Here is a 57,671-nt window from a genome sequence, read left to right as displayed (position 1 = left end):
GCCCGGGCGTGACGGACGGCCTCACCTCGAAGGTCGAGACGGTGGAGCGGCACCTGTCCGCCTGATACCGAAAAGCGAGACAGGGCTGACCAGCATGTGACCACTGGGTAAGGTCGGTCCGTGCCCAAGCCGCTCAGCCTCCCGTTCGACCCCATCGCCCGCGCCGACGAGCTCTGGCAGCAGCGCTGGGGCCCCGTGCCCTCGATGGCCGCGATCACCTCGATCATGCGCGCGCACCAAATCCTGCTCGCCGAGGTGGACGCGGTCGTCAAGCCGTACGAACTGACCTTCGCGCGGTACGAGGCGCTGGTGCTGCTGACCTTCTCGAAGGCCGGCGAGCTGCCGATGTCCAAGATCGGCGAGCGGCTGATGGTCCACCCGACCTCCGTGACCAACACCGTGGACCGCCTGGTCCGCTCCGGGCTGGTCGCCAAGCGCCCCAACCCCAACGACGGCCGTGGCACCCTCGCCTCCATCACCGACAAGGGCCGCGAGGTGGTGGAGGCGGCCACGCGCGACCTGATGGCGATGGACTTCGGGCTGGGCGTGTACGACGCCGAGGAGTGCGCGGAGATCTTCGCGATGCTGCGGCCGCTGCGGATCGCGGCGCAGGACTTCGAGGAGAAGTGACCCGTCTCGCGATGGCGTGACCCGGGCGAAGATCGCCCGGAACGTCACGTTACGCTCGACGCCATGAAGAGGATCGTGCTGACCCGCTACCGGGTCATGGCCTATGTGACCGCGGTCATGCTGCTCGTGCTCTGCACGTGCATGATTTTCAAGTACGGGTTCGACACGGGCGAGGACGTGACCTTCATGGTCTCCCAGGCCCACGGCATCCTCTACATCATCTACCTGATCTTCGCCTTCGATCTGGGCTCCAAGGCCCGGTGGAAGTTCGGCAAGCTCCTCTGGATCCTGCTCTCCGGAACCATCCCCTTCGCCGCCTTCTTCGTCGAGCGCAAGGTCGTCCGCGACGTCGAGCCGCTGCTCGCCGACGCCTCCCCGGCGGTCGCCAAGGCCTGACGCCCCCGGCCGTACGCCACGCGTACGGCCGTCGGCCATCGACATTTACTAGGACGTCCTAGTAAATTCGAAGGTATGGACGCTGACGCCATCGAGGAAGGCCGCCGACGCTGGCAGGCCCGCTACGACGCCGCCCACAAGCGCGACGCCGACTTCACCACGCTCTCCGGGGACCCCGTTGAGCCGGTCTACGGGCCCCGGCCCGGTGACACCTACGAGGGCTTCGAGCGGATCGGCTGGCCGGGTGAGTACCCCTTCACCCGCGGCCTGTACCCGACGGGCTACCGGGGCCGCACCTGGACCATCCGCCAGTTCGCCGGGTTCGGGAACGCCGAGCAGACGAACGAGCGCTACAAGATGATCCTCGGCAACGGCGGCGGCGGCCTGTCCGTCGCCTTCGACATGCCGACCCTCATGGGCCGCGACTCCGACGACCCCCGCTCGCTGGGCGAGGTCGGCCACTGCGGCGTGGCCATCGACTCCGCCGCCGACATGGAGGTCCTCTTCAAGGACATCCCGCTCGGCGACGTCACCACGTCCATGACCATCTCCGGTCCGGCCGTGCCCGTCTTCTGCATGTACCTGGTCGCCGCCGAGCGGCAGGGCGTCGACCCGTCCGTCCTCAACGGCACCCTCCAGACGGACATCTTCAAGGAGTACATCGCGCAGAAGGAGTGGCTCTTCCAGCCCGAGCCCCACCTGCGCCTCATCGGCGACCTGATGGAGCACTGCGCCGCCCGCATCCCCGCGTACAAGCCGCTCTCCGTCTCCGGTTACCACATCCGCGAGGCCGGCGCGACGGCCGCGCAGGAGCTGGCGTACACGCTCGCCGACGGCTTCGGGTACGTCGAGCTCGGGCTGTCCCGGGGCCTGGACGTGGACGTCTTCGCGCCCGGCCTGTCCTTCTTCTTCGACGCGCACGTCGACTTCTTCGAGGAGATCGCCAAGTTCCGCGCCGCCCGCCGCATCTGGGCCCGCTGGATGAGGGAGGTCTACGGGGCCAAGACCGACAAGGCGCAGTGGCTGCGGTTCCACACCCAGACCGCCGGCGTCTCGCTCACCGCGCAGCAGCCGTACAACAACGTGGTGCGCACGGCCGTGGAGGCCCTCGCGGCGGTGCTGGGCGGGACGAACTCGCTGCACACCAACGCCCTCGACGAGACCCTCGCCCTGCCGTCCGAGCAGGCCGCCGAGATCGCCCTGCGCACCCAGCAGGTGCTGATGGAGGAGACCGGCGTCGCCAACGTCGCCGACCCGCTCGGCGGCTCCTGGTACGTCGAGCAGCTCACCGACCGCATCGAGGCCGACGCCGAGAAGATCTTCGACCGGATAAAGGAGCGCGGCCTGCGCGCCCACCCCGACGGGCAGCACCCCATCGGCCCCATCACCTCGGGCATCCTGCGCGGCATCGAGGACGGCTGGTTCACCGGCGAGATCGCGGAGTCCGCCTTCCGTTACCAGCAGGCCCTGGAGAAGGGCGACAAGAGGGTCGTGGGCGTCAACGTCCACACCGGCTCGGTCACCGGCGACCTGGAGATCCTGCGGGTCAGCCACGAGGTGGAGCGCGAGCAGGTCCGGGTCCTCGCCGACCGCAAGGCGGCCCGCGACGACGCGCGCGTACGGGCCTCGCTGGACGCCATGCTCGACGCCGCGCGGGGCGGCGCCAACATGATCGAGCCCATGCTGGAAGCCGTACGGGCGGAGGCCACGCTCGGCGAGATCTGCGACGCCCTGCGCGACGAGTGGGGCACGTACACCGAGCCGCCGGGCTTCTAGGGACGGGAGACGGCCTGCCGGGTTCGTTCCAGGACGAGGACCTCGAACCCGGTTCCCACCACCAGCTCGCCCCCGGGGCCGACGGCCACGGCACTGCTTGGATGAGGCAGGGCGTGCTGGTGGAGGAGCCGGGCGTTCGTCAGATCCCACATGCAGAGGGTGTCGTCGACCGTGACCGCCGTGGGTACGCCGTCCAGAACCGCGCAGGCGACGCCCGAGACCCACGTGTGTCGTCCGCCCAGGGTGTACCGCAGGGTACGGGTGGACAGGTCCCATACCTGGATGCCGTCAGTGGTGCCGAGCACGGCGACGGGCGTCCGGCCCACGGTGGTGCACGCGATGGCGTTGACCTGCTCGGTGCACCCTTCGAGGACACCCATCAGCGTCATGGTGTCCAGGGCCCAGAGGTGTACACGGGGTGTGGGCGGCGCGTCCTGGGGTGTGCCACTGCCGTTGCCGAGGACCGCGACCGGCCGGTGGCCGACCGTCGTACAGGCCACAGCCTGAATCCTGGCGAACAGCGAACCCGCCAACGGAGTGGCGTCCACGAGTTCCCGTAGCGAGGCCGCGTCCCGCACCGTCAGGGCACTGGCCTTTGTTCGCCCCGGCACGAACTCGGAACCGGTGACCACGGCGGGTACGCCGTCGAGGGTTGTGGCGGAGACGACCGTCCAGGCTCGCCGGTCCTCCACCGAAGAGAGTGCTGCGCAGTCCGGGAGGGTCCAGGCGTTCAACGTCCGGTCGTAGCCGCTGCTGATGGCTACGGGCACCCCGTCGAGGAAGGTGAGGGCAACGGACATGACGTCCTCGGTGTGACCCCGGCCGATGCCCAGCTCGGCACCGGAGTCGAGGTTCCAGGTCCGCACCGTGCCGTCCGCGCCGCCCGTGACGGCCACCGGCACGCCGTCCGCGACGAGGCACGTGACAGCCCGTACCTGACTGGTGTGGCCGTACGAGGAGGCGGCTCCGTCCGCGTCGGGAAGGTCCCATACTCGGGTCGTTCCGTCGGAGCTCGACGACACCACGACGGGTGCTCCGCCCACGACTGTGGTCGACAGGGCATGCACCCACTGGTCGTGACCGTTGAGCCGTGCCACGAGCGATTCGGTCCGGGCGTCCCAGACGTGGATCACTCCGTCGGCGTGACCGACGACGATGAGGTCCCCGCTCTCCAGGGGCACGACGGTGATGGCGGTCGGATGACTGGTGTGAGCCGGAAGACTGGTGATTTCCTCCGCGGAATCCGGGTCCCTCGCCAGCAGGCCCTCCCTGCGATCACCGAGCAGGACCGCGGCACGCCCGTTCAACCGCCCCGTCCAGTGCACCTCGACGGAAGCCGCGGAGTCGTGCCGGGGCAGGTGGCCCAGGCGATGACCGAGGAGGTTCCATGTCAGGGCGGACCGGTGACCACTCGTGATGAGGGCGTACGGAACACCACCCATCTCCATACAGCTGATCGTGGCGTCGACAGTGAAGACCTGTGCCTCAGTGTCGACATGACGCACCGCCGCTCCTGTCCGCAGGTCCCACAGCCATGCCACGGCGTTGAAGGTGTAGCCGACCAGGCTCGGCACGCCGTCCACCTCGGTGGCGGCGAGTGACACCACGTAGTCCGACTCGCGATCCTCCCGCGCATCCGCGTCCTGCCAAGCGACGACCCTCCTGGCGGAAGATCCTCCCCTGCGGCGACCTCCGGGAGGCGGGGGGAGGGCGAAGTGCAGCTCACACGCGCCGTCGAGGACACTCCAGACGCGTATCTCCCCTTCGGTATCCGCGGATACGACGACCGGCTTGCCGCCGAGATGGGTGCAGCAGAGGGCGGAAACCTCCGCTTCGTGTCCCGGGAAGGAAGAGTGCAGTGAATCGGACTCCAAGTCCCACAGCCACACGGCCCCGACCGGACCGGGAAACGCCAGGAGCGGCGCCCCGTCCAAGGTCGTGCAAGCGAGGGGCGAGAACGTGCCGTTGTGGTTGTCCATGGTGCTTCGCAGCGCGCTGCTCGTCTGCGAGCCGGTCGACCAGCGCGGTGACCATGCCGCCCCCCGGGCCAGTGCCCGCCGGTGCTGCTCCATCCCGAAGCGGGTCGCGTCGATGGCGAGCAACTGCGCCCGGTACTCGGCGGGGGCATTGCGGTGCAGATGGGCGGAGGCGCGGTACATGGCCCGGGTACGCAGTACCGAGCGGTCGTCGCTGCCGCCCATGGCCGAGAGCAGCGCGTCCGGATCGGCGTGCACGAGGAAGTGGGAGTCCTCCAGCAGGCGAGCCAACTCGCCCGCCGCCGCCGCGTGGCCCGGGAGATGGCCCAGGACGTAAGGGTGGGCGCGGGCCCAGTCGGGAGCGCCGTCCCGGCCCCCGGGCACCGTGTCGCGCAGCGCGGCGGTCAGGCGCCGCTGGTTCTCGGCGTCTCGTCGGGGACTGCGCAGATGTTCCGCGAGGGACTCGTGGAAGAGCCGGAAGACGGAGCGCTCGTCGTCCACCGGCACCTCGATGACGTACGCGCCGGCGTGCCGGAAGAGCCAGTCGATGTCGTCGTCCGAGCATGGGACGCCGGACAGCGCCGTGGCCAGCGGCGCCCACAGGGAGTCCCAGGGCAGACCCTCTCCCTCGGCGTACGCCAGGGGGGCGAGCAGGCGGCGCACGCGCGTCTCCTCGTCGCCGTAGCGGGCGAGGTAGGCATCGAAGGCCTGACCCGCCTCCGTGGGCAACCGCTTCCGCCAGCCTGGTTCGGCCGCATCCACCACCAGGTCGCCGTGGGAGAGGGCCCGCACGGTCATCCTGGCCACGAGGAAGGACAGCCCGGCGCGTTCGCCGACCGCCCCGGCGAGGGTCCGCAGCATGTCGGCGGAGTACCTGGCGCGTGCCGTGGCCGAGGCCACCAGGCACGTGTGCGCGTACTCCTCGATGTCCGCCTGGCGCGCGTACGCGTCCGTGTCGAGGTCGATGACCTCCACCGCGCTGCCGAGCGCGGCGATCGGCTCACGGCGGCTGCCGACGATCAGCCGGACGTGGCGGAGGGTGGTGAGCGGCCGCAGGAGTTCGCGGGCGATGCGGCGCGGCTCGCTGCCCTCCACGCCCGTGCCCGCCTCGTCCAGGGCGTCGATGAGGATCGTGGAGGGTGTCGTCCGGTCGGAGAGCTCGACGAGGAGCTCATGGGGCGAGTCCGCGTCGACACCGAGCGCCGCGGCCAGCCGGCTGGTGAGCGATTCGAGGCTCGCACCGCGGGCGTGCACGGCGGTGGTGATGCAACCGGCCGGGGGCCTGGCGTACTCGGGAACCGCAGGCCGTTCCTCCGGGTCGGGGTCGGCAAGAGCGAGGAGCCGCCCGAGCACCGCGGATTTCCCGGCACCGGGGCCGCCGGTCACCACGCGGGCGCGGCCGTCGTGCTGGGGTTCCCGGAGCCAGGCGGCGAGCGTGGCGAGGGCTTGGAGGCGCCCGGTGAAGAAGTCCCCTTTCTCGCCCGCGTACTCGACGCCGCGGCTGCGCGGGTCGAAGTGGGCGGCCCATTCGCGGGCCGTCTGCACGTCGACGAGGGCCGGCGCGAGCCCGGGCCGGTACTCCGGGTTGGGGAAGAACGGCGGAGGCGTGCGGACCTCCGTGGCGCTGCATCGCGCGCTCTGGTGGGGGTGGTGCTCCCGCAGGTAGGCGTCGATACGGCCCGTGACGTCCAGGACGTCGAGGTGCGGCTGACGCATTCCGGCCCGGCTGCGGCGCAGCGCGTCCTCCAGCGCGGGTACGAAGGCCTGGTCGACGGCCTCTTCCCTGGCCCGCGCGGCGGCGAGGAGCCACAAGCCGTCGCTGTCGTTGCCGCGCAGTCCGGTCAGGTCCAGTGCGACGGCGGCCATTTCGGCGGTCCCGGCGCCCGCGTAGCACGTGTCCAGCATGAGCAGAGCGTGGCCGACGGGGGACGTGGTCACCATGCCGGCGAGGTCGCTCGACCTGATGGCCGTGCGTTGCGGGCGGCTGATCCTGCTGCCACCGCACATGAGGTAGTGGTCGCGCCGCTGCGGGTGCTTGATGCCGTGGCCCGCGTAGTACAGGACGAGCACGTCCCGGTCCGTGCGGTCCGGGTGCGCCAGCCACTCCTCCAGGTCACCGAGGAAATCCTGCGAGCGCGGTGAGCTGCTGAGGTGCGGGAGGATCCGGGTGTAGCCGAGCCCCTCGAAGAGCGCGGCGACACGCTCGACGTCGGCGTCGACGCCCGGGAGCTCGGTCAGATGCGGGTCGTCGGGATAGTGGCGGGTGCCGGCCGCCAGCACGTACCGGCGGAAGGGCCCTTCACCTGCGGCTGCCGGGGAGGGCCCGCTCACCGTGCGGCCAACCCGTCCGCGATCGCCGCCCCGGTCTCCACCGCGGTCAGGTACGCCGAGAGGTCGTGCATGGTGGTGCCGTTGTGCACGTGGTGGTCGCGCACGCCGGGGCCGAAGCGAGGGGCGAGTTCGTGGACGAGGGCGACGATGTCGCCGGCGTCGGAGACGTTGTGCCAGCGGTCCACCGATTTCGGCCACACACCGACTCCGGTCACCGGCGCGGGGTCCAGGCGGTCGAAGGTGAGGTTGCGGATGCCGAGCGGGGAACCGAGCGTCACCAGCGTCACGGGCCCCTCCACGGCGCCTGGGCACAGTGCCTCGTAAGCGACGACCGACCCGAGTGAGTGCCCCACCACGACCCGGGTGTCCTGGCCGATGCCCTGAAGGACGCGGGCGCGCGCGGCGGCACGGATCCCGGGATCGTCGAAGTACCGGCGGAACTGTTTGAGCGCGGCGATGAGGAACGCGTCCGACACCGAGCCGAAGAACCGCGTACGTGTCAGTGCGTCCAAGGCCCGCCGTACGGCGGCAAGCCGTAGGGGCCGCGACGCGGCGTACGCGAGGACGCCTCGTCCGGCGTCGGACGGGCCCAGCACCGCGGGGTCGAGGCGGGCGGCCTCCGCCCACCAGGCCATGAGCAGTTCGGTCTCCAGACCGTCGGCCACGTCCTCTGCCTCGTACTGCGGCGTGCCGCTTCGTGCGCCGGGCCGCCGGAAGAGGTCCCCGTACGCGGCACAGGTGATGTCCCCCTGCGCGAGTGGCGTCACGCGGCCCGCGAGGCCCGCGTCACGTCGGAGGGCGAGATTCACCCCGCCCGTCACAGCGGGGCTCAGCGATGCCAGGAGCGTCTCGGAGGTATCCAGCTCCCTGCCCACCCCATGCACCACGACGACGCGCGCCATGCCCACCCCCGGAAGGACTCGAACGACCTACCCGATCACCTTAGGACTTCCCGGGGCCGGCGAGGGAAGGATCAGCAGGAACCAACCGTTGGCCTGCGCAAACCCTGTGGCAGGGCGGCAGGTTCGTCGGACATCCTGAGGGCGTGCAGATTGAGATCCGGGAAGCCACCGCGGACGACTGGCCCGCCATCTGGCCGTTCTTCCACGCCATCGTCGCCGCGGGCGACACCTTCACCTACCCCGTCGACCTGGGGCGGGAGGAGGGCCGCGACTGGTGGCTGCTCGCCGCCCCGAACCGTACGGTCGTCGCCGTCGACGACGAGACCGGCGCGGTCGTCGGCACCGCGAAGATGAACCGCAACCAGGCCGGCAACGGCGCGCACATGGCGAGCGCCAGCTACATGACCGACCCCGCGTACGGCGGGCGGGGCGTGGGGCGGGCGCTGGTCGAGTATTCGCTGGAGTGGGCACGGGAGGCTGGCTTCCGGGGCATGCAGTTCAACGCCGTCGTGGAGACGAACGTCCACGCGGTGCGGCTGTACGAGCGGCTCGGCTTCAGCGTCGTGGGCACGGTGCCGGAGGCCTTCCACCACCCCGAGGAGGGGTACGTGGGGCTGCACGTCATGCACCGTCACCTCTAGAAGACCAGGCGGAACAGCGCGCCGCCGCCGGGGGCGTTTACGGTGGTGAGCTCGGCGCCGTGGGCGCGGGCGATCTGGCGCGCCATCGCCAGGCCGAGGCCCGAACCGGGCAGGGCGCGGGCCGATTCGGCGCGGTAAAAACGATCAAAGACGTAGGGGAGGTCCTCGGGCGCGATGCCGGGGCCGTGGTCCCGGACGGTCAGCTCCCGCCCGTCAGCTCCACTTCCACGGGCGCCCCGCCGGGCGGGCGGGCGCGCACCTCCTCGACCAGCGGCCGCGGCTCCTCGTCCCGGGCCAGCTCGATCAGGTCGCCCACCAGGCCGGTGACCTCGCGCAGCCGGCGGCCCAGCGCCGCCGACGCCCGCTCCCGCTGCGCCGGGTCTGAAGCGCCATCAGGGACGCATCAGGTCTGAGCCGCGGCGCCGAGCCCTCCGAGCAGCAGCGCGGTGAAGCGCTGGACCCACTCGGCGTCGACGGGTTCGGCGCTCACCAACGCACGGTGAACCACCGCGCCCGCGATGACGTCGAAGATCAGGTCGTCGGTGCCGGGAGTCGGCCCGGGTGCGGGCGGCAGTTCGCCGCGGGCCTGCGCGCGGTGGCGGCCCTCCAGAACGAGCCGCTTCTGGCGCTCCACGATGGAGGTGCGGATGCGCTCGCGCAGCGGCTCGTCGCGGGTGGACTCGGCGATGACGGCCATCAGCGCCGTCTTCGTCTCCGGCCGCTCCAGGAGCGCGGCGAACTGCAGGACCACGCCCTCGATGTCGGCCACGAGACTGCCGCGGTCGGGGAGTTCGAGCTCGTCGAAGAGGACGGCGACGGCGTCGACGACGAGCTCGTTCTTGCTCGCCCAGCGCCGGTAGAGGGTGGTCTTGGCGACCTTGGCGCGGGTGGCGACGTCGCTCATCGTCAGCTTGGACCAGCCCAGCTCGACCAGCGCGGCCCGGGTCGCCTCCAGGATCGCGGTGTCGGCCTCGGCACTGCGGGGGCGGCCGGTACGGCTGCGAGGACTGGTGGGGCTGCTGCACATGACGCCCGACCATACCGGCCAGTAGGTCGCTGTCGCCCGGTGCCGCGTGTGATCGAGTTCACCGGGGGGCGGTCCTGCGGGACCGGCTCACGGCAGTTACGCTACGACCTGTAGCGAAAGGCTTGAGCGGCCCCAGCGACAACCACACCCCGGCGCCACGGTGGGGACCCGGCGCCGAAAACATGTTCAGGATCGCGTACGTCCGTACGCCCGCATTGACCGGCGGAGGGGCTGCGGACGGCGCGGTTCGGCCGTGGTGCGCGCCCGAGTGCGCCATCACGCACCGGTGCTTACCGGTTACGACCGCGGAAGGGGGAGGATGTACCCATGCAGCCTAGGAACATGTCCATGAGCGGCGTCGTCGACCTCGCCGCGGTGAAGGCGGCCGGAGAGGCCAAGGCGAAGGCGGAGCAGGCGCGGGCCGAGGCGGCCCGGCACGGCGGCGCCGGGGCCGTACCCCCGTCCGCGCTGGTGATCGATGTCGACGAGGCCGGTTTCGAGCGCGAGGTCATCGAGCGCTCCGCCGAGGTCCCGGTCGTCCTTGACTTCTGGGCCGAGTGGTGCCAGCCCTGCAAGCAGCTCGGCCCGCTGCTGGAGCGGCTGGCCGTCGAGTACAACGGCCGCTTCCTCCTCGCCAAGATCGACGTCGACGCCAACCAGCTGCTGATGCAGCAGTTCGGGATCCAGGGGATCCCGGCCGTCTTCGCGGTGGTCGCCGGCCAGGCGCTGCCGCTCTTCCAGGGCGCCGCCCCGGAGGCCCAGATCCGCCAGACCCTGGACCAGCTGGTCCAGGTCGCCGAGCAGCGCTTCGGTCTCACCGGGCTCACGGTCGACCCGGACGCCGAGGGCGCCGAGGGCGCCGCGGCGGCCGCCGCTCCGGCGCGCCCGGCGGGCCCGTACGACGCGCTGCTGGAGGCGGCGGCGCAGGCGCTGGACGCCAACGACTTCGGCGGCGCGATCCAGGCGTACAAGAACGTCCTGGTGGACGACCCCGCCAACCCCGAGGCCAAGCTGGGCCTCGCCCAGGCCGAACTGCTCGGCCGCGTCCGGGACATGGACCCGCAGGCGGTTCGCAAGGCCGCCGCGGACGACCCGACGGACGTCCAGGCGCAGCTCGCCGCGGCCGACCTCGACCTCGTCGGCGGCCACGTGGAGGACGCGTTCGGCCGCCTCGTCGAGACGGTGCGCCGCACCGGGGGCGAGGACCGCGACACCGCGCGGCTGCGGCTGCTGGAACTCTTCGAGGTCATCGGCTCGGACGACCCGCGGGTGACGGCGGCCCGCCAGGCGCTGGCGCGCGTGCTGTTCTGACGCGTCCGGCGACGCCTCTGGCGCCTTTGACGCGTCTGGCGACGGGCGCCGCGCCTGTCGGCGATTTGGCGACACAGTGATATACGGCGGCCGCGTTTTGCCAAAACTTGGCAAACGCGGCCGCTGTTACTTCCAGTAAGGCAACGCCAGCCTTATGTCCCTCTTTCTCGGCTGATATCAGCTTCTGTCGAACTGGCGGGTAGCACCCTGAGTGCCCGGGCGATACCGCCCTGTCGCGGCGCCGTTGCCGCCCCGTTACTAGTCGGTAACGAGCCCCTTGTGCCCTGGCTCGGAATGCACCACGATCGGCGACGCTCGGTCCAATTCCGTACCAGCCCGGCAACCCGCCGGGCCGCGGTCTTGGGTCCCCACCGAGCGGACCGGCGGCAACACCGATGACGCCGGTTCCGGACAGGGGGGTTCCCGCCCTTCCCGGCAGGACCTGTCCGATCAGGTTGCGCGAAGGCGTGGCCAGTGGTTGTCGCTCGGGGGTGATCGCCGGTGATCCGGACGCGGCTCGCGCCTGATCCACGGGCGCTCTCCTTCCCGAGGACGTAGCACTTCTCCCATCCCAGGACGGGCCCCCGGCCCTTCCGGAGATGTACGTCCGAGAAGGAGGAACTATGAAGTCCCAGGTTCGTGGTGGGACCAGATGGAAGCGGTTCGCCGTCGTCATGGTGCCGAGCGTGGCCGCGACGGCCGCGATCGGCGTCGGGCTGGCGCAGGGCGCGCTGGCGGCGTCGTTCGCCGTGTCGGGGCAGGAGTTCAAGGTCAAGGCCGGTTACCTGGACGGCCGTGGCTTCGCCCAGTACGGCGGCGTCGACATGGGGTACGCCGAGATCAAGGAGGGCGACAAGCTCGTCCCGAGGCCGGTTGCCATCTCGACGTTCAAGCACGCCAAGATCACCGACATGTGTCAGTCGGTGGTCACGCCGGACGTGCCGGTGTTCGGCAAGATCACGCTGAAGCTGAAGGCAGGCCAGAAGACCCCGGTCATCGCGGAGAACCTGTACCTCGATGTCACCGACCTCAAGGCCGACGCCACGTTCACCAACATCGACATCGGTGTGGCGGCCAAGAACACCGGCGAGGGCAAGTCCGATTACGCCAAGGGCCCGGCGATCAAGGACGCGAAGATCAACCAGAACGGCTTCGCCCAGCAGGCGGACAGGGCCCAGCTGAGCGGTGTCGAGCAGAAGGCGTGGGCAACCACCGCCGGTTCGTTCCAGTTGAGCGGCCTCAAGATGGAACTGCTCAAGGGTGACGGTCCGGGCGTTGAGTGCTACTGACCGGTGATCCATTCGGGCGGGCAGGGATGCCGCCGGCAACTGTGCCCGCCCGTCTCCCTCTTCACATAGCAAAGCACGTCCCAGGGAGCTTTCCATGAGCGCCGAGTCAGCGAGCCAGAACGAGCACTACCTTCGCGTCTTCCGCAGGCGCTTTCGCGACTGGCGGGGCACCCGCCCGTTCTGGGCGGGCCTGTTCACCCTGCTGGGCGGAATCCCGATCGCTTACCTCCCGTACGCGAGCCTCAAGCTCGGCCAGATGACGCTCTCCTTGGCGACCACCGCGGGCGCGGGATCGCTGATCATCGGCGTCCTGCTGATCACCCTGGGCCTCACCATGTGGTTCCAGGCCATCGTGCGGGTGTTCGCGGGTGTCGCCACCATCCTGCTGGCGCTGGTCTCCATCCCCGTGGCCAACTTCGGCGGCCTGGGTGCCGGCTTCCTGCTCGCCCTCACCGGCGGTGCCATGTCCATCGCCTGGGCGCCGGGCGCGCCGGAGGCCGTGGGCGCCGAGGCGGCGGAAGCGCCCGAAGCGACGGACGCGTACGAGACAGAGACGGCAGTCGACGCCAATGGCGGGAGGAACAGTGCGGGGTGACGAAACGCAGTCGGCGACGTCGGCTGGGGGCGACGGCACTCTGGCGAGAAAGGGGCCGCGTCACGCGGCCCCGAGGAAATCGCTGCTGACCAAGCTCCAGGCACCGGCGGGCAAGGCGATAGCCCTGGCCGCGATGCCCACCGCCGTACTCGTGGGGCTCGGCCTCACGCCCAAGCTGGCCCTCGCCGACGAGAAGGACATCCCCTTCGCGCCCGGCCCGTGCGTGACGCGGTCGGACGAGCCGCGGGAGGACGAGGAGTCGGCGAAGCCGCCCGCGTCGGAGTCGCCGTCGCCGAAGCCGTCCGCGAGTGCGGGCGCGGGCGACGACGACAAGGAGACCGAGGAGCCGGCGCCCGGCGCCAGCCCCTCGGCGAGCGCGAGCGGGACAAGCGGAGCGACGAAGCCGAGCCTGCCGACGGTCGACCCCAAGACCGGCGGGACCGGTTCTGCGACCCTCACCCCGACCCCGACCCCGACCCCCACGCCGACGGAGTCCAGGAACCCCCTGGACCCGCTGGGTGTCGGTGACGCGATCAAGGACATCTTCGACGGCCCGGACGACGACAAGCCGACGGCCACCCCGTCGACGAGCGCGCCCACGACGACGACCCAGCCGTCCGCCAAGCCGTCCGCCAAGCCGTCCGCGCAGCCCACGACGCAGCCGGCGGCCAAGCCGTCCGCCAAGCCCGTGGACGACACCGTCGACAGGACCAAGGAAGCCATCAAGGACGCCGCCGACAAGGCCGGCGCCACGGTGGAGGAGCTGCCCGAGGACGTCAAGGGACTCGACCCCAAGAAGGACGAGGACATCCCCGAGGGCGCCAAGCCCCGCTTCCCCTGCCCGACCCCCGACCCCCAGGCCCTCGCGGACGCCGAGCTGGAGCCCGGCATCCCGCTGCTTCCGGACGACCCGTGGAAGCTGGAGAGCACGCTGCTCACCCTGCGCGGCCTGGACTACCACGGCATCGTGGAGGTCAAGACGGGCAGCGGCAAGGTGAAGAAGGTCCTGAAGTTCACCGCCGACGAGGTCGACATCAAGGACCTGCACCAGCTCACGGTCCACTCCGAGGGCCGCACCGGTCACGTCACCTCGCGTCCGGGCTCGACGTCGACGATCCGCGGCGGCACGGTGACGATGTACACGGAGGAGCTGAAGGGCAACCTCTTCGGCCTCATCCCGATCACCTTCAGCCCCGAGACCCCGCCCCCGCTGAACGTCCCGTACGCCTTCTTCACCAACGTGAATGTCACTCAGGCTGGCCAGTTCGGCGGCACGCTGACGGTCCCGGGCCTCAAGAACTTCATCGAGGGCTGACCGGAACGGCGCTGCCCGGAGCGTCCCCACGCCACGGCCTCCCTGCCCGAGCGGGCTGGGGGGTCGTGGCAATTGGCTTTTAGTACAGCACTGTTGGCGCATGGGTGCACCATCAACACAGTTCCATCATATTCTCTTCACAAGTGGTACCGGCGGGTCTAGGCTGAGCGCGTCGCGGTCGCGGACCCGGCGCGCGGACAGCCGGGGGGCGATCGATTCGTGGTCCGTACCCATGCGTGTTCGCGCAGGCGAACACCATGTGAGGATCTCCCACACCCATGCTCAGACAACTCGGCCGCTCCATGCGCCGGGCGGTGCTCTGCACCGCCGGCCTTGCGGCGGCCGCCCTCGCGGTCGGGGCGGCAACGGTTCTTCCCTCGGCTCCCTGGGCGCCCGACGGCGCCGCGGCGGAAGCGCAGGCCACCACGCAGGCGACCACGCAGTCGGCCACCGGGGCGCCCGTGCTCCCCCTGTTCGCCCGCACCACCGACGGACGGCTCTACTTCTACGAGCCCAAGGGGACCGGCGGCTTCAAACCCGGTGTGAACCTCGGCGGCGGTTTCGGCGACGCCAAGGCGCTCTTCCAGGCCGGTTTCTCGGAGAGCCGGGCCGGCCGGGACATCTTCTTCCAGCTGGACACCACGCTGTACTACACGGCGGAACGCGGCAACGACACCAAGATCCACGGCACTGGCTGGGGCATCTACAACCTGACCATGTCGCCCGGCAACATGGTCGGCACCACCGACGAGGACGTGATCGGCCGGGACGCGGCCGGTGCCCTGTGGCTCTACCAGGGCCGTTCGACCGGCACCCTCGCGACCCGCATCCGGATCGGTACCGGCGGCTGGAACGGCATGAACGCCCTTGCCGGCAGGGGCGATTACACCGGTGACGGCAAGGCCGATCTGCTCGCCCGCTCCACCGACGGCACCCTCCACCTCTACCCCGGCACCGGCAACGCCACGGCGGACGCCGTGCTCGGCCCCCGCGTCACCGTGAGCACGGGCTGGTCCGGCTACAAGGCGATCGTCTCCACCGGGGACAACAACGGCGACGGCAAGGCCGACCTGATCGCCAGTGACACGGCGGGAGCCCTCTGGCTCTTCAAGGGCACCGGCCAGGCGGCCGCTCCCTTCCAGGCCCGCGTCCAGATCGGCACCTCCGGCTGGGGTTCCTTCAACACCCTCTTCTGACCTCTCCTCCCCGAACTTCGATGGGTAGTCGCATGTACACGCGTACGGACGCCCCACCTCCACCTCGCCGTGCCGCCACGGGCGGCCGGTGGACCCGCCTGTTCTCCCTCACCGCCCTCGCGACGGCGCTGGCCGTCGCCGTCACGGGCAACCAGCTCCCGCCGGTGCAGCAGCACCAGATGGAAACCGTCGCGGAAGCCGAGCCGACCGGTTACGACCTCGACGCCGCGGCCACCATGCGCGCCGAGCAGTGCCTCCTCAACCTGATGCTCCGCAAAGGCGGGCAGGAGCTGAAGGCCGTGGCCCGTACCGGGCTGAACGGCACCGAGGCCGAGCTGCACACCGCCGCCGAATCGGAGTACTGGTACGACGGCCAGGCGCCGCTCGCCCTCGCCTTCGCCAAGGACAAGGCCTGGGCGGACGCCAAGGGCGACGAGCTGTGGAGCCGTGACGCCGTCTGGGAGCAGTCCCTCGCCGTCCCGGCCCAGACCACGCCGCCGGGTTACACGGTGACGGGCTTCGAATGGGTCGAGTCCGAGGACAACCCCTTCAACACCACCGGCCTCCTGACCTGGCTCAACGGCCAGTACTGGAAGTCCGAGTACGACCTCTACCACGAGGACCAGACCCCGTTGGCGAGCAAGGAGTCCGCGGACGCGGTGAACGCGATCGCCGCCGCCCGGTACTCGCCCGACCGGTACGAGGACTACGAGGCCCGGCAGGCCTTCGAGCGCCTGACGTGGATGCACCCGATGTACGCGGACGACGCGCGCGTCTTCCTCCAGCACGGTGGCTTCCCGACCAGCGCGCCGGAGCCCGGCACCATGGAGTTCCGACTCGACGTCGAGGCGCTGAAGTCGCGCTTCGCCTCCTGCGCCACGGAGAACCCGCCCGACCCGCACGGCGTCCTGGGCGCCGAGGTCACCACCGCGTCCATCGAATGGCAGGACGAACTGGCGGGCCAGCGGTCGCAGCGCGATGTGATCATGCAGGCCGAGGCGAAGGCGTCGCGCCATCTGACCGTGGCCACCCAGGCCATGGGTGAGGCGCTCGGCCAGTCGATCATCGCCAGCCGCCTCACGGACTGGCAGGCGTACTGGCTCAAGCAGTCGCCGGACAGCACGATGTTCTACCCGACCGCCGCCGAGTTCGCGAAGGTCCGGGACGACATCGCGCACGCCCGGGGCCGGGCCCAGGGCCGGGTCTACGTCGCCTCGAAGGCCGCGCTGGCCGCGCAGACCGAGGCGGCCAAGGCCGAGACGGCGAAGCAGCAGGCGTACGCGATCGCCGACGCGGCCGGCCAGCCGCGCGGCCGCGGGCTGCTGTACGGGCAGCAGGCCGTCCAGGTGGCCAAGGCGTCCGCCGCGGCGGCCCAGGCCGTGTCCAAGGCGACCGAGACGGCGTCGAACGCCACCCGCGCCTCGGCGGCCGACAGCAAGACGCTGATGGCGCTCGCCGAGACGCAGGCGCACGCCTCGAAGGCGGAGTTCCGCCGCAAGGCCGCCGAGGAGGCCGCCGCACAGGCGAAGGCCGCCGCCGAGGGCGCGGCCGCGCAGGCCGTGAAGGCCGCCGAGAACGCGGCCAAGGCGAAGGCGGCCGAGACCAGGGCCAAGGCGGCCGAGGCGGAGGCCAAGACCGCCGCCGACGACGCGGCGGCCAAGCGGAAGGTGGCCGAGACCGAAGCCGCCTACGCCAAGTCGCAGAAGGAGCTCGCGGAGGCGGAGCGGGCCAAGGCCGCGACGGCCGAGGCGACGGCTCAGTCGCAGCGCAAGGTGGCCGCTGACGAGCTGGCCGCGGCCCAGACCGCCGGAGCCACCGCCGCGTCCCGGAAGGACGAGGCGGTCAAGGCGGAGAGCGACGCCGTCAAGGCCCGCGACCGGGCGCTGACGGCCGAGAAGGACCGCGACGCGCTCAACGCCCGGGCCGCCGCGCTCGAGGCCAAGGCCGCCGCCGACGAGGGCACTTCGGCGGCGGAGGCCTCCCGGGCCGCCGCGACCGAGGCCCGCACCGCCGCGAACAACGCCACGGCCGCCGCCACTTCGGCCCGTACGGCCGCCAATGAGGCGACCACGGCGGCGTCCAACGCCCGCGCGGCGGCGACCCGCGCCGACGCGGCGGCCAAGCGGGCGCAGTCCGCGGCCGACGACGCGAAGGCCGACGTGGCGATCACCGAGGCCGCCGTGAAGAAGGCGCACGCGGCAGCCGCGGACGCCATCGACGCGGCGTGGGCGGCCAAGTGGAACGCCACCACCGCGAAGGCGCTGGCCGAGTCGGCGCGGCAGAACGCCGTGAAGGCCAAGGCGGACGCGGCGGTGGCCCGTACCGAGGCCGCCGCGGCCGGTGTCGACGCGGTCCGCACCGCCGGGTTCGCGTACGCCACGGCGCAGGCGGCCACGGCCGCGCGTGACTCGGCGGCGCAGGTCATCCAGCCGGCCAACGACGCCATCGAGCTGGGCTCCCCGTACAAGGAGACCGACTCCTCGGCCGGTCTGGCCGTACTGACCGGCCAGGCCGCGAAGACGCTGGCGGAGCAGCAGGCGGCCGTGGCGAAGGCCAAGTCGGAGCAGGCGGCGAAGGCCGCGGCCGAGGCGCAGGCGCTGGCGGCACGGGCGAGTGCGGACGCCAAGGCGGCGGCGGAGGCCGCGGCTCTGGCGGCGGGGTACGCGGCGCAGGCGGCGGCGTCCTCGGCGCAGGCCCAGGCGTCGGCCAACGCGGCCGATGCCTCGGCGAAGGCGGCGCAGAAGGCCGAGGCGAACACCGTCGAGTACGACCGGCGGGCGAAGGAGGACGCCGCGGCCGCGCAGAACGCGGCCGACGCGGCCGGGACCCACGCCTCGGAGGCGGACGCGGCGGCGACGGAGGCCGAGCGGGACGCGGCCTCGGCCCGTGACGCGGCGACCGCCGCCGAAGGCGACGCGACCACCGCGCGCACCGTCGCCGACCAGGCCGAGCGGGACGCGACGACGGCCGAGGCGGCCGCCACGCACGCCCAGGAGGCGGCGACCGACGCGCAGGCGGCGGCCAGCCGCACGGAGGAGGACAAGGCCGACGCACGGCAGGTCGAGCAGGCGAGCACCACCGGGATGGCAGGCGCCGCCGAAGTGATCGGCGTGCCGTACGGGGTGTCCACCACGGCCTCTTCGGACGGATTCTGCACCGGCACCAACGGCTGCGACTACACGGTCGACTACCACGTCACGGGCACGATGCTGTACTTCGTCGTCCTGTGCACCTTCCCGGACGTGCCGCTCGCGGAGTGCGTCGGCGACCTGGAGGTCCAGTACGTCGACTCCGCACCGATCGACATCCGCGAGGAGCGCAAGGTCCACGTCGACGGGTTCGAGCTGACCACGTCGGTGCTCCAGGGGTTCGCCCGGGGCCTGACCCAGGACTTCGTGGACTGCTGGAACGGCAAGGTCACCGGCTGTCTCTGGGCGGCGGCCATCGTCGCCCCGGCGGTCATCGGGGTGGCGGCCAAGCTGGTCAAGTCCATCCGGGGTGCCGCCGTGGCGGGCACGGGCATGACGGAGGCCGTGGCGGCCGCCCGGGACGCCGGCATGACGGCCGAGGCGACGGCGGGCGCGACCCGTGCGGCCACGACGGCCGCCGCGGTGGCGGAGGAGCTGCAAGCCGTGAACGCGGTGGCGCGCGCGCACGGCTACGCCAACGCCGCGGGCCTGGGCAGGGGTGTCCTGTGGGCGAACAAGCTGGAGAATCTGAAGTACGCGAACTTCGGCCACATCGCCAAGCTCAAGCAGGCCAGGTTCACGAAGGCCGAGATCGAGACCGTGTTCAAGTACTACGACAAGGTGCGCCGGGTGACCCCGCAGAACCCGAGCGCCGGCCCCCGGGCCGACCTGATGGAGTACATCCTCAAGAACTGGGATGCCGTATGAAGTTCCGCGTGGCCGCAGTAGACGCGCCCCTCACCGTCCAGTTCGAACCGTCGGGGATGGAGTACGAGCTGTCCCCCGGTGAGCACATGGACGTGGAGTGGCCGCCGGTCGCCCCCGGCGAGATCGCGGGCGACATCGAGTACGGGCCCGGCACGGTGACCATCGTGGAGCGCGGCCGCGGTTTCAGCCGCGCCTGGAACGCCGCCGGAGTGGAGGTCACCACCTGACGGGAGCGGAGAGCAACGGATGAGGGCGCTGCCCCGGTTCCGCAGGGAACCGGGGCAGCGCCCTCATCCTTCGTCGTGGGAGCCGGACCCTCAGTCCCGCCGCTCCCCGCCCAGGTGGTGTACCCGCACCATGTTCGTCGTGCCGGGGACGCCGGGGGGCGAGCCCGCCGTGATGACCATGGTGTCGCCCGCGTTGAAGCGCTGGAGCTTGGACAGCTCCGCGTCGACCAGGTCGACCATCGCGTCGGTGTTGTCGACGTGGGGGACCACGAAGGACTCGACGCCCCAGCTCAGGGCGAGCTGGTTGCGGGTCGAGGTCTCCGTCGTGAAGGCCATGATCGGCTGGGAGGCGCGGTAGCGGGAGAGGCGGCGGGCCGTGTCGCCGGACTTGGTGAAGGCGACCAGGGCCTTGCCGTCGAGGAAGTCGGCGATCTCGGCGGCCGCGCGGGCGACCGAGCCGCCCTGGGTGCGGGGCTTCTTGCCGGGGACCAGGGGCTGGAGGCCCTTGGCGAGGAGCTCCTCCTCCGCCGCGGTGACGATCTTCGACATCGTCTTGACCGTCTCGATGGGGTACGCGCCCACCGAGGACTCCGCCGACAGCATGACGGCGTCGGCGCCGTCCAGGATCGCGTTGGCGACGTCGGACGCCTCGGCGCGCGTCGGGCGGGAGTTGGTGATCATCGACTCCATCATCTGGGTCGCGACGATCACCGGCTTGGCGTTGCGGCGGCACATCTCGATGAGGCGCTTCTGCACCATCGGCACCCGCTCCAGCGGGTACTCGACGGCCAGGTCGCCGCGCGCGACCATCACGCCGTCGAACGCCATCACGACGTCCTGCATGTTCTCGACGGCCTGCGGCTTCTCCACCTTGGCGATGACCGGGACCCGGCGGCCCACCTCGTCCATCACCTTGTGGACGTCCTTGACGTCGTTGGCGTCGCGCACGAAGGACAGGGCGACCAGGTCGCAGCCCATCCGCAGCGCGAAGCGCAGGTCGTCGACGTCCTTCTCGGAGAGGGCCGGGACGTTCACGGCGGCGCCCGGCAGGTTGATGCCCTTGTGGTCGGAGATGACGCCGCCCTCGACGACGATCGTCCGGACGCGGGTGCCGTCGACCTCGGTGACGCGCAGCTCGACGTTGCCGTCGTTGATCAGGATCTGGTCGCCCTTGGAGACGTCGCCGGGCAGGCCCTTGTACGTGGTGCCGCAGATGGACTTGTCACCGGGGACGTCCTCGGTGGTGATGGTGAACTCGTCGCCGCGGACCAGCTCGACCGGCCCCTCGGCGAACGTTTCCAGACGGATCTTGGGGCCCTGGAGGTCGGCGAGCACGCCCACGGCGCGGCCGGTGTCCTCGGCGGCCTGGCGGACGCGGTGGTACCGCTCCTCGTGCTCAGCGTGGGATCCGTGGCTCATGTTGAAGCGGGCCACGTTCATACCGGCCTCGATGAGCGCTTTCAGCTGCTCATACGAGTCGACGGCGGGGCCCAGTGTGCAGACGATTTTGGAACGGCGCATAAGGCGGATCCTATCGGTTTGTTTCACTGCGGAATATTCCGTCTGGTGGAATGTACAAATGGGCGCGAGGGCGCTCAGTCGTGGACCGCGGAGTTGACCAGCGAGTAGGTTTGCCGTGCGATTTCGAGCTCCTCGTCCGTCGGGACCACCGCCACCGCGACCCGCGCGTACTCCGGCGAGATCAGCCGCGGCTCGCCGGACCGTACGGCGTTGAGACCGGCGTCCACCGCCAGGCCCAGCTCCTCCAGACCGGCGACGGCGGCCTCCCGCACCGGGGCCGCGTTCTCGCCGACACCCGCCGTGAACGCCACCGCGTCCACCCGGCCCAGCACCGCGTAATAGGCGCCGATGTACTTCTTCAGCCGGTGGATGTAAATGTCGAAGGCCAGCTGCGCCCGCTGATCACCCTCGTCGATCCGGCGGCGGATCTCCCGCATGTCATTGTCACCGCAAAGCCCCACCAAACCGCTCTTCTTGTTCAATAGCACATCGATCTCGTCGGTCGACATTCCGGCGACCCGCTCGAGGTGGAACACCACCGCCGGGTCGATGTCACCGGAGCGCGTACCCATGACGAGCCCCTCCAAGGGGGTCAGCCCCATCGAGGTGTCCACGCACCGGCCGCCCGCCACCGCCGACGCCGAGGCGCCGTTGCCCAGGTGCAGCACGATGACGTTCACCTCGGCCGGGTCCTTGCCCAGCAGCTGTGCCACCTTGCGGGAGACGTACGCGTGCGACGTGCCGTGGAAGCCGTAGCGGCGGATGCGGTGCGCGTCCGCGGTCTCGGCGTCGATCGCGTACCGCGCCGCGTACTCCGGCATCGTCGTGTGGAACGCCGTGTCGAAGACCGCGACCTGCGGCAGGTCCGGTCGCAGCGCCTGAGCGGTGCGGATGCCCGTGATGTTCGCCGGGTTGTGCAGCGGCGCCACCGGGACGAGCCGCTCGACCTCGGCGAGCACCTCGTCCGTGATGACGGTGGGCGCGGAGAACTTCAGACCGCCGTGCACCACGCGGTGGCCGATCGCCGCCAGCTCGGGCGAGTCCAGGCCCAGCCCGTCCGCCGCCAGCTCCTCCGCGACCGCCTTCAGCGCCGCCTCGTGGTCCGCGATCGGAGCCGTACGCTCCCGCTGCTCGCCGCCGTCCGTCAGCGGCGTGTGCACCAGGCGGGACGTTTCCTCACCGATCCGCTCGACCAGCCCGACGGCCATGCGGGCGCCGTCGTGCATGTCGAGCAGCTGGTACTTCACCGACGACGAGCCGGAGTTGAGGACGAGGACACGGGTGGCGTGGGATGCGGGGTTCTGGTTGCTCACGACTGCGTCGCCTTCTGCTGGGACTGGATCGCGGTGATCGCGACCGTGTTCACGATGTCGCTGACGAGCGCGCCGCGCGACAGGTCGTTCACCGGCTTGCGCAGGCCCTGCAGCACCGGACCGACGGCCACGGCGCCGGCCGAGCGCTGCACGGCCTTGTACGTGTTGTTCCCCGTGTTCAGGTCCGGGAAGATCAGCACCGTCGCCTGGCCCGCCACCTCCGAGCCCGGCAGCTTCGTCGCGGCGACCGACGGCTCGACGGCCGCGTCGTACTGGATCGGGCCCTCGATCTTCAGCTCCGGGTGCCGCTCGCGGACCAGCTTCGTCGCCTCGCGCACCTTGTCGACGTCCGCGCCCGAGCCGGAGGTGCCCGTCGAGTACGACAGCATCGCGATGCGCGGCTCGACGCCGAAGCGGGCGGCCGTCGCCGCCGACTGCACGGCGATGTCGGCGAGCTGCTCGGCGTCCGGGTCCGGGTTGACCGCGCAGTCGCCGTACACCAGCACCTTGTCGGCGAGGCACATGAAGAAGACGGAGGAGACGATCGAGGCCTCCGGCTTCGTCTTGATGATCTCGAAGGCGGGCCGGATGGTAGCGGCCGTGGAGTGCACCGAGCCCGACACCATGCCGTCCGCCAGCCCCTCCTGCACCATCAGCGTGCCGAAGTAGTTGACGTCCGACACCACGTCGTACGCCAGCTCCACGCTCACACCCTTGTGCGCGCGCAGCGCCGCGTACCGCTCGGCGAAGCGCTGGCGCAGCTCGGAGGTGGCCGGGTCGATCAGCTGCGTGTCGGCACCGAGGTCGACGCCCAGGTCGGCGGCCTTCTTGCGGATCACCTCGACGTCGCCGAGCAGCGTCAGGGCGCACACGTCACGGCGTACGAGCACGTCGGCGGCGCGCAGCACCCGCTCCTCCGTGCCCTCGGGCAGGACCACGCGGCGGCGGTCGGCGCGCGCCTGCTCCAGCAGGTCGTGCTCGAACATCATCGGCGTCACCCGGCCGGTGCGCGCCACCGAGAGCCGCTTCAGCAGGTCGGCGGTGTCGACGTGCCGCTCGAACAGGCCGAGCGCGGTCTCCGCCTTGCGCGGGGTCGCGGCGTTCAGCTTGCCCTCCAGCGAGAACAGCTCGGCGGCGGTCGGGAAGCTGTTGCCGCTCACCGACAGCACCGGCGTGCCGGGCGCGAGCCGCGCCGCCAGGTTGAGGACCTCCCGGCTGGGCCGCTCGTTCAGGGTGAGCAGCACGCCCGCGATGGGCGGGTTGCCGGCCGAGTGCGCGGCCAGCGCGCCCACGACCAGGTCGGCGCGGTCGCCGGGGGTGACGACCAGGCAGCCGGGGGTCAGGGCGTTGAGGAAGTTCGGCAGCATCGCGCCGCCGAAGACGAAGTCCAGCGCGTCGCGCGCGAGCCCCGAGTCGTCGCCCAGCACGACCTCGGCGCCGAGGTGGTGCCGGATCTGCGCGACCGTCGGCGCGGAGAGCGCCGGCATGTCCGGCAGGACGTACACGGGCACCGGCAGGCGCGCGGCGAGGCGTTCGGCGAGGGCGTCGCGGTCCTCGGCGGCCACGCGGTTGGCGACCATCGCGAGGATGTCGCAGCCGAGGCTGTCGTACGCCCGGAAGGCGTTGCGCGTCTCGGCGCGCACGGAGTCGGCGTCCTGGCCCTTGCCGCCGACCACGGGTATGACGGAGGCGCCGAACTCGTTGGCGAGGCGCGCGTTGAGCGCGAGCTCCTCGGGCAGCTGCGTGGCGTGGAAGTCCGTACCGAGGACGAGCACCACCTCGTAGTCGCGCGCCACCGCGTGGAACCGCTCGACGAGCCGGGAGACCAGCTCGTCGGTGCCCTTCTCGGCCTGGAGCGCGGACGCCTCGTGGTAGTCCATGCCGTACACCGTGGCGGGATCCTGGGAGAGCCGGTAGCGGACCCGCAGCAGGTCGAAGAGGCGGTCGGGACCGTCGTGCACCAGTGGCCGGAACACCCCCACCCGGTCCACTTGGCGGGTCAGGAGCTCCATGACTCCCAGCTCGACGACCTGGCGGCCGTCCCCCCGGTCGATCCCCGTCACGTACACGCTGCGCGCCACGCAAGCTCTCCTGTCAGGCCGGTGCGGATAAAAAATCTCTGTTCGGGTGCCCGATACCCTCTTGACAATACCTCTGCGGCTGGGTAGGGCGCCCGCCCGGCGGCAGGTCCGGCGCCCGGCCCGGAGGGACGGCGCGGAGAACACGCCGGGTGGCCCTGCCGTGGGACAATTCGGTAAGGCTCACACGTACCACGACGAGCAGGAGACACAGCACGATGCGCATCGGAGTCCTCACCGCAGGCGGCGACTGCCCCGGGCTGAACGCAGTGATCCGGTCGGTCGTGCACCGGGCGCTCACAGGCCACGGCGACGAGGTCATCGGCTTCGAGGACGGCTTCAAGGGTCTCCTCGACGGCCACTACCGGCCCCTCGACCTCAACGCGGTGAGCGGCATCCTCGCCCGCGGCGGTACGATCCTCGGCTCCGCCCGGCTGGAGCGGGACCGCCTGCGCGAAGCCGCCGAGAACTGCGACGAGCTGCGCAAGCGCTACGGCATCGACGTCCTCATCCCCATCGGCGGCGAGGGCACCCTGACCGCGGCGCGCATGCTGTCCGAGGCGGGCATGCCGGTCGTCGGCGTACCGAAGACCATCGACAACGACATCTCCTCCACCGACCGCACCTTCGGCTTCGACACGGCCGTGATGGTCGCGACCGAGGCCATAGACCGTCTCAAGACCACCGCCGAGTCCCACCAGCGCGTGATGGTCGTCGAGGTGATGGGGCGGCACGCCGGCTGGATCGCGCTGGAGTCCGGCATGGCGGGCGGCGCGCACGGCATCTGCCTGCCGGAGCGGCCGTTCGAGATCGACGACCTGGTGAAGATGGTCGAGGAGCGCTTCTCGCGCGGCAAGAAGTTCGCCGTCATCTGCGTCGCCGAGGGCGCGCACCCGGCCGAGGGCTCGATGGAGTACGAGAAGGGCGCCATCGACCAGTACGGCCACGAGCGCTTCCAGGGCATCGGCAACCGGCTCGCGAAGGAGCTGGAGCGGCGCCTCGGCAAGGAGGCCCGCCCGGTCATCCTGGGCCACGTCCAGCGTGGCGGCACCCCGACCGCGTACGACCGCGTCCTCGCGACCCGGTTCGGCTGGCACGCGGTGGAGGCGGCGCACCGCAAGGAGTTCGGCCGGATGACGGCCCTGCGCGGCACGGAGATCCACATGGTGCCGCTGGCGGAGGCGGTCACGCAGCTGAAGACGGTGCCGGCGAACCGGATGTACGAGGCGGAGTCGGTCTTCTGACCCGCCCTGACCCGCCCTGACCCGTCCTGCCCCGTACTGTCGCGTGCTGAGCGTGCGGCCCCGGTCGGCTCCCCCGCGGACGACCGGGGCCGCGGCCTTTCCGTCTTCTCCTCCTCCGGAATTGCCTCGTTCCACTCTTGAGCCGGCCCGCCGGATCAACAAGGCTTACGCCTGTCCGGGACATGTCCCAAAAGGGGGAGGGCCGAGGTGACCGACGGGGAGAGAGCAGCTCCCGACCCCAGGGAGGCCCGCGACCCGGTCGCGTTCATCGCGCTGTTGCAGGACCTCAAGGACTGGTCCGGACTGACCTACCGGGAGCTGTCGGCGCGCGCCGAGGCGCTCGGGGAGGTGCTGCCCCGCTCGACGGTCGCGAACATGCTGGCCCGTACGACGGTGCCCAGGGAGGAGCTCCTGTCGGCCTTCGTCCGGGCGTGCGGGGTGGGCCCGGAGGCGCTGGAGTCCTGGCTTTCGGTCCGCAAGGAGCTCGCGGTACGCGCCCGGGGGAGCGGCGGCGAGAGCGAGGACACCGCCCGCGAGCCGTGGTTCGAGCTCCCGCCCGAGCCGGAGCCGGAGCCCGAGCCGGAGGGCTGGCAGCCCGAGGGGCCGGGGACCGAGGGGCGCGGCGACGCGTGGCGGGCGTGGTTCGTGCCGCTCGTCGCGGTGCTGGCGCTCGTGGTGGCGGCGACGACCGTCGTCGCGTTCCTGCTGGGCGGCGAGGACGAGCACAGACGGGAGGACGCCGCGGCCCCCGCCCCCGGCCCCGTCCTCATACGGGCGGTGCACTCCGGGCTCTGCCTGAACGAACGGCCCGGTCAGCAGAGCGGACAGGTCTACCAGGTGCCGTGCGCGGAGGCGACCGTGCCCCGCTACTCGCTCGTCCGGCTCGACGGAGGACTGTGGCGCATCCGGTCCGACCACCCCGACTTCGGGCCCGGCTGTTCGGGCATCCCCGTCGAGGCGGTGGAACAGGACGGCGCGCCCCTGATCGACCAGGAGTGCGGCAAACGGGGCCCGCGCGAGGCCTTCCGGATCGAGGAGTTCGGGGGCGGTGACGGTGCGGTGGCGGGCTACCGCATCCGGTCCGCGCACGCGGACCTGTGCCTGCGCGTCCGGGACGCCTCGCGCGAGCCGTGGACGGACGTGATCCAGGAGGCGTGCCGGGAGGACGGCGAGGGTCAGCTGTTCAGCCTGGACCCCGCCGACGCGACGTGAGACTGGACCCCGCCGACGTGAGGCGTGAGGCGTGACGTGATCAGTACTGGACCAGCGCCCAGAAGTGCTCGTCGATCCGCTCCAGGTACTCCTTGCCGGCCAGGCCGTCGCTGCTGTCGGTGAGGTCCACGCCCCAGCTGTTGGTGGACACCATCCGCGCCTGGTAGTCGGCGTGCAGCTGCTGGAGCACCTGCTCCAGGCGGCCGCGGTCGAGGGGCAGCAGCTTCGCGAGCGGCCGGACGTACGCCTGCCAGCGCGTGGTGGCGGCGCTGCGCAGCAGGTCCGCGAGCTGCTCGTGGCGGCCCGTGACGGTCAGCAGCTCGCGCGGCCCGAGGGCCAGCGCGGTGGCGAGCGCCGCGGTCTGCCGTTCGTTGCCGCGCCAGCGGCCGGACTCCTCCATGCGGAGGTACGCCTTGACGTCGAGCCCGATCCGGCGGGCGAGGTCCTCGGGCGCCATGGCCCGCGCGATGCGGTGCTCGCGCAGGGTCGTCGCGGCGGCCAGCAGTTCGCCCGGCGAACACCACAGGACACCGGCGAGCGCGGTGAGCTCCTGCGAGGTGGGCGCGGCGACGCCGCGTTCCCAGGCCATCACCGTCTCGGGCGGAACGGCGAGTCCGTATTGCGCGCGCAGGCCGTAGGCGACATGGGCGGGCCCCATGCCGAGCGCCTCGCGCAGACGGCGCGCGGCGAGCGCGTTGAACGGGGGTGTGGGTGGGGAGGGGTGCACGCGGCACACGGTAGGTGCGGAGGGTCACGCCTGGCTACGGTGCGTTCACCCAAAGGCCAAAAGTCGTAGGAACGTCCAGTTAAACCCCTACCTGGCGGTATACCTGTCGGTAACGTACGGCCTTCACCACTGCTTCACCGCCTTCACCGCAGCGCCGTGATCCACCGGTACTGCAGCTCGGGCCGCCCCACCTGCCCGTACTGCGGGCTGCGCTCCGCCCGGCCCGCCTCCACCAGGTGTTCCAGGTACCGTCGCGCCGTGATCCGCGAGATGCCGACCGCCGCGCCGGCCTCGGCGGCGGTCAGGCCGCCGGCCGCCTCCCGCAACGTGCGGGTCACGGCCGCCAGCGTCGGCGCGCTCAGCCCCTTCGGCAGCGCGGCCGGCCGGGGCGTCCGCAGCACCGCGAGCGCCCGGTCCACCTCCTCCTGACCCGCCGCCTCGCCCGCGGCCGCGCGGAACTCGGCGTACCGGACGAGCCGGTCCCGCAGCGTGGCGAAGGTGAACGGCTTCAGGACGTACTGGACGACGCCGAGCGACACCCCCTCGCGGACGATCGCCAGATCGCGCGCCGAGGTGACGGCGATGACGTCCGCGTGGTGACCGGCCGCGCGCAGCGAACGCAGCAGGTGCAGACCGTGCCCGTCCGGCAGGTACAGGTCGAGCAGGATCAGGTCGACGGCCGTGCGCTCCAGCAGCCGCCCGGCGGCGCCGCGCGTGTGCGCGACCCCGACGACCTCGAAGCCGGGCACCCGGCCCACGTACAGCGCGTGGGCGTCGGCGGCGACCGGGTCGTCCTCCACCACGAGCACGCGGATGCTCGTGCTCGTACCCGTGCTCATGCTCATGACGGCACCTCCGCGGAGCGCAGCGGCAGCCGTACGGTGAACTCGGCGCCCGCGTCCGGCCCGAGCCCCAGCTCGACGGCGCCCCGCCCCCGGTGCGCCGCCTGCCGTACGAGCGCGAGGCCGAGGCCCCGGCCCGGGCCGCGGGTGGACCAGCCGCGTTCGAAGACGGCGTCGTGGTCGTCGGCGCTGATGCCGGGCCCGCTGTCGGCCACGCGCAGCAGCACTTCCCTCGCGTCGGCGCGTGCGGTGACCGTGACGCGCGCGAGCGGGCTGCCCTGCGCGGCCTCCAGGGCGTTGTCGATGAGGTTGCCCAGGATGGTGACCAGGTCCCGGGAGGGCAGGCTCGGCGGCAGGACGCCGTCGTCGATGCGGCTGTCCTCGGTCAGGACCAGCTCGACGCCCCGCTCGTTGGCCTGCGCCGCCTTGCCCAGCAGCAGCGCCGCGAGGACCGGCTCGGCGACCGCGTCCACGACCCGGTCCGTCAGCGCCTGCGCCAGCTCCAGCTCGGCCGTCGCGAACTCCACCGCCTCCTCGGCCCGCCCGAGCTCGATGAGCGAGACGACGGTGTGCAGCCGGTTCGCCGCCTCGTGCGCCTGCGAGCGCAGCGCCTGCGTGAACCCGCGCTCCGAGTCCAGCTCGCCGGAGAGCGCCTGGAGCTCGGTGTGGTCCCGCAGCGTCACCACGGTGCCGCGCCGCTCCCCGCCGACGACCGGCCGGGTGGAGACCACCAGCACGCGGTCGGCCGTCAGGTGCAGCTCGTCGACGCGCGGCTCGGCGGCCAGCAGCGCGCCGGTCAAGGAGGGCGGCAGGCCGAGCTCGGCGACGGGGGCGCCCACGGCCTCGGGGCCCAGGTCCAGCAGCTCCCGCGCCCCGTCGTTGATCAGCGCGATGCGCCGCCGCCCGTCGAGCATCACCAGCCCCTCGCGCACCGCGTGCAGCGCGGCCTCGTGGTAGTCGTGCATCCGGCTCAGCTCGGCGGCGTTCATGCCGTGCGTGTGCCGCCGCAGGCGCGCGTTGACCACGTACGTACCGAGCCCGCCGAGCGCCAGCGCCGCGCCCGCCATGCCGAGCAGCGCGGTGACCTGCTTGCTCAGCTGCTCGCTGATCCGGTCGACGGTGATGCCCGCGCTGACGAGGGCGACGACCCGCCCGCCGTCGTACACCGGCGCCACCGTCCGCACGGACCGCCCGAGCGTTCCGCGGTACGTCTCCGAGTACGTCTCGCCCCGCCGCGCCTCCTCGATGTGGCCCAGGTACTTCCCGCCGATCCGGTCCGGCTCGGGGTGCGTCCAGCGGGTGCCGTCCGGCGCCATGATCGTCACGAAGGTGACGCCCGTGCCGCCGGTGAGGGAGGCGGCGTACGGCTGCAGCGCGGCCGTCGGGTCGGCGGAGCGCGCCGCCCCGGCGACGGCGGGGGAGCGGGCGACGGCGGTCGCGGTCGCCGTCGTCTGACGCCGCGCGGTCTCCTCGGCCTGGGCCCGGTCGGTGACGTACGCGAAGAGCGCGCACCCCGCGACGACGGCGGCCATCAGCACGACCTGCATCGCGAAGAGCTGGCCGGCGAGGCTGCGGGGGCGGGGTACGCGGGGTCTGCGCATGGCGGTAAGTGTGCCTGGCGGGAAAACCCGGCCGGAAACGTATGAACGAAAGGTACGCAACGGTGACCGCGGTCACCAGGTGAGAGATGGTCTCCGGGATCTGATCCACCAGGACAGGTCCACAGGGACGGCTCCACCGGGACAGTGGAGCGACTCACCGAGGAGGGACCCGTGGCCGCACGCCGGGACCGTACCCACTATCTGTATCTGGCCGTCATCGGGGCGGTCGTGCTCGGCATCGTCGTGGGCTTCGCCGCCCCCGGGGTGGCCGTCGAGCTCAAGCCGCTCGGCACCGGCTTCGTGAACCTGATCAAGATGATGATCTCGCCGATCATCTTCTGCACGATCGTGCTGGGCGTCGGCTCGGTGCGCAAGGCGGCCAAGGTGGGCGCGGTCGGCGGCCTGGCGCTGGGCTACTTCATGGTCATGTCGACCGTGGCCCTCGCCATCGGCCTGCTCGTCGGCAACCTGCTGGAGCCGGGCGCCGGGCTGCACCTGACGGACGCGGCGCGCCAGGCCGGCGAGAAGCAGGCGGCGGGCGCGAGCGAGTCCACGGTGGACTTCCTGCTCGGCGTGATCCCCAAGACGCTGGTCTCCGCCTTCACGGAGGGCGAGGTCCTCCAGACGCTGCTGGTCGCGCTGCTCGCGGGCTTCGCGCTCCAGGCGATGGGCAGGGCGGGCGAGCCGGTGCTGCGCGGCATCGGGCACATCCAGCGGCTGGTCTTCCGGATCCTCGCCATGATCATGTGGGCGGCTCCGGTGGGCGCCTTCGGCGCGATCGCCGCCGTGGTCGGCGAGACGGGTGTCGACGCCCTGAAGTCGCTCGCCGTCATCATGATCGGCTTCTACCTCACCTGCGCCGTCTTCGTCTTCGTCGTCCTGGGGCTGCTGCTGCGGCTGGTGGCGGGCGTGAACATCCTGGCGCTGCTGAAGTACCTCGGCCGCGAGTTCCTGCTGATCCTGTCGACCTCCTCGTCGGAGTCGGCGCTGCCGCGGCTCATCGCGAAGATGGAGCACCTGGGTGTGAGCAAGCCGGTCGTCGGCATCACCGTGCCGACCGGCTACTCCTTCAACCTGGACGGCACCGCGATCTACCTGACCATGGCGTCGCTCTTCGTCGCGGAGGCGATGGGCAACCCGCTCTCGGTCGGTGAGCAGATCTCGCTCCTCGTCTTCATGATCATCGCCTCGAAGGGCGCGGCGGGCGTGACCGGCGCGGGCCTGGCCACGCTGGCCGGCGGGCTCCAGTCGCACCGCCCCGAGCTGGTCGACGGCGTCGGGCTCATCGTCGGCATCGACCGCTTCATGAGCGAGGCCCGCGCCCTGACGAACTTCGCGGGGAACGCGGTCGCGACGGTGCTGGTCGGCACCTGGACGAAGGAGATCGACAAGGCCCGGGTGGCGGAGGTCCTCGCGGGGCGGGTGCCGTTCGACGAGAAGACGCTGGTGGACGACCACGGGCCGGAGGCGTCCGGGGTGCCGGAGGCGCCGGGGGCCCCGGGGGAGCGCGAGCCGGTCAAGGTCTGAGCGCCGCGCGGGACCGCGCGGGAGGAGTGTCCTGAGGGGCCGACTCCCGCGCGGTTTCACTCTCGTCGGGCTTACCGCCGGTAACGGAAACGTGTCATCGTGGTGCCGAGCAATTTGGCATGCCCATGAAGGGAAGATCCCATGTCACGCCTCCCCGCCCTGCTCGCCCTCACCCTCACGCTGGCCCTCGGCTCCGCGACCACCCCCGCCACGGCGGCCGAACGACCCCTCCGCGACGTCGTCCTCGTCGGCAACAGCGCCGACGGCACGGTCAGCTTCCTCGACTCCCGTACGTACGAGAACCTCGGCTCGCTCGACGTCGTCCCCGACCTCGAAGAGGTCCTGGACGGCATGGGCCCCCTGCGTCGCGCCGCCTACGAGATCGTCAAGCAGCAGGCGGGCGGCGACAAGTTCGTCGACGATGCCCACCTCTCGCCCGACGGCCGCACCCTGTACGTCTCGCGCGGCAACCTCGGCGACGCCGCCGCGTACGACATCGCCTCCGGCCGCCAGCTGTGGCGCACCCACCTCGACGGCCTCAAGGCCGACCACGCCGCCCTCTCGGCGGACGGCTCCACCTTCGTCGTCTCCGCCATCACGGCCGCCAAGGCCCAGACCCTGGACACTGCGACCGGCCGCATCACCGGCGAGTTCCCGACGGGCACGTACCCGCACGAGAACATGTACTCGCCGGACGGCAGCCGCATCTACAACATGTCCATCGGCGTCACCTCCCTGCCCAAGGCCCTCGACGCCCTGAAGGGCGCCAAGCAGGTGACCGTCGCCGACGCCAAGACCCTGAAGGTGCTGCGCACGTACACCTTCGACAAGGGCGTCCGCCCGGCGGTCATCACACCGGACGAGAAGACGATGTACGCCCAACTGTCGTACCTCAACGGCTTCGTCGAGTACGACCTCGTCGCCGGCCGCACCGTCCGCACGGTCCAGATGCCGTTCAGCGCGGCGGGCGCGGCCCTCAAGCCCGACGACTACCCGCAGAACTCCGCCCACCACGGCATGGCGATGAACGGCACCCACGACAAGCTGTGCATGGCCGGCACCATCGACGACTACACCGCCGTCGTCTCCCGCCCGTCCCTCACCACCGACGGCTTCGTCCACTACGAGCCCGGCGCCCTGCCCTACTGGGCGGTGACGGCCCCCGGCGGCACGCACTGCTTCGTCACGCTGTCGAACCGCGACGAGGTCTCCGTGGTCGACTACCGCACGGCCAAGGAGGTCGCCCGCGTGAAGGTCGGCGACTACCCCCAGCGCGAACGCGCGGCCAGGATCGCGGAGGACGCCCTGCCGGGGCTCAGCCGCTAGGCCCGTGACCTACGCCGCGGCGTAGGTCACCGTCCTTCTCGCCGTCGGGCGCGTGACCTCCGACCAAGCCCCCTCCTGCTCGATGCGTTGGCGTACGGCGGACGCGCCGAGCCTGTTCGCCCCGTCCGGGGCGGTGTCGTCCGCTCGCGTCCGGTAGTGGGCCGTGAGCCGGGCGAGAGCCTCCTGGATCCGGCTCGCCGGCTCGTCGATGCAGACGCGTTCCTCGGCGTAGGCGTGGACCAGGACGGGAAGCCGGTACCGGTCCGGCGCCACTTGGCGGACGAGGTGGACGGCGGCGAGGGCGGCCAGTGGCCGCCGTACGGATTCGACCGCCTCGCCGGCCAGGGCGGCGACGGCCTCCGTGTCCATGTCGTGCGACGGGTGTAACGCGAGCAGCCGCAGGAGGCGCCGGGCGTCGTGGGGAAGGCGGGTGTCCGAGGCTGCCAGGGACGACCGTATGCCGCCCTCCATGGCGAGGATCGTGAGTGACTCGCGGTAGTAGTCGGCAAGGGACCAGTTGGGGTGGTCGCGCAGGTGACGGCCGATGATCGTCAGGGCCTGCGGGTGGTTGCCGAGGAGCTCGGCGATCCGGGCTCCGGCCGCGGAGCCGGGGTGGAGGCGTTCCGTCCCCGCGATGTGGCCGAGGAGCTCGGCGGAGTCGGTGGTCCGCAGTGGCGGCACGGCCAGCCGCTCGATCCCGTGCGACCCGCGCAGCGCGGTCCGGCTGGTGATGACCGTACGGCAGGTGGGCGCGGCGGGAAGGAGAGGCAGCACCTGTTCTCCGTCGCTCGCGTCGTCGAGCACCACCAGTGTTCCGGTCCCCGCGAGCGACTGCCGGTAGAGCTGCACGCGGGCATCAAGGTCGTACGGGATCCGTTCGCCGGTCACGCCGAGAAGGCGCAGGAAGCATTCCAGGACCGCGGAGGGGTCGACGGCGGGTTCGTCGGGGGCGGCCCCGCGTAGGCGGGCGAAGAGCACGGGCGTGTCGGGCCCGCTCTCGGCGCGCAGGCGGTGGGCGACCGTGAGGGCGAGCGCGGTCTTGCCCGTACCGGCCATGCCTTCGAGGGCGACCACGGGGGCGGCGTCGTCGGTGCGGAGGAGGGAACGGGCCCGCCTCAGCAGGTCCTCTCTGCCGAGGAGGAGGGGCGGCGGTGCCGGCAGCCTGTCATAGGCGGTGACGCGTGCGGACGCCTCGACCTCGCCCAGGACGGTACGGAGTGCCTGCCGCCATGCGGAGACGGCGGCGGTGCTCCCGTCGACGAGCGCGTGGACGACGGCGAGCAGGAGGTCGGTGTTCGGCCTGCGCCGCCCGAGCTGGAAGCAGTTGCCGACCGTGGACCTGGCAGGCCATTCGTTGCGCGGCCGGCCTGCCTGCCGCCACGCGGCATGGATGCGGCGGGTGATCTCGGTGATCGAGGGGTTGCCGGCCCACGCCTTCAGTATGCGGAGTTCTGCGATGAACTCGTCCATCGTGCGGATTCTGCCCGGATCGAGTACCTGCGGCACGAACATCCTCCCCCAAGGACAGATGACCTGAACACTTCAACTTGGAACGGACGTTTCAAGTTAGTGTCAGGGATGACCCCCCTGTCAAGCACATTCCGGCTGCCGAGAGGTCGGCGCGATGGCGTCCAGGATCATCCACGATCCGGCCGAGGCGGCGAGCTCCTCCCGATGCTGATGCCGCTCCGGCGGATCGGCGACGTGCCCCTCCGCGTATCGCCCCCCGCCCACTCCACGAACGACATGCCTTGCCCTTACACGCCCAAGGAGACAGGACCCGTGGAAATGCACGACACCCTCCAGGACAACACCTCGACCGCCGCCCCCGCGCGCATCACGATCGTCGGTGCCGGCTTCTCCGGCACCCTGACCGCCATACGCCTTCTCCAGTTCGCCACGGGACCGTTGGAGATATGCCTGATGGAGCGTGAGGAGGGATACCGCTACGGAGGTCTCGCCTTCGGCAAGGCCTCCACCCACTGGGAGCACATGCTCAACATCCAGGCCGGCCGCATCACCCTGCGCCGCGAGCGCCCGGAGGACTTCCTGGAGTGGGCGAACGGGGAGGCCGACCGCTCCGACTGGCCGGTGAAGTGGCAGTACCACTCCTTCGGCGTCGCCTGCGTCGTGCCTCGCCTCATCTTCCGCCAGTACCTCGCCGAGCGGCTGCGGTCCGCCGCGGCCGACGCCCACCCCGAGGTCACCCTGCGCGAGCTGACCGGCGAGACCATCGACGTGCGCCGCAGCGGCGACGGATACGTCGTCAAGTACGCCGACCTCGGCGAAGACGGTGGCGTCCACGAGCTCCCCTCCCGCCAGGTGATCCTCGCGACCGGCCACCTCAGCCCCGTCCAGGCGCCGTTCTACCACCGGGTCCGCACGTCCGAGCGGTTCATCGGCGACCCCTACGCCCCCGACGCCCAAGAACGCTTCCGCGCCGTGGGCCCCGATGAGACCGTGCTCGTCACCGGCTCGGCGCTCTCCGCCTTCGACACCGTCGTGTCCCTCGTGCAGGCCGGCCACAAGGGCCGGATCCTCATCTGCTCGCGAGGCGGCCACCTGCACGGCACCTACCCCACCGACCACGAGCACGACATCTGGCAGGCCCGTCGCCCGCCCTTCCTCGACGCGGACGACCTCACCCCGGACGTCGTCATCGAGGGGGTGAAGGCGGAGTACGCCCATCTGCTCGCCGAGCACGGCGGCAGCGCCCCCTCCGCCATCTTCGCGGAGCGCGTGATGAAGGCGTGGGAGCCGTACGTCATCGAGCTGGTCTCCCGTATGGAGGCCAAGGACGTCCGGATGCTGCTCGACCGGTACAAGAGCCTCATCGTCACCAACCGCACCAGCACCGTGCGGGAGATCGGCAGCGTGGTCCGCGACCGGATGCGCGGGTACAACGGCGCTCCCAAGACCGTCGACGTCGTCCCGGCCACCATCCAGGACATGCGGCTGGTCGAGGACGGCACCAGGATCCGCGTCGTCTTCGCCGACCGCGAGGACATCACCGTGGACCGCGTCGTCAACTGCCTCGGCAACAACACCGACTACGAGCGCACGGACCACCCGCTGTGGAGCGGGCTCGTCCACGGACACAGGACGGCCCGGCCGCAGAGCAAGACCCACCGCGGCGTCGAGGTCGGCCCGCACGGGCAGCTGGTCGCCGCCGACGGCGAGACGGCCAGGAACCTGTTCGCCGTCGGCCCGATGCGCCAGGGCGACGAGACCACCCGCCGCGGCCGTCTCGGCGCGTTCGTGTTCAGCATCGGCACCCTGCGCAACCAGTGCTTCGACACCGCGATGGAGGTGCTGCGCCAGGTGGAGGCCGAGACCAACGGGGAAACGATGAACCTTCCGGACGGAGTCCACCACTGCCTGGTCCGCGGCAGTGACTGGATCGCGGCCGACCTGGACCTGGATGGGAGCGAGTCGGACACCTCCCGTCTGCGCGAGCGCCTTCTGGCCCACGCCCGGGAGACGGCCTACCCGAACACCGTCGCCTACCTCAAGGCCGAGGACCGCACCGAGCGGGAGAAGTACCGCACCATCCTCACCGACGACGGGGCCGATTTCGGCGCCGCCCTCGCCCGCGAATTCGGCCTCACCGCCGACCGGGCGCGCCGGGCCGTGGCCATGCTGACGGCGCTGGTGGAGAAGCACGCCGTGCACAACCTCTGCGACATCACGCAGCTGGCGGGATGGGACTCCGAGTACGCCGGGCAGATCAAGCACGCCCCGAAGAAGGGGGCCTGATGGAACAGGCGCCGATACATAAGGCCGAGCAGGAGCTGCTGAGCCGGCTGTTCATGGTCCGACACGGTGAATCCACCTGCAACTCGGTGCATCGGATCGCCGGGCAGCGCGACGCGCCGCTGACCATGCTCGGACGCATTCAGGCGGAGAAGGTCGCCGCACGCCACCGCGGCCAGGAGTTCGACCGCGTCTTCGTCTCGCCGCTCAGCCGTGCGTACGACACCGCGGGTGTCATCCTCGGCGACCGCGACCAGACCGGGCCCGAGGTCGTGGTCGACGAACGCCTCATGGAACGCGACTTCGGCAGCTACACGCTGGAGAGCAAGTCCATCCTGCAGCGTCGCCACGGCATCGCCGAGTACGAGCGCGCCATGAACGCCGACAGCCCGACCCTGCGGGGCGGGGAGACCGCCCGGCAGTTCAAGGACCGGGTCCGCGCCTTCTACGACCGGGAGCTGCTGCCCGCGCTCCGCCGCGGCGAGACGGTCTGCGTGGTGTCCCACAAGTACGTGGTCGAGCTGCTCTGCCGCTTCATCCTCGACCGGCCGGCCGACGAGTCGTACGACCTGCGGCTGCCGAACTCCGAGATGCTGCGCGGCGACCGCGTCCAGTCGTACGTGAAGAACGAGAACCAGACCATGAACATGGTCTACGACTGGATGGTCGTCAACCACCCGGTCGTCTTCTGCGCAGGCCTCGCCGCCGGCCTCCTCGGAAACGTCGCCGGTCTGCGCTTCGCCACCTCGCCGTACCTGCTGCTGCTCCTGCTGGTGCTGGCGAGCGTGATCACCATGTGCCGCATCGAGCTGGAGAACGCGCGCACCTTCGTCACCGATAGGGGCATCCTGCGCTCCGTCGCCCTGCGCTACCTCGCCCTGCCTCTGGCCCTCGCCGCCGTACTGCACTGGTGGGACGTCGGCGACACCAGCACGGTCGCGTTCGCCGCGATCTTCCTGGCCACCCCGAGTTCCGTCGTGGCGATGACCGTCAGCCGCTGCCTCGGCGGGATGATCATGCCGACCTTCGCCCAGGTCCTGCTCTCCTCGCTGGCCGCCACGGTCTCCTTCTCCGCCGTCCTCGCCGCCACCCTTCACCAGGGAGTGGCACCGGCCGTCGCCATCAGCGCCGCCACCTCGACCGGGGTCGTCGCCGCGGCCTACCTCCTGGTCCGGCAGCTCAGGAAGCGGTCCCCGATCCGCACCGCCAAGTACGGAGAGCGCAACGGCTACGTGGCGGTCCTGCTGCTCACCGCGTTCATCGTCCTGGTCACGCTCAAGCTCGACCTCGGCGCCTTCACCACATACGCGCCCGCCGCACTCGGCGTCGCCGTCGGCCTGCGGCTCGTCGCGGCGCTCTTCAAGCGCCGCAAGCACGTGCAGACGCTGGACGACTACACCGCCATGACCTATCCGAACATCTTCGTGGTGGTCATCATCGCCGCCCTCACCGGCAACGGGCCCCTGGAGCAGGTAGCCATCTGGACCCTGCTGCCGATGTTCGTCCTGTCGTTCTTCGACAGCCGGTACGCCCGGTCGCTCGTCGTCGCACCGGACGACCCGCGCTGGCCCTCGGTCCTCGGGCTCGGCCCCGACGGCCACCGTCCGCACTCACGGCGGGCGGCCGGACCGGACCTCGACTCCACCCCCACCGTCCCCGCACGATCCTGACCCGGGAGCCTGACGTGCACCACACCCTGTATCAGCTCGCGTCCGGTACCACCGACAAGAACCTCGAACTCGTCCTGAAGGTCCTCCCGGCGATCGTGGTCATCCTGGCCGTCTCCGCCCTGTGCGGACGGCTCGCCATCCTCGTCAAGCAGCCTCGCGTGCTGGGCGAGATGGTCGCCGGCGTCCTGCTCGGGCCCACGCTGTTCGGCGCCCTCTTCCCCGGGGCGCAGCAGGCGGTCTTCGCCCCCGAGGTGAAGCCGATCCTGTACGTCCTCAGCACCATCGGCCTGACGGTCTTCATGTTCCTCGTCGGCGCCGGACTCGACCACCGCGCCGGCGGCGGCAGGAACGACACCCGCAACGCGGCCGTCCTCGCGGTCTCCGGCATCCTGCCGTCCCTGCTGCTCGGCGCCGGTGCCGGCTACCTCCTGTACGACCGGCTGTCCAAGCCCGACGTGACGCCGTTCGAGTTCGCGCTGTTCCTCGGCGGTGCCCTGTCCATCACCGCCTTCCCCATGCTCGCCCGCATCCTCTACGAGCGGCGCCTGCAGAACACCCGGCTCGGCCGCATGACCCTGCTCGGAGCCTCCATCGACGACGCCGCGGCCTGGTGCTTCCTGGCCGTCCTCTCCGCCATGCACACCGGCTCCGGAGCGACGCAGGTCTTCAAGACGATCGGCCTGACCGCGGTCTTCGTCGTCGTCATGCTCTTCGGCGTCAAGAAGCTGCTGCGTCCGCTGGGCGACCGGGTCCAGCGCACCGGCGCCTTCGGCTTCGAGGAGATGTACATCGTCGTCGGCATCGTGCTCCTGGCCGGCCTGTTCACCGACTACATCGGGATCTACTCCGTCTTCGGCGGGTTCGTCGCCGGCCTCGCCATGCCCGAGAACCCGGCGTTCCGGACGGCCCTGCACGGCCGGATGATGGACATCGTCTGCGTCCTCCTCCTGCCGATCTTCTTCGCCTTCTCCGGTCTGAACACCGAGCTCGGCGGCCTCGCCGGCTGGGGCATGATCCTTCCGTTCGTGCTGATCCTCGCGGCCGGCTTCGTCGGCAAGTACCTGGGCTGCGCCGCCGCCATGCGCACCGTCGGCTTCTCCTGGCGCGAGTCCTGGGCCGTCGGCGGCCTGATGAACGCCCGAGGCCTGATGATCCTGATCTTCATCAACATCGGCCTGGCGCAGGGCATGATCACGCCCGAGGTCTTCTCCATGCTCGTCCTGGTCGCCGTCCTGACCACGGCCGCCGCGGTCCCGCTCTACCGCAAGGCGATCCCCGACCACATGGAGCAGCAGATGCTGGCCGTTCCTCCGTCGGCCGCTCCGGTAACCGCCGCGAAAGCGGAGCAGCCCGAGCCCGCCCGCGCCTGACGCACCCCCGTCCCCTCCACTCCGCGGGGTGGACACGCCCTCCGTGTCCACCCCGCGGCCCCCTCGTCTCCGCACCTCAAGGGAGGTACGCCGACCATGCAGGACGGCGTGAACGGCGTCGCGCTCGGCGTCTTCGTCTTCTTCTTCCTGGCCGTCACGGTCATGGGTTTCCGCGCCGCCCGCTGGCGCAAGGCCGAGAACGAGCACAGTCTCGACGAATGGGGTCTGGGCGGCCGGTCGTTCGGCACCTGGATCACCTGGTTCCTGCTGGGCGGCGACGTCTACACGGCGTACACCTTCGTCGCCGTCCCCGCGGCCGTCTACGCGGCGGGCGCGGCGGGCTTCTTCGCCGTCCCGTACACGATCCTCGTCTACCCGCTGATCTTCACCTTCCTGCCGCGCCTGTGGTCGGTCTCCCACAAGCACGGCTACGTGACGACCGCGGACTTCGTCCGGGGCCGCTACGGCTCCAAGGGCCTGTCGCTCGCCGTCGCCTTCACGGGACTCCTGGCGACCATGCCGTACATCGCGCTCCAACTCGTCGGCATCCAAGCGGTGCTGGACGTGATGGGCGTGGGCGGCGGCGAGACCACGCACTGGTTCGTCAAGGACCTGCCGCTGCTGATCGCCTTCGGTGTCCTCGCGGCGTACACGTACTCCTCCGGGCTGCGCGCGCCCGCGATGATCGCCTTCGTCAAGGACGCGCTGATCTACATCGTGATCACGGTGGCGATCATCTACCTCCCCATCAAGCTGGGCGGCTTCGACGAGATCTTCAGCAAGGCGGGCGAGGCGTACGCGCAGACCGATCCGGCCACCGGGAAGCCGAAGGGGGCGCTGGTCAGCGATTCCGGCGCGCAGTGGACGTACGCGACCCTCGCCCTCGGTTCCGCCATGGCCATGTTCATGTATCCGCACTCGATCACGGCGACGCTCTCCTCGCGCAGCCGTGACGTGATCCGCCGCAACACCACGGTGATGCCCCTCTACACGCTGATGCTGGGTCTGCTGGCGCTGCTCGGCTTCATGGCGATCGCGGCGGGCGTGAAGGTGCGGAACGGCCAGCTGGCCATCCCGCAGCTGTTCGAGAACATGTTCCCGGACTGGTTCGCGGGCGTCGCCTTCGCGGCCATCGGCATCGGCGCGCTGGTGCCCGCGGCCATCATGTCCATCGCCGCGGCCAACCTCTTCACCCGCAACATCTACAAGGACTTCCTGAAGCCGGACGCCACCCCGGAGCAGGAGACGAAGGTGTCCAAGCTGGTGTCGCTGCTGGTGAAGGTGGGCGCGCTGGCCTTCGTCCTCACCATGGACAAGACCGTCGCCATCAACTTCCAGCTGCTGGGCGGCATCTGGATCCTCCAGACCTTCCCGGCGCTGATGGGCGGCCTGTTCACCCGCTGGTTCCACCGCTGGGCGCTGCTCGCCGGCTGGGCGGTCGGCATGGTCTACGGCACGGCCGCCGCGTACGGCGTCGCGAGCCCGACCCAGAGGCACTTCGGCGGCTCGTCCGCCGAGATCCCCGGCATCGGCGAGATCGGCTACATCGGCCTGACGGCGTTCGTCCTCAACGTCCTGGTCGTCGTCGTCCTCACCTTCGTCCTCAAGGCCGTCAAGGCTCCGGAGGGCATCGACGAGACGTCGCCGGAGGACTACACGGCCGATGCCGAGGACGTCGGCGCCTCCGCGAGCACGATCAAGAGGCGGCGGCGCTGAGCGGGGCGAGAGCGGCCTTCACCGTGCCGGTGAGGGCGCGCGCATCGGATCCGGCGCGTGAGCGGAGATTGACTCCGTAAGCGAGGAGGGCCAACAGGTCCGCGGAAGCGGCGGGATCGACGCCGGGGGCGAGCTGCCCCTGGCGCTCGGCCGTGACCAGCGCCGCGTACATGGCGTCACGCAGCTGCTGGTGATGCTGGTCGAGGATGGCCCGGACCTGGGGGTCACCGTTCTCGGTCCCCGCGTGGGCGTTGGAGACCATGCAGCCCCACTGGGCATACTCGCCCGAGCAGCGGGCCGTGATCAGCCCGTTGAAGAACTCCCTGATGGCGGGCAGCCCTCTCGCGTCCCCGGCGAGGCGCTGGAAGACTGGCTGGGAGCGGTGCTCGAGGTAACGGCGCAGGGCCGCCCGGTAGAGGGCCTGCTTGTCACCGAAGGTGGAGTAGAGACTGGAGCGGTTGACTCCGGTGGCGGTCACGACGTCCTGGATCCCGGTCGAGGCCATGCCCTGCCGCCAGAAGAGCCGAACCACCGTCTCCAGGGTCGCGTCCGGATCGAAGTGCTTGATGTCCGGCATGATTCACCCCGCCATCTTGAAATAGGGATTCCAAGATAGCCCGGGTGCCGCCGTCTCGCCTAGGGCTGCCGGTCCATCGCCGTCCAGGTTCGTCCACGATCGCCCGGCGGTCCGGTGCCCGCCTCCACCCTGTGCCACATGAATCGCATACCGAAGCTGTGGGTGACCGCCTACGGGTCGAGCCGATCGTCCGCCCTTCGCCTCGTCGCGCGTCAGGCGCTTCGCGTGGGCGCCTTCTTCCGGGCCCTCGCACTCGCCGACCACCGTCCCTTCATCACGTTCTGAAAGACGCTCCGAAAGCGCCCGGCAGCCGCTTCGGCGCTGGCGTGAGCCGTCGTGCGACGCTATCTTGAAACGACCGTTCCAACTTTCGCGGCGGTGTCCACGCGCCCCGCCACCGTTCTGGAGGAATCCCGCCCATGTCCCTCAACGCCGAGCTGCGCAGCTTCTACGAGGCCCGTCAGCAGCAGATCCCCGCCGAGGTGCGGGCGGTCATGAACCGGGCGGGTGAGGAGCTCGCCGTGTCCGGACAGGCCGAGCGTGCCCTCTCCGTCGGAGCGCAGGCCCCGCGGTTCGCCCTCGCCTCCGCCGCCGGACGCACGGTGGCCCTCGACGACCTGCTCGCCGACGGCCCCGTCGTGCTCACCTTCTACCGCGGGGCGTGGTGCCCGTACTGCAACATCGCCCTGCGCGCCCTCCAGGAGCACCACGCGGACATCGTCGCGCGCGGAGCCCGTCTCGTGGCCGTGTCCCCGCAGATCCCGGACGAGTCGCTGTCCCTCAGCGAGAAGCACAGCCTCGCGTTCGACGTCCTGAGCGACGTCGGTTCGGACACGGCGAAGCAGTACGGGCTCGCCTTCGACCTGCCCGACGACCTCGCGGCCGTCTACGACAGGCTCGGCTTCGACCTCCAGCGCGTCAACGGAGGCCACCCGCGCACCCTTCCGCTGCCGGCGACGTACGTCATCGACCGCGACGGCACCATCCGCTGGGCCTTCGTGAGCACCGACTACACCACGCGCGCGGAACCGGCCGACGTCCTCGCCGCACTCGACGCCCTCGTCTGATCGGGGTCGAGCCGACGGAGCGGGGCGGGGTTCAGGTCAGCCGCAAGTCGATCCACGGAATGGTGTCCCCCGGCAGCAGGTAGCGCTCCGTCTCCACGAACCCGTGCTTCAGCGCGAACCGGAGTCCGTCCTCGTTGGACGCCAGCACGCACGTCTCGACCACCTCGGCGCCCAGCTCCCGCGCCCGCTCGAGCCCGCGCGCGTACAGCTCCTCCCCGAACCCCCGCCGCCGGTGCGCGGCGAGCACCCGGGCGATCACGGTGGCCGTGCCAGACCCGCCCTCGGGCGGGCGCACGGTGCTGCACCCGATGAGCTCGTCGCCGAGGTAGGCGACTTCGAGGCGGTGGCGCCGCGCCCGTTCGCGTACGTCGTCCAGGGAGAGGTGATGCGTCGGGATGACGACGTTGTGGACGTGCTGCCAGTCCTTGAACGCGGCGTCGTCGCGGGGCTGTTCGAAGCGGAGACCAGTCATCGGGTCAGGAAACCACAGCGGTCCGCCCCGGCAGCCCCCTCTTGCCTTGACGCCGACGTCAAGGCCTACGTTCGACGCATGCGAATCGGCGAGCTCGCTCGGCGCGCGGGGACGACCACGCGCACCCTGCGCTATTACGAGTCCCGGGGCCTGCTCCCCGCCCGGCGGGCGGAGAACGGCTACCGCACGTACGACGAGACCGACCTGCGGCTGCTCCAGCAGATCCGCACGCTGCAGGACTTCGGGTTCGACCTGGAGGAGACGCGGCCGTTCGTGGACTGCCTGCGCGCCGGGCATCCGGCCGGGGACGCCTGTCCGGCGTCGCTCGACGTCTATCGGCGCAAGCTCGCCGAGCTCGACGGCCTGATCGGCCAGTTGCAGTCGATCCGCGCCGAGGTCGCCGCCCGGCTCACGCTGGCGACCGAAACGCCCGAACCACGCTGCGAATTCGGAGGAAGTACCCCATGATCGAGGTGACGGACGCGGAGTTCGGTACGGAGGTCCTGGCGGCGGACCGCCCGGTCCTGGTGAAGTTCACCGCGACCTGGTGCGGCCCCTGCCGCCAGCTCGCCCCGGTGCTGAAGGAGGTCTCCGCCGAGGAGTCCGACCGGCTGAAGGTGGTCGAGATAGACGTCGACAGCAATCCCGAGACGGTATCGCGGTACGCGGTGCTGTCGACGCCCACGCTGATGGTCTTCCGCGGCGGCGAACCGGTGAAGTCGATGGTCGGCGCCCGTCCCAAGCGCCGGCTGCTCCTGGAGCTGGAGGACGTGCTGGCCTGAGCATGCGTACGTACGGAAAAGCCCCGGTCCGCAATAGCGGCCGGGGCTTTTTCTCGCGTATATTTAATGGTTCGCGTGCGCCCATGGAAAAGCGCACAAGGAAGTCGAATAAGCGAACTCTATCGCAGCAGGAGTCGAATTGTCAACCGAGGACATGCGGAAAGAGCAGCAATTCATCACCGGGCTCTACGCGCGACTCGACCACCTGCGCGACCAGGCCGAGCGCGCCGTCCAGGCCGCCCTCAAGGACCGCGGCAGCGGTTTCCAGGCGCGGCTGGAGCGCGACGTGCTCGTGGCCGAGCAGTCCGGGCTGCTCGCCGCCTTCGACGCCGGGGAGAACGGGCTCTGCTTCGGGCGGCTGGAGTTCCGGGACGGGCGCGATCACCACATCGGGCGCATCGGCATCCGGGAGGACGACGAGGAGCGCACGCCGCTCGTCGTGGACTGGCGCGCCGACGTCGCGCGGCCCTTCTACCTCGCCACCGGCCACGCGCCCATGGGCCTGCGGCGCCGCCGCCACATCACCACCCGGGGGCGCGAGGTCACCGCCCTCCACGACGAGATCCTGGACCTGCACGACCCCACCCGTACCGGCCACGAGAACCCCGACGCCGACGAGGTGCTGCTCGCCGCGCTCGACGCCGCCCGCACCGGGCGCATGAGCGACATCGTGCAGACCATCCAGGCCGAGCAGGACCGCATCATCCGCGCCCCGCACCAGGGCGTCCTCGTCGTCGAGGGCGGCCCCGGCACCGGCAAGACCGCCGTCGCGCTGCACCGCGCCGCGTACCTCCTCTACGCGTACCGCGAGCAGCTCGCCCGCCGCGCCGTCCTCATCGTCGGCCCCAACCCCGCCTTCCTCGGCTACATCGGCGAAGTCCTGCCCGCGCTCGGCGAGACCGGCGTGCTGCTCGCCACCCTGGGCGAGCTCTTCCCCGGCGTACGGGCCACCGGCACCGACACCCCCGAGGCGGCCGAGATAAAGGGCCGCGCGAGCATGGCCGAGGTCCTCGCCCGGTACGTGCGCGACCAGCAGACGGTGCCGCCCACCGAGGCGCCCCTGGAGATCGACCACGACGACTACGGCACCCTCCTCCTCGACCGGAACACGGCCGAGGACGCCCGCTGGGACGCCCGCGCCACCGGCCTGCCGCACAACCTCGCCCGCCCGCGCTTCGCCTTCCGCGTCATCGACGCGCTCACCGAGCAGCTCGCCGAGCGCCTCGGCGCCGACCCCTTCGGCGGCCCGAACCTCCTGGACGCCTCCGACATCACCCAGATGCGCAAGGAGATCGCCGCCAGCCCGCACGTCCACGCCGCCATCGAGGAGCTGTGGCCCACACTCACCCCGCAGCAGCTCGTCGCCCGCTTCCTCGCGGAGCCCGACGGCTACCTCCCCGACGGCGAGGCCGAGTTCGTCCGCAGGGACGAGGGCGAGTGGACCGAGGCCGACTGGACCGAGGCCGACGTGCCGCTGCTCGACGAGGCCGCCGAGCTCCTCGGGCACGACGACACCGCCGAGCGCGCCGCCGCCGAGCGCGAGCGCAACCTCCGCATCGCCTACGCGCAGGGCGTGCTCGACGTCTCGTACGCCTCGCGGACGTACGAGTTCGAGGACGAGGAGTCGGAGGTGCTCGGCGCCCACGACATCATCGACGCCGAGCGCTTCGCCGAGCGCCACGAGGAGGCCGACCACCGCAGCGCCGCCGAGCGCGCCGCGGCCGACCGCACCTGGGCGTTCGGGCACGTCATCGTGGACGAGGCGCAGGAGCTGTCCGCGATGGCGTGGCGGCTGCTGATGCGCCGCGTCCCCACCCACTCCATGACCCTGGTCGGCGACCCGGCCCAGACCGGCGACGCCGCCGGCTGCGGCTCCTGGCAGGAGATCCTCGGCCCGTACGTCGGCGACCGCTTCGAGCACGTACGCCTCGGCGTCAACTACCGCACCCCCGCCGAGATCATGGAGGTCGCGGCCCGGGTGCGCCGCGCCGAGGACCCGGAGTTCGAGCCGCCGCGCTCGGTGCGCTCCACCGGCGTCCCGCCCTGGGAAGCGGAGACCGACGACCTGCCGGGCGCGGTCGCCGGCGCCGTACGGCGCGAACTGCCCGCCGAGGGACGCCTCGCGGTCATCGCCCCGGCGGGACACCACGAGGCGCTGCGCGAGGCGCTCCCGGACGCCGCGTACGGGCCGGTGCCCGACCTCACCCGGCCCGTCGTCCTCCTCGAACCGCGGCAGGCGAAGGGCCTGGAGTTCGACACGGTGATCGTCGCCGACCCGGACGGCATCCGCGCCGCCGGGCCGCACGGCGTCAACGACCTCTACGTGGCGCTGACCCGCGCGACCCAGCGGCTGGGGGTCATCAGGAGCGCTGGGACCGCCGGGACCGCGAGCGCCGTCACGCCGGCCTGAGGTAGACCGTCGCGAGCGGCGGCAGCGTCAGGCGGATGCCGTCGTGGTCCGCCTCCCGCTGCACGAGGGCGCCGCTGCGCACGTCGCTGCCGCCGTACTGCGCCGCGTCCGTGTTGAGGACCTCCGTCCACGCGGAGACCCCCTCCGGCGTCCACAGCCGGTAGCCGTCGCGCACCACCGGCGAGAAGTTGCTCACCGCCAGCAGCGGGTCGCCCTTCGCGTCGTACCGCAGGAACGCGAAGACGTTGTCGTCCGCCGCGTCGCCCAGCACCCACTGGAAGCCCTCCGGGACGGTGTCCCGCTCCCACAGCGCGGGCGTCGCGGTGTACACGCGGTTCAGGTCGCGCACCAGGTCCCGCACGCCCCGGTGGTCGCCGGCCGAGTGGTAGTCGTCCGCCAGCAGCCACCACTCGGGGCCGTGCGCCTCGGACCACTCGGCGCCCTGGGCGAACTCCTGGCCCATGAAGAGCAGCTGCTTGCCGGGGTGCGCCCACATGAAGCCCAGGTAGGCCCGGTGCGTGGCGCGCCGCTGCCACCAGTCGCCGGGCATCTTCGTCACCAGGGCCTGCTTGCCGTGCACCACCTCGTCGTGCGAGATCGGCAGGACGTAGTTCTCGCTGTACGCGTACACCATCGAGAACGTCATCTCGTTGTGGTGGTACTTGCGGTGCACCGGCTCCTTGGAGACGTACACCAGCGAGTCGTGCATCCAGCCCATGTTCCACTTCAGGCCGAAGCCCAGCCCGCCCGCGTCGGTGGGGCGGGTCACGCCCTCCCAGGCGGTGGACTCCTCGGCGATCGTCACCACGCCCGGGCAGCGGCGGTAGACGGTGGCGTTCATCTCCTGGAGGAAGGAGACCGCGTCGAAGTTCTCCCGGCCGCCGTACTCGTTCGGCGCCCACTCGCCGCCCTCGCGGGAGTAGTCCAGGTACAGCATCGAGGCGACGGCGTCGACGCGCAGGCCGTCGATGTGGAACTCCTCGCACCAGTACACGGCGTTCGCCACGAGGAAGTTGCGGACCTCGGTGCGGCCGTAGTCGAACTCGAGCGTTCCCCAGTCCGGGTGCTCGGCGCGCCGCGGGTCCGGGTGCTCGTACAGCGGGGTCCCGTCGAAGCGGGCCAGCGCCCAGTCGTCCTTCGGGAAGTGCGCCGGCACCCAGTCCACGATCACGCCGATCCCCGCGCGGTGGCAGGCGTCCACGAAGTACTTGAAGTCGTCCGGGGTGCCGAGGCGGGCCGTGGGGGCGTAGAAGCCGGTGACCTGATAGCCCCACGACGGGCTGTACGGGTGCTCGGCGACCGGCATCAGCTCGACGTGCGTGAAGCCGAGCTCCTTGGCGTACGCGGGCAGCTGCTCGGCCAGCTCCCGGTAGGTCAGGCCCGGGCGCCAGGACGGCAGGTGCACCTCGTAGACCGAGAAGGGCGCCTCGTGGACGGGCCGGTCGCCGCGGTGCGCCATCCAGTCGTCGTCCTGCCACTCGTAGTGCGAGGCGGTGACGATGGACGCGGTCTCCGGCGGGCACTGGGTGCGCCGCGCCATCGGGTCCGCGCGCAGCGAGCACCTGCCGTCGGGGCCGGTGACGGCGAACTTGTACAGGGCGCCCTCGCCGATGCCCGGCACGAACAGCTCCCACACGCCGGTGGAGCCCAGCGACCGCATGGGCAGGCCGGTGGCCTCGTCCCAGTAGTTGAACTCCCCGACCAGCCGCACCCCGCGCGCGTTCGGCGCCCACACCGTGAAGCGCGTGCCCTCCGTGCCCTGGTGGGTCATCGGGTGCGCGCCCAGCGCCGTCCACAGCTGCTCGTGGCGGCCCTCGCCGATCAGGTACAGGTCCAGCTCGCCCAGCGCGGGGAGGTAGTGGTACGGGTCGTCGACCTCGACGACACCCGACTCGTACGTGACCAGGAGCCGGTACGCGGGCACCTCGGCGAGCGGCAGCACGCCCGAGAACAGTCCGTCGCCGTCGTCGTGGAGCTCGGTGCGCGACCCGTCGGCGTCCACGAGCACGGTGACGCCGGCCGCGTACGGCCGCAGGGCCCGGATCGCGATGCCGCCCTCCGCGACCGGGTGCGCGCCCAGCAGCGCGTGCGGGTCGTGGTGCTCCCCGGCGAGCAGCCGCCCCCGGTCGGCCGGGTCGAGGGGGGCGGGGACCACGCCGTCGGCGCCCGCGCGGGGCCGGGGTGTCGCGCCGGGCGGCGGTGTGGGCAGGGCGGTGGCCTCCCCGACGGGGGTCTGCTTCACGGGCCGGGACTTCGGGGCTGCCGGATTGCGGGTCGGACGACGGGGGGTCACGGGAAAGGGCCTCCTCGAAGGCGTGCGGGACGTCAGGGCATCAGGGGGTCTCAGGGGGTGGGCTGTGCGGCCAGACGGCGGATCGCCGCCATCGGGACCGGGAGCCAGTCGGGCCGGTGCCGGGCCTCGTACAGGACCTCGTACACGGCCTTGTCCGTCTCGTAGGCGCGCAGCAGCGCGGGCTCGTCGCGCGGGTCGGTGCCCGAGGCCTCGGCGTAGCCGGTGCAGTACGCGTCGCGGCAGCGCTCGGCCCAGTCGGGGTTCCAGGGGCGGTAGGAGCGGGCCGCGTAGTCGAAGGAGCGCAGTATCCCGGCCACGTCGCGGACGGGCGGCTGCGGGCGGCGGCGCTCGGCGAGCGGCTTCGCGGGCTCGCCCTCGAAGTCGATCACCGACCAGTCGCCGTCCTCCGTGCGGAGCGTCTGGCCCAGGTGGAGGTCGCCGTGCACCCGCTGCGCCCGCCAGGTGACGTCCTCGGCGGCGAGCTTGCCGACCGCCTCGAAGGCGGCCCGCAGGCCCGGCACGAACGGCAGCAGCGCCGGCACCGCCTGGGCGGCGGCGTCGAGGCGGCGGGTCATCTGGATGGCGAGGTTCTCGGTCTGCGGGCGGCCGAGCGCCACCGTGGGCAGAGCGTCGGCGAGCGCGGTGTGCACCTCGGCGGTGGCCCGGCCCAGCGCGTGCGCCTCGGCGGTGAAGTCCCGCCCGGCGGCGAGCGCGTCCAGGGCGAGCTGCCAGCCGTCCTGGGAGCCGCGCAGATACGGCTGGAGTACGCCGAGGGTGCTGGCCTCCGGGTGGTTGTTGACGGTCTCGTACCAGGCGACGGGCGCGGGGACCCGGGCGCAGCCCGCGCGGGTGAGCGCGAGCGGGAGCTCCAGGTCCGGGTTGGCGCCCGACCAGATCCGGCGGAACACCTTCAGGATGTACGCGTCGCCGTAGACGAGCGAGGAGTTGGACTGCTCGGCGTCGAGCACGCGCGGCGCGAGCCCGTCCGGGATCGCCACCGTGCGCGAGAAGCGCAGCGGGCCCATCGGGCCGGGCGTGCGCAATCGTTCCAGCAGCAGGGAGGCCAGGCGCGGGTCGCTCAGCCCCTCGTACACCGTGCGCCCGGCCAGCGGCCCGTCCGTCAGGCGGCCGATGAGCGCGGGGGCCAGCTGCGGCGGCAGATGGGTCCGTACGCCGAGGAGCAGCTGGTAGCAGTCCGCCTGCGCCGAGGGGGCGAGGCCGGGCTGCTGGACGCGCACGAGCAGGTGCAGCAGGCCGGGGCCCGTGGTGTCGACACGGAGCAGCTCGGTGGCCGAGACGAGGGTGAAGCCGGTGACGGGGCGTCCCTTCCCGGCGAACCAGCGCTGCCTCGGCAGCCATTCGTGGAGCAGGGGCACCAGGGAAGGGAGCAGGGCGACCGGTGCCCGGGCGGTGGATGCGGTCTCCGACATGGCAGCGCGTCCTTTCCCCGGGCACTACAGAATGCACAGAACGTGCAGAGTGTCCCGGAATGCGGCGATTGCTGTCCGGCTGTGCGGGACGTGTCGGGCGGGGATGGTCCGGATAGACCCGTCGACGTATGAGGGGGAGAGTTCCCAGGGCGGCCCGCCGGAAACGCCCGACCGGAAGGAACCGTCCCGCCTTTGGCCGAGGCCTTGCGGAGCGGATATGCCCCCTCGGTATGCCGCCCGCGCGAGGGCCGGGCGGCCGACCGTCGGAGCCCTTTACGCCGTTGCGGTGACGCTGTTGCGGTGACGCCGTTGGCGGGCCCCGGTGGGGTCCGCCCACGGGGGGTCAGCTCGCCGCGGGCCGGGGCTCCGCCGACCCCCGGGCCACGGCATTCGGGGTCGCCGCCTGCGCGGCACCCGGCTTGACGGCCTTCGCGGAGGACTTCTTCACCGTGTCCTTCCGCAGCCGGAACCAGTAGAAGCCGTGGCCCGCGAGGGTGAGCAGGTACGGCCATTCGCCGATCGCCGGGAAGCGCACCCCGCCGATCAGCTCCACCGGATGCATGCCGTTGAACAGCCGCAGGTCCAGCTCCGTCGGCTGCGGGAAGCGCGAGAAGTTGTGCACGCACATCACCAGGTCGTCGCCGTACTCCCGCAGGAAGGCGAGGACCGCCGGGTTCGACGACGGCAGCTCGGTGTAGGAGCCGAGGCCGAAGGCCGGGTTCTGCTTGCGGATCTCGATCATCCGCTTGGTCCAGTGCAGCAGCGACGACGGCGAGGCCATGGACGCCTCGACGTTGGTGACCTGGTAGCCGTAGACCGGGTCCATGATGGTCGGAAGGTACAGCCGCCCCGGGTCGCAGGAGGAGAAGCCCGCGTTGCGGTCGGGCGTCCACTGCATCGGGGTGCGCACGGCGTCCCGGTCGCCGAGCCAGATGTTGTCGCCCATGCCGATCTCGTCGCCGTAGTAGAGGATCGGCGAGCCGGGGAGGGAGAGCAGCAGGGCGGTGAAGAGCTCGATCTGGTTGCGGTCGTTGTCCAGCAGCGGGGCGAGCCGCCGCCGGATGCCGATGTTGGCGCGCATCCGCGGGTCCTTGGCGTACTCCGCGTACATGTAGTCGCGCTCTTCGTCGGTGACCATCTCCAGCGTCAGCTCGTCGTGGTTGCGCAGGAAGATGCCCCACTGGCAGCCCGCCGGGATCGCCGGGGTCTTCGCCAGGATTTCGGAGACGGGGTAGCGCGACTCGCGGCGCACCGCCATGAAGATGCGCGGCATCACCGGGAAGTGGAACGCCATGTGGCACTCGTCGCCGCCGCTGGGGAAGTCGCCGAAGTAGTCGACGACGTCCTCGGGCCACTGGTTGGCCTCGGCGAGCAGCACCGTGTCCGGGTAGGACGCGTCGATCTCCTTGCGGACCCGCTTGAGGAAGGCGTGCGTCGCCGGGAGGTTCTCGCAGTTCGTGCCCTCCTGCTGGTACAGGTACGGCACGGCGTCGAGGCGGAAGCCGTCGATGCCCAGGTCCAGCCAGAAGCGCAGCGCGGAGAGGATCTCCTGCTGCACGCGGGGGTTCTCGTAGTTCAGGTCCGGCTGGTGCGAGAAGAACCGGTGCCAGTAGTACTGCTTGCGCACCGGGTCGAAGGTCCAGTTGGACGTCTCGGTGTCGACGAAGATGATCCGGGCGTCCTCGAACTGCTTGTCGTCGTCGGCCCAGACGTAGTAGTCGCCGTACGGCCCGTCGGGGTGGGCGCGGGACTCCTGGAACCACGGGTGCTGGTCGCTGGTGTGGTTCATCACGAAGTCGATGATCACCCGCATGCCGCGCTGGTGGGCGGCGTCGACGAACTCCACGAAGTCGGCGAGGTCGCCGAACTCCGGCAGGACGGAGGTGTAGTCCGAGACGTCGTAACCCCCGTCGCGCAGCGGCGACTTGAAGAACGGCGGCAGCCACAGGCAGTCGACTCCGAGCCACTGGAGGTAGTCCAGCTTGGCGGTGATGCCCTTGAGGTCGCCGACGCCGTCGCCGTTGCTGTCCTGGAAGGAGCGGACGAGCACCTCGTAGAAGACGGCTCGTTTGAACCAGTCGGGGTCGCGGTCCTTGGCGGGGGTGTCCTCGAAGGTGTCGTGGACGGGCTCGTTGACGATCATGATGTGGGTGACCCTCCGATCGGCGGGGACGGTCGCAGGACGAGGATGTGCGCGGGAGTGACGCCCGGTTCCAGGCGCACATAGTTGGCCCTGCCCCAGTGATAGGTCTCGCCGGTGAGCTCGTCGCGCACCGGTACGGTCTCGTGCCAGTCGAGGCCGAGCTCCGGCATGTCCAACGAGACCGTCGCCTCGTGGGTATGGTGCGGGTCGAGGTTGACGACCGTCAGAACAATGTTCGAACCCGACCGCTTGCTGTAGGCGATCACCGCGTCGTTGTCGACGTGGTGGAAGCGGATCGAGCGCAGCTGCCGCAGCGCCGCGTTGCGCCGCCGGATCCGGTTCAGCGCGGTGATCAGCGGGGTGATCGTCCGCCCCTCGCGCTCCGCCGCCTCCCAGTCGCGCGGCCTCAGTTCGTACTTCTCCGAGTCGAGGTACTCCTCGCTGCCCTCGCGCACCGGCGTGTTCTCGCACAGCTCGTACCCGGCGTACACGCCCCACGTCGGCGACATCGTCGCCGCGAGCACCGCCCGCACCTCGAAGGCCGACCGGCCGCCGTGCTGGAGGTAGCCGGGCAGGATGTCCGGGGTGTTCACGAAGAAGTTCGGCCGCATGTAGGCGGCGGCGTCCCCGGACAGCTCCGTCAGGTACTCGGTGAGCTCCTGCTTGCCGTTGCGCCAGGTGAAGTACGTGTACGACTGGTGGAAGCCGACCGCGGCGAGCGTGTGCATCATCGCGGGACGGGTGAACGCCTCCGCCAGGAAGAGCACGTCCGGGTCGGTGCGGCGGATGGAGGCGATGACCTTCTCCCAGAAGACCACCGGCTTGGTGTGCGGATTGTCGACGCGGAAGATGCGGACGCCGTGGGCCATCCAGTGCCGCAGCACGCGCAGCGTCTCGCGGACGATGCCCCGCATGTCCTGGTCGAACGCGAGGGGATAGATGTCCTGGTACTTCTTCGGCGGGTTCTCCGCGTACGCGATGGTGCCGTCGGCCCGGTGGTGGAACCACTGCGGGCGCTTCCGCACCCACGGGTGGTCCGGCGAGCACTGGAGCGCGAAGTCCAGCGCGACCTCCAGGCGCAGCTCGCGGGCGCGCGCCACGAAGGCGTCGAAGTCCTCCATGGTGCCGAGGTCCGGGTGGATCGCGTCGTGGCCGCCCTCGGCCGAGCCGATCGCCCACGGCACGCCGACGTCGTCGGGCCCGGCGGTCAGGGAGTTGTTGCGGCCCTTGCGGTGCGTGGTGCCGATGGGGTGGATCGGCGGCAGATACACCACGTCGAAGCCCATCGCGGCGATGGCCGGCAGCCGCTCGGCCGCGGTGCGGAAATTGCCCGAAACGAGGCGTCCGTTCTCCACGCGGGCGCCCTCGGAGCGCGGGAACATCTCGTACCAGGAACCGAAAAGCGCCCGCTCCCTCTCCACGAGGAGGGGCAACGGGCGCGAGGAGGTCACCAGTTCGCGCAGCGGGTGCCGGGACAGGGCGTCCACGGCCTCCCGTGCGAGGGCGGCTCGCCACCGCTCCTCGGGCGACCGCCGCGCATCCCGCAGCGCGTCCACCACCGCGAGCACGGCCTCGCGGCCCTCGCTCTTCGGTACGCCCTCGGCGGCGCGCTCGTGCAGGGCCGCGCCCTCCGCCAGGACGAGCTCGGTGTCGAGGCCCGCCGGGATCTTGATCCCGGCGTGGTGGCGCCAGGTGGCGACCGGGTCGCTCCACGCCTCGACCCGATAGGACCAGCGCCCTTCGGCCGTCGGAGTGACCTCGGCGCCCCAGCGGTCGGTCCCGGGCGCGAGCTCGCGCATCGGGGTGAAGGGGCCGTCGTGGCCGGCCGGGTCCGTCAGGACGACATTGGCGGCCACGGCGTCGTGGCCTTCGCGGAACACGGTGGCCGTGACCTGAAAGGTTTCGCCGACCACCGCCTTGGCTGGCCTTCTGCCGCAGTCGACCAGAGGGCGGACATCGAGGACGGGAATGCGACCAATCAGCGAGTTCACGGCATCACCTGAGGGTTGCGTACGGGGTATCGCTCTTTGTAGCTGCTCCGTTGACGAGTGGCGGGGCGCAGGCATCACCGCTCCTGTCCGGGTTCACTCGGGTGGGCGGGTACCGCAGGAGCCTTCCCACACCGTTCGGGTGGGCAATCCGGCGCGTTGTTAACTCCTACGGTGCATCAGGGAAACGGGAAACCGGCCCCGTATGGTTGATTCCGGGACCGGTTGGCTTGTTTCCGCCGAATGGGTGACGAGGAGCCGTCGGGCAGCCGACGAGCAGTCGCTGACGAGCCGTCGTCACGCCCGGGACTGGGCGTTGTGCTCCTCCGGGTCGTTGGCCCACACCTGCCACGGCTGCCGGCTGACCCACTCGTCCACCGGCGCCTGCCGCAGCGACAACGCCCGCGCCGAAACGCCGTCGTCACCCGCCATCAGCGTCTCGTCCGTGCCCGACGCCATGTAGTGGTAGATGCCCGCCACACCGGCCGCCGCGGCCGGGCCCAGGACCGCCGCCAGGCCCTGCTCGAAAGCGACCGGATCCAGTGCCTGGTACCGCACCGGACGGCCGAGCCCCCGCGCGAAGGCCTGGGCCAGCTGTTCGCCGGTCAGCGTCCGCTCCCCGCCGATGTCGAACGTCCGGCCCTCCACGCCGTCCGCGGTGAGCGCCGCCAGCACCGCCTCCGCCAGGTCCCGGTGCGAGAGCCAGGCCGTCGGCGTGTGCGCGGGCAGCGGATAGGCGAGCACCCCGTCGTTGACCAGGGCGGGGCCGTTCCACGGGCTGAAGAGGTTGTCCAGGTAGACCGGCGGGCGCAGCACCACCAGCGGGACGCCGCTGTCGCGCAGCACCTCCTCGGTGATCCGCCGCGTCTCGAACGCCGCCACGTCGGTGGAGACGGACGGTACGCGCGTGTTGGCGTTGTAGACCAGGCGCCGCACCCCGGAGTCCACGGCCGCCGCCGCGATGTTGCGCGCGTACCGGCGGACCCGCTGGGGCTCGTACACCAGCGGCATCGTCACCGCCGCGTGCGTCGCCCCGTCGAAGAGCTGCCGTACGGCCTCGGCGTCGGCCAGGTCACCGGAGGCGAGGGCGACGCCCGGCAGCGGCGGCCGGTCGCCCTCCGGACGGCGGGTCAGGGTGCGGACGCGGTGGTGCCGCTCCGCCAGGAGACGGGCGATCGCGCCGCCCTGGAAACCGGTCGCCCCCACGACCGAGACCCGCATCGGCGCGGGCGTCTGCATGGGCTGGGAAAGGTGATCGGACATGTGCCTGAAGGGCCCTTCGATAGGGTGTCTCTGCTGCCATGACGGCACTCCACAGGCTGGCGGCGACGGCTTTGGCCGATCAATTAACAAACCGGGGCGGGGGTTGAAGGATCGTCCATGGACACCGTACGCACCGATCAAGCAGGTACCGACAGTGACGACCTCCTCAGCGAGCTGTTGCAGCCGCTGCGCCTCACAGGGGTCTTCGACAGCCGCTGGCACGTCAGCGCCCCGTGGGCGATCGAGGGCGACGCCGAGCAGAGCTGCGCGGTCCTGCACTACATCGTCCAGGGCGGCTGCTGGATCACCGCCGAGGGCCAGGTGCCGCAGGAGCTGCACGCCGGGGACCTGGCCGTCTTCCCGACGGGCACCGCGCACCGCCTCGCCGACCGGCCCGAACGGCAGGGCGTGCCGCTCAAGGCCATGCTGCCCGAGCGGGTCCCCGGCACCTCCGGCGAGATCCGCATCTCCGGCGGCGGCCCGCAGAGCCGGCTGCTGTGCGCCGGGCTGCACTACGACGCCAGCGCCGCGACCGGCCTGTACAAGGCGCTGCCCTGGGTGCTCGTGCTCGACCGCTCCCAGGTGGACCGCGAGCCGCTGCTGCGCGACACGCTGCGGCTGCTCGCCTCTCCGGACCGGCCGGTCGGTCCCGGGGACCGGCTGATCACCCTGCGCGCCTTCGAGATGGCCCTGGTGCTGGCGCTGCGGCCGCTGCTGCGCGAGTTCGCGGAGAACCCGGCGTCCCTGCCGGTGCTGCGGCACCCCGGGATCAGCCGGGCGCTGGTGATGATCGCGACCCGGTTCGCGGAGCCGTGGACCATCGAGTCCCTGGCCAAGGAGGTCGGCATGTCGCGCTCGGCCTTCACCGCCGCCTTCCGCGAACTGGTCGGCGAGGCCCCCGCCCGCCATCTGACGGGACGGCGGATGCAGGAGGCGGCGCGGCTGCTCGGCGAGACGTCGCTGCCGCAGTCGGCGGTGCCGCAGCGGGTCGGCTACCAGAGCGCGGTCGGCTTCCACCTGGCGTTCCGCAAGTGGTTCGGCGTGACGCCGGGGGAGTACCGCTCGGGCGCGACGGCGGCGTGAGACCACCCGCGCCGCGGGTCCATTCCGACCGGTACGGACCCCGACCCCACTGGCAGGTTCTTAAGTGCGGCTGGACGGACGTTCATTGCCGCAGGCCGTTACGGCCAGACAGGCTCTGCTGCGGCAATGCCGTTACGCAAGAGGAGAACAGGTGACCAGGTCCGGTCAGGATTATCTGGCGTCGCTGCGCGACGGGCGCGAGATATGGCTCGACGGCGAGCGGGTGGAGGACGTCACCTCGCACCCCGCCTTCCGTAACACCGCGGCGTCGATCGCGCGGTTGTACGACCTGGCGCACGACTCCGAGCACACGCCGGTCCTCACGCAGGGCGGTGTCCACCGCGCGTACGCCATCCCGCGTTCGTACGAGGACCTCGTCGCCCGCCGCCGGGCGTACAAGGTGTGGGCGGAGGCGAGCTTCGGCTTCCTGGGCCGCACGCCCGACTACATGGCGGGCGGCGCGGCCGGCTTCGCCGCGGTGCCGGGGCTGTTCACGACGGAGGCGTACGACGGCTCCGACGCCGCCCTCGCGTACCACCGGCGGCTCGCCGAGGGCGACCTGTACCCGACCTTCACCATCACCAACCCGCAGATCGACCGGACCAAGCCGGCCTCCGAGCAGGAGGAGGACGACCTGGTGGTGCGGGTCGTCGCCGAGAAGGACGGCGGGATCGTGGTGCGCGGCGCCAAGATGATCGGCACCGCGGCCGTCTTCGGCAACGAGGTCATCGTCGGCACCATCGAGCCGCTCGCCC

44 protein-coding genes and 1 pseudogene (2 of these 45 cut by a window edge) are annotated in these 57,671 nt (G+C 71.3%); 27 read left to right on the top strand and 18 right to left on the bottom strand.

The window, feature by feature from the left end; genetic code table 11:
• From ABZX67_RS13825 to ABZX67_RS13810, 4 genes are all read left to right on the top strand, one after another.
• On the top strand, positions 1 to 65 hold the end of the coding sequence (locus ABZX67_RS13825) for an MTH1187 family thiamine-binding protein (RefSeq protein ID WP_355358762.1). 232 nt of this gene lie to the left of the window's left edge; the window shows 65 of its 297 coding nt (coding positions 233-297); the start codon falls outside the window, past its left edge; it ends in the stop codon at positions 63 to 65.
• A 55-nt stretch (positions 66 to 120) separates the two neighbouring features.
• Complete coding sequence (locus ABZX67_RS13820) at positions 121 to 630, top strand: MarR family transcriptional regulator (RefSeq protein ID WP_355358759.1); 510 nt, start codon at positions 121 to 123, stop codon at positions 628 to 630.
• 63 nt (positions 631 to 693) lie between these two features.
• Complete coding sequence (locus ABZX67_RS13815) at positions 694 to 1,026, top strand: DUF3817 domain-containing protein (protein ID WP_355358756.1); 333 nt, start codon at positions 694 to 696, stop codon at positions 1,024 to 1,026.
• Between the two features lie 75 nt (positions 1,027 to 1,101).
• Complete coding sequence (locus ABZX67_RS13810; RefSeq protein WP_355358753.1) at positions 1,102 to 2,802, top strand: methylmalonyl-CoA mutase family protein; 1,701 nt, start codon at positions 1,102 to 1,104, stop codon at positions 2,800 to 2,802.
• On the opposite strand, the gene ABZX67_RS13805 is transcribed toward ABZX67_RS13810, so the two are convergent.
• Both ABZX67_RS13805 and ABZX67_RS13800 read right to left on the bottom strand, forming a co-directional pair.
• On the bottom strand, positions 2,799 to 7,109 hold the full coding sequence (locus ABZX67_RS13805; protein ID WP_355358750.1) for a caspase family protein: 4,311 nt from the start codon (positions 7,107 to 7,109) through the stop codon (positions 2,799 to 2,801). The two genes, ABZX67_RS13810 and ABZX67_RS13805, sit on opposite strands and share 4 nt — an antisense overlap.
• Entirely contained in the window at positions 7,106 to 8,011 is a 906-nt protein-coding gene (locus ABZX67_RS13800; RefSeq protein ID WP_355358747.1) for an antibiotic ABC transporter ATP-binding protein, read from the bottom strand. The genes ABZX67_RS13805 and ABZX67_RS13800 overlap by 4 nt, the downstream gene beginning before the upstream one ends.
• A 149-nt stretch (positions 8,012 to 8,160) precedes the next feature.
• On the opposite strand from ABZX67_RS13800, the gene ABZX67_RS13795 reads away from it, so the two are divergent.
• Positions 8,161 to 8,652 (top strand): GNAT family N-acetyltransferase, encoded by a 492-nt coding sequence (locus ABZX67_RS13795; protein WP_355358874.1) that lies wholly within the window; start codon positions 8,161 to 8,163, stop codon positions 8,650 to 8,652.
• Here the strand turns inward: ABZX67_RS13795 and ABZX67_RS13790 are convergent.
• Together ABZX67_RS13790 and ABZX67_RS13785 are read right to left on the bottom strand one after the other, a co-directional pair.
• A pseudogene (locus ABZX67_RS13790) lies at positions 8,649 to 9,031 on the bottom strand (sensor histidine kinase); the annotation flags it as partial. The gene ABZX67_RS13795 and the pseudogene ABZX67_RS13790 sit on opposite strands and share 4 nt — an antisense overlap.
• 24 nt (positions 9,032 to 9,055) lie before the next feature.
• Positions 9,056 to 9,679 (bottom strand): TetR/AcrR family transcriptional regulator, encoded by a 624-nt coding sequence (locus tag ABZX67_RS13785; protein ID WP_355358744.1) that lies wholly within the window; start codon positions 9,677 to 9,679, stop codon positions 9,056 to 9,058.
• A 327-nt stretch (positions 9,680 to 10,006) separates the two neighbouring features.
• Between ABZX67_RS13785 and ABZX67_RS13780 the strand changes: the two genes are divergently transcribed.
• From ABZX67_RS13780 to ABZX67_RS13750, 7 genes are all read left to right on the top strand, one after another.
• Positions 10,007 to 10,990: a tetratricopeptide repeat protein gene (locus ABZX67_RS13780; protein ID WP_355358740.1), complete on the top strand. Its 984-nt coding sequence runs from the start codon at positions 10,007 to 10,009 to the stop codon at positions 10,988 to 10,990.
• Positions 10,991 to 11,613: 623 nt separating this feature from the next.
• Entirely contained in the window at positions 11,614 to 12,279 is a 666-nt protein-coding gene (locus ABZX67_RS13775) for a DUF6230 family protein (protein ID WP_355358737.1), read from the top strand.
• Between the two features lie 94 nt (positions 12,280 to 12,373).
• Positions 12,374 to 12,874 carry a DUF6114 domain-containing protein gene (locus ABZX67_RS13770; RefSeq protein WP_355358734.1) on the top strand — a complete coding sequence of 167 codons (501 nt, stop codon included), beginning with the start codon at positions 12,374 to 12,376 and terminating at the stop codon, positions 12,872 to 12,874.
• A complete protein-coding gene (locus tag ABZX67_RS13765; protein ID WP_355358731.1) occupies positions 12,864 to 14,189 on the top strand; it encodes a hypothetical protein in 1,326 nt (441 codons plus the stop codon). Before ABZX67_RS13770 ends, ABZX67_RS13765 begins: the two co-directional genes overlap by 11 nt.
• A gap of 278 nt (positions 14,190 to 14,467) precedes the next feature.
• Complete coding sequence (locus ABZX67_RS13760) at positions 14,468 to 15,385, top strand: FG-GAP-like repeat-containing protein (protein ID WP_355358728.1); 918 nt, start codon at positions 14,468 to 14,470, stop codon at positions 15,383 to 15,385.
• A 32-nt stretch (positions 15,386 to 15,417) separates the two neighbouring features.
• Positions 15,418 to 19,281, top strand: coding sequence for a hypothetical protein (locus ABZX67_RS13755; protein ID WP_355358725.1), 3,864 nt, complete (start codon positions 15,418 to 15,420; stop codon positions 19,279 to 19,281).
• An 8-nt stretch (positions 19,282 to 19,289) separates the two neighbouring features.
• Positions 19,290 to 19,508 carry a hypothetical protein gene (locus ABZX67_RS13750; RefSeq protein WP_355358722.1) on the top strand — a complete coding sequence of 73 codons (219 nt, stop codon included), beginning with the start codon at positions 19,290 to 19,292 and terminating at the stop codon, positions 19,506 to 19,508.
• 90 nt (positions 19,509 to 19,598) lie between these two features.
• Here ABZX67_RS13750 and pyk read toward each other — a convergent pair whose 3' ends face one another.
• The 3 genes from pyk to pta form a co-directional block, all read right to left on the bottom strand.
• Positions 19,599 to 21,029: a pyruvate kinase gene (gene pyk / locus ABZX67_RS13745; protein WP_355358719.1), complete on the bottom strand. Its 1,431-nt coding sequence runs from the start codon at positions 21,027 to 21,029 to the stop codon at positions 19,599 to 19,601.
• 74 nt (positions 21,030 to 21,103) lie between these two features.
• Positions 21,104 to 22,342, bottom strand: coding sequence for an acetate kinase (locus ABZX67_RS13740; protein ID WP_355358716.1), 1,239 nt, complete (start codon positions 22,340 to 22,342; stop codon positions 21,104 to 21,106).
• Positions 22,339 to 24,423 carry a phosphate acetyltransferase gene (gene pta / locus ABZX67_RS13735; RefSeq protein WP_355358713.1) on the bottom strand — a complete coding sequence of 695 codons (2,085 nt, stop codon included), beginning with the start codon at positions 24,421 to 24,423 and terminating at the stop codon, positions 22,339 to 22,341. The genes ABZX67_RS13740 and pta overlap by 4 nt, the downstream gene beginning before the upstream one ends.
• 215 nt (positions 24,424 to 24,638) lie before the next feature.
• Between pta and ABZX67_RS13730 the strand changes: the two genes are divergently transcribed.
• Both ABZX67_RS13730 and ABZX67_RS13725 read left to right on the top strand, forming a co-directional pair.
• Positions 24,639 to 25,664: an ATP-dependent 6-phosphofructokinase gene (locus ABZX67_RS13730; protein WP_355358710.1), complete on the top strand. Its 1,026-nt coding sequence runs from the start codon at positions 24,639 to 24,641 to the stop codon at positions 25,662 to 25,664.
• Between the two features lie 207 nt (positions 25,665 to 25,871).
• A complete protein-coding gene (locus ABZX67_RS13725; RefSeq protein ID WP_355358707.1) occupies positions 25,872 to 26,876 on the top strand; it encodes a helix-turn-helix domain-containing protein in 1,005 nt (334 codons plus the stop codon).
• A gap of 40 nt (positions 26,877 to 26,916) precedes the next feature.
• On the opposite strand, the gene ABZX67_RS13720 is transcribed toward ABZX67_RS13725, so the two are convergent.
• The 3 genes from ABZX67_RS13720 to ABZX67_RS13710 all read right to left on the bottom strand — a co-directional run bounded on the left by ABZX67_RS13720 (position 26,917) and on the right by ABZX67_RS13710 (position 30,046).
• Complete coding sequence (locus tag ABZX67_RS13720) at positions 26,917 to 27,534, bottom strand: XRE family transcriptional regulator (RefSeq protein ID WP_355358871.1); 618 nt, start codon at positions 27,532 to 27,534, stop codon at positions 26,917 to 26,919.
• A gap of 212 nt (positions 27,535 to 27,746) precedes the next feature.
• Positions 27,747 to 28,448 (bottom strand): response regulator, encoded by a 702-nt coding sequence (locus tag ABZX67_RS13715; RefSeq protein WP_355358704.1) that lies wholly within the window; start codon positions 28,446 to 28,448, stop codon positions 27,747 to 27,749.
• Positions 28,445 to 30,046 carry an ATP-binding protein gene (locus ABZX67_RS13710; protein WP_355358701.1) on the bottom strand — a complete coding sequence of 534 codons (1,602 nt, stop codon included), beginning with the start codon at positions 30,044 to 30,046 and terminating at the stop codon, positions 28,445 to 28,447. The genes ABZX67_RS13715 and ABZX67_RS13710 overlap by 4 nt, the downstream gene beginning before the upstream one ends.
• 171 nt (positions 30,047 to 30,217) lie before the next feature.
• Here ABZX67_RS13710 and ABZX67_RS13705 point away from each other — a divergent pair, with 171 nt between their 5' ends.
• Both ABZX67_RS13705 and ABZX67_RS13700 read left to right on the top strand, forming a co-directional pair.
• Positions 30,218 to 31,573 (top strand): cation:dicarboxylase symporter family transporter, encoded by a 1,356-nt coding sequence (locus ABZX67_RS13705; RefSeq protein ID WP_355358698.1) that lies wholly within the window; start codon positions 30,218 to 30,220, stop codon positions 31,571 to 31,573.
• A 141-nt stretch (positions 31,574 to 31,714) separates the two neighbouring features.
• Positions 31,715 to 32,899 carry a YncE family protein gene (locus tag ABZX67_RS13700; RefSeq protein WP_355358695.1) on the top strand — a complete coding sequence of 395 codons (1,185 nt, stop codon included), beginning with the start codon at positions 31,715 to 31,717 and terminating at the stop codon, positions 32,897 to 32,899.
• Positions 32,900 to 32,908: 9 nt separating this feature from the next.
• On the opposite strand, the gene ABZX67_RS13695 is transcribed toward ABZX67_RS13700, so the two are convergent.
• Complete coding sequence (locus tag ABZX67_RS13695; RefSeq protein WP_355358692.1) at positions 32,909 to 34,369, bottom strand: hypothetical protein; 1,461 nt, start codon at positions 34,367 to 34,369, stop codon at positions 32,909 to 32,911.
• Positions 34,370 to 34,687: 318 nt separating this feature from the next.
• Here ABZX67_RS13695 and ABZX67_RS13690 point away from each other — a divergent pair, with 318 nt between their 5' ends.
• From ABZX67_RS13690 to mctP, 4 genes are all read left to right on the top strand, one after another.
• Positions 34,688 to 36,655 carry an FAD/NAD(P)-binding protein gene (locus ABZX67_RS13690; RefSeq protein ID WP_355358868.1) on the top strand — a complete coding sequence of 656 codons (1,968 nt, stop codon included), beginning with the start codon at positions 34,688 to 34,690 and terminating at the stop codon, positions 36,653 to 36,655.
• Positions 36,655 to 38,322 carry a histidine phosphatase family protein gene (locus ABZX67_RS13685; RefSeq protein ID WP_355358689.1) on the top strand — a complete coding sequence of 556 codons (1,668 nt, stop codon included), beginning with the start codon at positions 36,655 to 36,657 and terminating at the stop codon, positions 38,320 to 38,322. Before ABZX67_RS13690 ends, ABZX67_RS13685 begins: the two co-directional genes overlap by 1 nt.
• 14 nt (positions 38,323 to 38,336) lie before the next feature.
• Positions 38,337 to 39,692 (top strand): cation:proton antiporter, encoded by a 1,356-nt coding sequence (locus ABZX67_RS13680; RefSeq protein ID WP_355358686.1) that lies wholly within the window; start codon positions 38,337 to 38,339, stop codon positions 39,690 to 39,692.
• Between the two features lie 96 nt (positions 39,693 to 39,788).
• Positions 39,789 to 41,408, top strand: a complete 1,620-nt coding sequence (gene mctP, locus ABZX67_RS13675) for a monocarboxylate uptake permease MctP (RefSeq protein ID WP_355358683.1) — start codon at positions 39,789 to 39,791, stop codon at positions 41,406 to 41,408.
• On the opposite strand, the gene ABZX67_RS13670 is transcribed toward mctP, so the two are convergent.
• Positions 41,389 to 41,985, bottom strand: coding sequence for a TetR/AcrR family transcriptional regulator (locus ABZX67_RS13670; RefSeq protein ID WP_355358680.1), 597 nt, complete (start codon positions 41,983 to 41,985; stop codon positions 41,389 to 41,391). The genes mctP and ABZX67_RS13670 overlap by 20 nt on opposite strands.
• Before the next feature lie 138 nt (positions 41,986 to 42,123).
• Here ABZX67_RS13670 and ABZX67_RS13665 point away from each other — a divergent pair, with 138 nt between their 5' ends.
• Together ABZX67_RS13665 and ABZX67_RS13660 are read left to right on the top strand one after the other, a co-directional pair.
• Positions 42,124 to 42,270, top strand: a complete 147-nt coding sequence (locus ABZX67_RS13665; RefSeq protein WP_355358677.1) for a hypothetical protein — start codon at positions 42,124 to 42,126, stop codon at positions 42,268 to 42,270.
• 134 nt (positions 42,271 to 42,404) lie between these two features.
• Entirely contained in the window at positions 42,405 to 43,052 is a 648-nt protein-coding gene (locus ABZX67_RS13660) for a peroxiredoxin-like family protein (RefSeq protein WP_355358674.1), read from the top strand.
• 31 nt (positions 43,053 to 43,083) lie between these two features.
• Here ABZX67_RS13660 and ABZX67_RS13655 read toward each other — a convergent pair whose 3' ends face one another.
• Positions 43,084 to 43,524: a GNAT family N-acetyltransferase gene (locus tag ABZX67_RS13655; RefSeq protein ID WP_355358671.1), complete on the bottom strand. Its 441-nt coding sequence runs from the start codon at positions 43,522 to 43,524 to the stop codon at positions 43,084 to 43,086.
• Between the two features lie 78 nt (positions 43,525 to 43,602).
• Here ABZX67_RS13655 and ABZX67_RS13650 point away from each other — a divergent pair, with 78 nt between their 5' ends.
• The 3 genes from ABZX67_RS13650 (at position 43,603) to ABZX67_RS13640 (ending at position 46,716) form a co-directional block, all read left to right on the top strand.
• On the top strand, positions 43,603 to 43,992 hold the full coding sequence (locus tag ABZX67_RS13650) for a MerR family transcriptional regulator (RefSeq protein WP_355358668.1): 390 nt from the start codon (positions 43,603 to 43,605) through the stop codon (positions 43,990 to 43,992).
• The gene (gene trxA / locus ABZX67_RS13645) at positions 43,989 to 44,306 is read left to right on the top strand and encodes a thioredoxin (RefSeq protein ID WP_355358665.1); all 318 of its coding nucleotides are present in this window, start codon (positions 43,989 to 43,991) and stop codon (positions 44,304 to 44,306) included. Before ABZX67_RS13650 ends, trxA begins: the two co-directional genes overlap by 4 nt.
• A gap of 154 nt (positions 44,307 to 44,460) precedes the next feature.
• On the top strand, positions 44,461 to 46,716 hold the full coding sequence (locus ABZX67_RS13640) for an ATP-binding domain-containing protein (protein ID WP_355358865.1): 2,256 nt from the start codon (positions 44,461 to 44,463) through the stop codon (positions 46,714 to 46,716).
• On the opposite strand, the gene glgB is transcribed toward ABZX67_RS13640, so the two are convergent.
• The 5 genes from glgB to ABZX67_RS13615 form a co-directional block, all read right to left on the bottom strand.
• On the bottom strand, positions 46,703 to 48,958 hold the full coding sequence (gene glgB, locus ABZX67_RS13635; protein WP_355358862.1) for a 1,4-alpha-glucan branching enzyme: 2,256 nt from the start codon (positions 48,956 to 48,958) through the stop codon (positions 46,703 to 46,705). The two genes, ABZX67_RS13640 and glgB, sit on opposite strands and share 14 nt — an antisense overlap.
• Positions 48,959 to 49,059: 101 nt before the next feature.
• Complete coding sequence (locus ABZX67_RS13630; RefSeq protein WP_355358662.1) at positions 49,060 to 50,439, bottom strand: maltokinase; 1,380 nt, start codon at positions 50,437 to 50,439, stop codon at positions 49,060 to 49,062.
• Positions 50,440 to 50,782: 343 nt separating this feature from the next.
• On the bottom strand, positions 50,783 to 52,582 hold the full coding sequence (gene treS, locus ABZX67_RS13625) for a maltose alpha-D-glucosyltransferase (RefSeq protein WP_355358659.1): 1,800 nt from the start codon (positions 52,580 to 52,582) through the stop codon (positions 50,783 to 50,785).
• Entirely contained in the window at positions 52,579 to 54,564 is a 1,986-nt protein-coding gene (locus ABZX67_RS13620; protein WP_355358859.1) for an alpha-1,4-glucan--maltose-1-phosphate maltosyltransferase, read from the bottom strand. Before ABZX67_RS13620 ends, treS begins: the two co-directional genes overlap by 4 nt.
• A 303-nt stretch (positions 54,565 to 54,867) precedes the next feature.
• A complete protein-coding gene (locus tag ABZX67_RS13615) occupies positions 54,868 to 55,833 on the bottom strand; it encodes an NmrA family NAD(P)-binding protein (RefSeq protein WP_355358656.1) in 966 nt (321 codons plus the stop codon).
• A gap of 117 nt (positions 55,834 to 55,950) precedes the next feature.
• On the opposite strand from ABZX67_RS13615, the gene ABZX67_RS13610 reads away from it, so the two are divergent.
• Positions 55,951 to 56,916, top strand: a complete 966-nt coding sequence (locus tag ABZX67_RS13610) for an AraC family transcriptional regulator (protein WP_355358653.1) — start codon at positions 55,951 to 55,953, stop codon at positions 56,914 to 56,916.
• Between the two features lie 151 nt (positions 56,917 to 57,067).
• Positions 57,068 to 57,671 carry the 5' end (the start) of a 4-hydroxyphenylacetate 3-hydroxylase N-terminal domain-containing protein gene (locus tag ABZX67_RS13605; protein ID WP_355358650.1) on the top strand. 848 nt of this gene lie beyond the right edge of the window, so only the first 604 of its 1,452 coding nucleotides appear in the window; its start codon is at positions 57,068 to 57,070; its stop codon lies beyond the right edge, outside the window.

This window comes from Streptomyces sp. NPDC003036, assembly GCF_040611175.1.
Classification (GTDB): Bacteria; Actinomycetota; Actinomycetes; order Streptomycetales; family Streptomycetaceae; genus Streptomyces.
The sequence above is the reverse complement of the archived record's forward strand: the minus strand, read 5'-3'. Positions and strand labels throughout refer to the sequence as shown.

Coding starts and splice junctions, on each gene's coding strand:
- ABZX67_RS13685 (WP_355358689.1), top strand. CDS start 36,655: ATGGAACAGGCGCCGATACATAAGGCCGAGCAGGAGCTGCTGAGCCGG.
- ABZX67_RS13640 (WP_355358865.1), top strand. CDS start 44,461: ATGCGGAAAGAGCAGCAATTCATCACCGGGCTCTACGCGCGACTCGAC.
- ABZX67_RS13720 (WP_355358871.1), bottom strand. CDS start 27,534: ATGGGGCCCGCCCATGTCGCCTACGGCCTGCGCGCGCAATACGGACTC.
- ABZX67_RS13775 (WP_355358737.1), top strand. CDS start 11,614: ATGAAGTCCCAGGTTCGTGGTGGGACCAGATGGAAGCGGTTCGCCGTC.
- ABZX67_RS13800 (WP_355358747.1), bottom strand. CDS start 8,011: ATGGCGCGCGTCGTCGTGGTGCATGGGGTGGGCAGGGAGCTGGATACC.
- ABZX67_RS13710 (WP_355358701.1), bottom strand. CDS start 30,046: ATGCGCAGACCCCGCGTACCCCGCCCCCGCAGCCTCGCCGGCCAGCTC.
- ABZX67_RS13815 (WP_355358756.1), top strand. CDS start 694: ATGAAGAGGATCGTGCTGACCCGCTACCGGGTCATGGCCTATGTGACC.
- ABZX67_RS13730 (WP_355358710.1), top strand. CDS start 24,639: ATGCGCATCGGAGTCCTCACCGCAGGCGGCGACTGCCCCGGGCTGAAC.
- ABZX67_RS13695 (WP_355358692.1), bottom strand. CDS start 34,369: ATGGACGAGTTCATCGCAGAACTCCGCATACTGAAGGCGTGGGCCGGC.
- trxA (WP_355358665.1), top strand. CDS start 43,989: ATGATCGAGGTGACGGACGCGGAGTTCGGTACGGAGGTCCTGGCGGCG.
- ABZX67_RS13660 (WP_355358674.1), top strand. CDS start 42,405: ATGTCCCTCAACGCCGAGCTGCGCAGCTTCTACGAGGCCCGTCAGCAG.
- ABZX67_RS13655 (WP_355358671.1), bottom strand. CDS start 43,524: ATGACTGGTCTCCGCTTCGAACAGCCCCGCGACGACGCCGCGTTCAAG.
- treS (WP_355358659.1), bottom strand. CDS start 52,582: ATGATCGTCAACGAGCCCGTCCACGACACCTTCGAGGACACCCCCGCC.
- pyk (WP_355358719.1), bottom strand. CDS start 21,029: ATGCGCCGTTCCAAAATCGTCTGCACACTGGGCCCCGCCGTCGACTCG.
- ABZX67_RS13760 (WP_355358728.1), top strand. CDS start 14,468: ATGCTCAGACAACTCGGCCGCTCCATGCGCCGGGCGGTGCTCTGCACC.
- ABZX67_RS13650 (WP_355358668.1), top strand. CDS start 43,603: ATGCGAATCGGCGAGCTCGCTCGGCGCGCGGGGACGACCACGCGCACC.
- ABZX67_RS13610 (WP_355358653.1), top strand. CDS start 55,951: ATGGACACCGTACGCACCGATCAAGCAGGTACCGACAGTGACGACCTC.
- ABZX67_RS13670 (WP_355358680.1), bottom strand. CDS start 41,985: ATGCCGGACATCAAGCACTTCGATCCGGACGCGACCCTGGAGACGGTG.
- ABZX67_RS13770 (WP_355358734.1), top strand. CDS start 12,374: ATGAGCGCCGAGTCAGCGAGCCAGAACGAGCACTACCTTCGCGTCTTC.
- ABZX67_RS13665 (WP_355358677.1), top strand. CDS start 42,124: ATGAATCGCATACCGAAGCTGTGGGTGACCGCCTACGGGTCGAGCCGA.
- ABZX67_RS13755 (WP_355358725.1), top strand. CDS start 15,418: ATGTACACGCGTACGGACGCCCCACCTCCACCTCGCCGTGCCGCCACG.
- ABZX67_RS13785 (WP_355358744.1), bottom strand. CDS start 9,679: ATGTGCAGCAGCCCCACCAGTCCTCGCAGCCGTACCGGCCGCCCCCGC.
- ABZX67_RS13630 (WP_355358662.1), bottom strand. CDS start 50,439: ATGTCGGAGACCGCATCCACCGCCCGGGCACCGGTCGCCCTGCTCCCT.
- ABZX67_RS13810 (WP_355358753.1), top strand. CDS start 1,102: ATGGACGCTGACGCCATCGAGGAAGGCCGCCGACGCTGGCAGGCCCGC.
- ABZX67_RS13700 (WP_355358695.1), top strand. CDS start 31,715: ATGTCACGCCTCCCCGCCCTGCTCGCCCTCACCCTCACGCTGGCCCTC.
- ABZX67_RS13780 (WP_355358740.1), top strand. CDS start 10,007: ATGCAGCCTAGGAACATGTCCATGAGCGGCGTCGTCGACCTCGCCGCG.
- ABZX67_RS13715 (WP_355358704.1), bottom strand. CDS start 28,448: ATGAGCATGAGCACGGGTACGAGCACGAGCATCCGCGTGCTCGTGGTG.
- ABZX67_RS13690 (WP_355358868.1), top strand. CDS start 34,688: ATGCACGACACCCTCCAGGACAACACCTCGACCGCCGCCCCCGCGCGC.
- ABZX67_RS13615 (WP_355358656.1), bottom strand. CDS start 55,833: ATGTCCGATCACCTTTCCCAGCCCATGCAGACGCCCGCGCCGATGCGG.
- mctP (WP_355358683.1), top strand. CDS start 39,789: ATGCAGGACGGCGTGAACGGCGTCGCGCTCGGCGTCTTCGTCTTCTTC.